The organism is Streptomyces sp. NPDC028635 (genome assembly GCF_040637635.1).
In the GTDB taxonomy this organism is placed as follows: Bacteria; Actinomycetota; Actinomycetes; order Streptomycetales; family Streptomycetaceae; genus Streptomyces.
Genome location: NZ_JBEZWX010000040.1, coordinates 1 through 56,933, shown reverse-complemented (window position 1 = coordinate 56,933; position 56,933 = coordinate 1). Strand labels below are relative to the sequence as shown.

Annotated in this window: 49 protein-coding genes (1 of these 49 running past the window's edge); 20 read left to right on the top strand and 29 right to left on the bottom strand. The window is 72.3% G+C overall.

Annotated features, from left to right (window positions below; translation table 11 throughout):
* From AB0E88_RS30045 to AB0E88_RS30015, 7 genes are all read left to right on the top strand, one after another.
* Window positions 1–405, top strand: the final stretch of a protein-coding gene (locus AB0E88_RS30045) for an FAD-dependent oxidoreductase (RefSeq protein ID WP_361637096.1). It extends 789 nt beyond the left edge of the window; the window shows 405 of its 1,194 coding nt (coding positions 790–1,194); the start codon falls outside the window, past its left edge; it ends in the stop codon at window positions 403–405.
* On the top strand, window positions 402–722 hold the full coding sequence (locus AB0E88_RS30040; RefSeq protein ID WP_361637093.1) for a (2Fe-2S)-binding protein: 321 nt from the start codon (window positions 402–404) through the stop codon (window positions 720–722). The genes AB0E88_RS30045 and AB0E88_RS30040 overlap by 4 nt, the downstream gene beginning before the upstream one ends.
* Window positions 706–2,148, top strand: a complete 1,443-nt coding sequence (locus AB0E88_RS30035) for an NAD(P)/FAD-dependent oxidoreductase (RefSeq protein ID WP_361637090.1) — start codon at window positions 706–708, stop codon at window positions 2,146–2,148. The genes AB0E88_RS30040 and AB0E88_RS30035 overlap by 17 nt, the downstream gene beginning before the upstream one ends.
* Window positions 2,145–3,065, top strand: coding sequence for a dihydrodipicolinate synthase family protein (locus AB0E88_RS30030; RefSeq protein ID WP_361637087.1), 921 nt, complete (start codon window positions 2,145–2,147; stop codon window positions 3,063–3,065). The genes AB0E88_RS30035 and AB0E88_RS30030 overlap by 4 nt, the downstream gene beginning before the upstream one ends.
* A gap of 140 nt (window positions 3,066–3,205) precedes the next feature.
* A complete protein-coding gene (locus tag AB0E88_RS30025) occupies window positions 3,206–4,210 on the top strand; it encodes a proline racemase family protein (RefSeq protein ID WP_361637084.1) in 1,005 nt (334 codons plus the stop codon).
* Between the two features lie 98 nt (window positions 4,211–4,308).
* The gene (locus AB0E88_RS30020) at window positions 4,309–4,977 is read left to right on the top strand and encodes a GntR family transcriptional regulator (RefSeq protein WP_361637081.1); all 669 of its coding nucleotides are present in this window, start codon (window positions 4,309–4,311) and stop codon (window positions 4,975–4,977) included.
* 519 nt (window positions 4,978–5,496) lie between these two features.
* Complete coding sequence (locus AB0E88_RS30015) at window positions 5,497–8,493, top strand: bifunctional [glutamine synthetase] adenylyltransferase/[glutamine synthetase]-adenylyl-L-tyrosine phosphorylase (protein WP_361637078.1); 2,997 nt, start codon at window positions 5,497–5,499, stop codon at window positions 8,491–8,493.
* On the opposite strand, the gene AB0E88_RS30010 is transcribed toward AB0E88_RS30015, so the two are convergent.
* Window positions 8,490–9,347, bottom strand: a complete 858-nt coding sequence (locus AB0E88_RS30010; protein WP_361637075.1) for a phosphatase PAP2 family protein — start codon at window positions 9,345–9,347, stop codon at window positions 8,490–8,492. The genes AB0E88_RS30015 and AB0E88_RS30010 overlap by 4 nt on opposite strands.
* 126 nt (window positions 9,348–9,473) lie before the next feature.
* Window positions 9,474–10,511, bottom strand: a complete 1,038-nt coding sequence (locus AB0E88_RS30005) for a LacI family DNA-binding transcriptional regulator (protein ID WP_361637072.1) — start codon at window positions 10,509–10,511, stop codon at window positions 9,474–9,476.
* A 356-nt stretch (window positions 10,512–10,867) separates the two neighbouring features.
* On the opposite strand from AB0E88_RS30005, the gene AB0E88_RS30000 reads away from it, so the two are divergent.
* The 6 genes from AB0E88_RS30000 to AB0E88_RS29975 all read left to right on the top strand — a co-directional run bounded on the left by AB0E88_RS30000 (window position 10,868) and on the right by AB0E88_RS29975 (window position 19,049).
* A complete protein-coding gene (locus tag AB0E88_RS30000; RefSeq protein WP_361637070.1) occupies window positions 10,868–12,139 on the top strand; it encodes an extracellular solute-binding protein in 1,272 nt (423 codons plus the stop codon).
* 104 nt (window positions 12,140–12,243) lie between these two features.
* Window positions 12,244–13,194: a sugar ABC transporter permease gene (locus tag AB0E88_RS29995; RefSeq protein ID WP_361637068.1), complete on the top strand. Its 951-nt coding sequence runs from the start codon at window positions 12,244–12,246 to the stop codon at window positions 13,192–13,194.
* Between the two features lie 16 nt (window positions 13,195–13,210).
* Window positions 13,211–14,122 (top strand): ABC transporter permease subunit, encoded by a 912-nt coding sequence (locus AB0E88_RS29990; RefSeq protein WP_361637065.1) that lies wholly within the window; start codon window positions 13,211–13,213, stop codon window positions 14,120–14,122.
* 151 nt (window positions 14,123–14,273) lie between these two features.
* Complete coding sequence (locus tag AB0E88_RS29985; RefSeq protein ID WP_361637119.1) at window positions 14,274–15,947, top strand: glycoside hydrolase family 13 protein; 1,674 nt, start codon at window positions 14,274–14,276, stop codon at window positions 15,945–15,947.
* 163 nt (window positions 15,948–16,110) lie between these two features.
* Window positions 16,111–17,481 carry an alpha-amylase family protein gene (locus tag AB0E88_RS29980; RefSeq protein ID WP_361637062.1) on the top strand — a complete coding sequence of 457 codons (1,371 nt, stop codon included), beginning with the start codon at window positions 16,111–16,113 and terminating at the stop codon, window positions 17,479–17,481.
* A 116-nt stretch (window positions 17,482–17,597) separates the two neighbouring features.
* Window positions 17,598–19,049, top strand: coding sequence for a hypothetical protein (locus AB0E88_RS29975; protein ID WP_361637060.1), 1,452 nt, complete (start codon window positions 17,598–17,600; stop codon window positions 19,047–19,049).
* On the opposite strand, the gene AB0E88_RS29970 is transcribed toward AB0E88_RS29975, so the two are convergent.
* Window positions 19,027–20,448: a hypothetical protein gene (locus tag AB0E88_RS29970; RefSeq protein WP_361637057.1), complete on the bottom strand. Its 1,422-nt coding sequence runs from the start codon at window positions 20,446–20,448 to the stop codon at window positions 19,027–19,029. The genes AB0E88_RS29975 and AB0E88_RS29970 overlap by 23 nt on opposite strands.
* A 396-nt stretch (window positions 20,449–20,844) precedes the next feature.
* Between AB0E88_RS29970 and pulA the strand changes: the two genes are divergently transcribed.
* The gene (gene pulA, locus AB0E88_RS29965; protein WP_361637055.1) at window positions 20,845–26,247 is read left to right on the top strand and encodes a pullulanase-type alpha-1,6-glucosidase; all 5,403 of its coding nucleotides are present in this window, start codon (window positions 20,845–20,847) and stop codon (window positions 26,245–26,247) included.
* Window positions 26,248–26,309: 62 nt separating this feature from the next.
* Window positions 26,310–26,666: a 5-carboxymethyl-2-hydroxymuconate Delta-isomerase gene (locus AB0E88_RS29960; RefSeq protein ID WP_361637052.1), complete on the top strand. Its 357-nt coding sequence runs from the start codon at window positions 26,310–26,312 to the stop codon at window positions 26,664–26,666.
* Window positions 26,667–26,730: 64 nt separating this feature from the next.
* On the opposite strand, the gene AB0E88_RS29955 is transcribed toward AB0E88_RS29960, so the two are convergent.
* The 5 genes from AB0E88_RS29955 to AB0E88_RS29935 form a co-directional block, all read right to left on the bottom strand.
* Window positions 26,731–27,420: a TetR/AcrR family transcriptional regulator gene (locus AB0E88_RS29955; protein ID WP_361637049.1), complete on the bottom strand. Its 690-nt coding sequence runs from the start codon at window positions 27,418–27,420 to the stop codon at window positions 26,731–26,733.
* Window positions 27,421–27,476: 56 nt separating this feature from the next.
* Window positions 27,477–28,514 (bottom strand): PDR/VanB family oxidoreductase, encoded by a 1,038-nt coding sequence (locus AB0E88_RS29950; RefSeq protein WP_361637046.1) that lies wholly within the window; start codon window positions 28,512–28,514, stop codon window positions 27,477–27,479.
* Window positions 28,514–29,422 carry a metal-dependent hydrolase gene (locus AB0E88_RS29945; protein WP_361637043.1) on the bottom strand — a complete coding sequence of 303 codons (909 nt, stop codon included), beginning with the start codon at window positions 29,420–29,422 and terminating at the stop codon, window positions 28,514–28,516. Before AB0E88_RS29945 ends, AB0E88_RS29950 begins: the two co-directional genes overlap by 1 nt.
* Before the next feature lie 122 nt (window positions 29,423–29,544).
* Entirely contained in the window at window positions 29,545–31,464 is a 1,920-nt protein-coding gene (locus tag AB0E88_RS29940; RefSeq protein WP_361637040.1) for a hypothetical protein, read from the bottom strand.
* A gap of 49 nt (window positions 31,465–31,513) precedes the next feature.
* Window positions 31,514–31,990: a tetratricopeptide repeat protein gene (locus AB0E88_RS29935; protein ID WP_361637116.1), complete on the bottom strand. Its 477-nt coding sequence runs from the start codon at window positions 31,988–31,990 to the stop codon at window positions 31,514–31,516.
* A gap of 140 nt (window positions 31,991–32,130) precedes the next feature.
* Between AB0E88_RS29935 and AB0E88_RS29930 the strand changes: the two genes are divergently transcribed.
* Complete coding sequence (locus AB0E88_RS29930; RefSeq protein WP_361637037.1) at window positions 32,131–32,544, top strand: hypothetical protein; 414 nt, start codon at window positions 32,131–32,133, stop codon at window positions 32,542–32,544.
* Between the two features lie 74 nt (window positions 32,545–32,618).
* On the opposite strand, the gene AB0E88_RS29925 is transcribed toward AB0E88_RS29930, so the two are convergent.
* From AB0E88_RS29925 to AB0E88_RS29890, 8 genes are all read right to left on the bottom strand, one after another.
* A complete protein-coding gene (locus tag AB0E88_RS29925) occupies window positions 32,619–34,151 on the bottom strand; it encodes a DUF1996 domain-containing protein (protein ID WP_361637034.1) in 1,533 nt (510 codons plus the stop codon).
* 155 nt (window positions 34,152–34,306) lie between these two features.
* Window positions 34,307–34,960, bottom strand: a complete 654-nt coding sequence (locus tag AB0E88_RS29920) for a response regulator transcription factor (RefSeq protein WP_361637031.1) — start codon at window positions 34,958–34,960, stop codon at window positions 34,307–34,309.
* Entirely contained in the window at window positions 34,945–36,213 is a 1,269-nt protein-coding gene (locus tag AB0E88_RS29915; protein ID WP_361637028.1) for a sensor histidine kinase, read from the bottom strand. Before AB0E88_RS29915 ends, AB0E88_RS29920 begins: the two co-directional genes overlap by 16 nt.
* 111 nt (window positions 36,214–36,324) lie before the next feature.
* Window positions 36,325–37,350 (bottom strand): SDR family oxidoreductase, encoded by a 1,026-nt coding sequence (locus AB0E88_RS29910; protein ID WP_361637025.1) that lies wholly within the window; start codon window positions 37,348–37,350, stop codon window positions 36,325–36,327.
* A 61-nt stretch (window positions 37,351–37,411) separates the two neighbouring features.
* Window positions 37,412–37,996, bottom strand: coding sequence for a winged helix-turn-helix domain-containing protein (locus AB0E88_RS29905; RefSeq protein ID WP_361637022.1), 585 nt, complete (start codon window positions 37,994–37,996; stop codon window positions 37,412–37,414).
* Between the two features lie 127 nt (window positions 37,997–38,123).
* Complete coding sequence (locus AB0E88_RS29900; RefSeq protein ID WP_361637019.1) at window positions 38,124–38,246, bottom strand: hypothetical protein; 123 nt, start codon at window positions 38,244–38,246, stop codon at window positions 38,124–38,126.
* 153 nt (window positions 38,247–38,399) lie between these two features.
* Window positions 38,400–39,431 carry a glutamine synthetase gene (glnII, locus tag AB0E88_RS29895; protein ID WP_361637016.1) on the bottom strand — a complete coding sequence of 344 codons (1,032 nt, stop codon included), beginning with the start codon at window positions 39,429–39,431 and terminating at the stop codon, window positions 38,400–38,402.
* A gap of 274 nt (window positions 39,432–39,705) precedes the next feature.
* The gene (locus AB0E88_RS29890) at window positions 39,706–40,134 is read right to left on the bottom strand and encodes a helix-turn-helix domain-containing protein (protein ID WP_361637114.1); all 429 of its coding nucleotides are present in this window, start codon (window positions 40,132–40,134) and stop codon (window positions 39,706–39,708) included.
* Window positions 40,135–40,221: 87 nt separating this feature from the next.
* On the opposite strand from AB0E88_RS29890, the gene AB0E88_RS29885 reads away from it, so the two are divergent.
* The gene (locus tag AB0E88_RS29885) at window positions 40,222–41,082 is read left to right on the top strand and encodes an alpha/beta fold hydrolase (protein WP_361637111.1); all 861 of its coding nucleotides are present in this window, start codon (window positions 40,222–40,224) and stop codon (window positions 41,080–41,082) included.
* A gap of 24 nt (window positions 41,083–41,106) precedes the next feature.
* Here the strand turns inward: AB0E88_RS29885 and AB0E88_RS29880 are convergent, their stop codons facing one another.
* Window positions 41,107–41,799 (bottom strand): hypothetical protein, encoded by a 693-nt coding sequence (locus tag AB0E88_RS29880; RefSeq protein WP_361637014.1) that lies wholly within the window; start codon window positions 41,797–41,799, stop codon window positions 41,107–41,109.
* A 177-nt stretch (window positions 41,800–41,976) separates the two neighbouring features.
* Entirely contained in the window at window positions 41,977–42,336 is a 360-nt protein-coding gene (locus AB0E88_RS29875; RefSeq protein ID WP_361637011.1) for an arsenate reductase family protein, read from the bottom strand.
* Between the two features lie 242 nt (window positions 42,337–42,578).
* Between AB0E88_RS29875 and AB0E88_RS29870 the strand changes: the two genes are divergently transcribed.
* A complete protein-coding gene (locus AB0E88_RS29870; RefSeq protein WP_361637008.1) occupies window positions 42,579–42,905 on the top strand; it encodes a hypothetical protein in 327 nt (108 codons plus the stop codon).
* Between the two features lie 314 nt (window positions 42,906–43,219).
* Here the strand turns inward: AB0E88_RS29870 and AB0E88_RS29865 are convergent, their stop codons facing one another.
* The 7 genes from AB0E88_RS29865 to glnA all read right to left on the bottom strand — a co-directional run bounded on the left by AB0E88_RS29865 (window position 43,220) and on the right by glnA (window position 51,126).
* Window positions 43,220–44,452, bottom strand: a complete 1,233-nt coding sequence (locus AB0E88_RS29865; protein WP_361637005.1) for a winged helix DNA-binding domain-containing protein — start codon at window positions 44,450–44,452, stop codon at window positions 43,220–43,222.
* A gap of 175 nt (window positions 44,453–44,627) precedes the next feature.
* Complete coding sequence (locus AB0E88_RS29860) at window positions 44,628–46,274, bottom strand: alpha/beta fold hydrolase (RefSeq protein ID WP_361637002.1); 1,647 nt, start codon at window positions 46,272–46,274, stop codon at window positions 44,628–44,630.
* 266 nt (window positions 46,275–46,540) lie between these two features.
* Window positions 46,541–47,125 carry a hypothetical protein gene (locus AB0E88_RS29855; RefSeq protein ID WP_361636999.1) on the bottom strand — a complete coding sequence of 195 codons (585 nt, stop codon included), beginning with the start codon at window positions 47,123–47,125 and terminating at the stop codon, window positions 46,541–46,543.
* 2 nt (window positions 47,126–47,127) lie between these two features.
* Entirely contained in the window at window positions 47,128–48,048 is a 921-nt protein-coding gene (gene htpX / locus AB0E88_RS29850) for a zinc metalloprotease HtpX (protein ID WP_361636996.1), read from the bottom strand.
* 97 nt (window positions 48,049–48,145) lie between these two features.
* The gene (locus AB0E88_RS29845) at window positions 48,146–48,736 is read right to left on the bottom strand and encodes a hypothetical protein (protein WP_361636993.1); all 591 of its coding nucleotides are present in this window, start codon (window positions 48,734–48,736) and stop codon (window positions 48,146–48,148) included.
* A gap of 597 nt (window positions 48,737–49,333) precedes the next feature.
* Complete coding sequence (locus AB0E88_RS29840; protein ID WP_361636990.1) at window positions 49,334–49,591, bottom strand: hypothetical protein; 258 nt, start codon at window positions 49,589–49,591, stop codon at window positions 49,334–49,336.
* A 125-nt stretch (window positions 49,592–49,716) separates the two neighbouring features.
* Window positions 49,717–51,126: a type I glutamate--ammonia ligase gene (gene glnA / locus AB0E88_RS29835; RefSeq protein WP_361636987.1), complete on the bottom strand. Its 1,410-nt coding sequence runs from the start codon at window positions 51,124–51,126 to the stop codon at window positions 49,717–49,719.
* 210 nt (window positions 51,127–51,336) lie between these two features.
* Between glnA and AB0E88_RS29830 the strand changes: the two genes are divergently transcribed.
* Window positions 51,337–51,807 carry an RDD family protein gene (locus tag AB0E88_RS29830; protein WP_361636984.1) on the top strand — a complete coding sequence of 157 codons (471 nt, stop codon included), beginning with the start codon at window positions 51,337–51,339 and terminating at the stop codon, window positions 51,805–51,807.
* 143 nt (window positions 51,808–51,950) lie between these two features.
* On the opposite strand, the gene AB0E88_RS29825 is transcribed toward AB0E88_RS29830, so the two are convergent.
* From AB0E88_RS29825 to lipB, 4 genes are all read right to left on the bottom strand, one after another.
* The gene (locus AB0E88_RS29825; RefSeq protein WP_361636981.1) at window positions 51,951–52,652 is read right to left on the bottom strand and encodes a DUF4191 domain-containing protein; all 702 of its coding nucleotides are present in this window, start codon (window positions 52,650–52,652) and stop codon (window positions 51,951–51,953) included.
* Between the two features lie 90 nt (window positions 52,653–52,742).
* Window positions 52,743–52,967: a hypothetical protein gene (locus AB0E88_RS29820; protein ID WP_361636978.1), complete on the bottom strand. Its 225-nt coding sequence runs from the start codon at window positions 52,965–52,967 to the stop codon at window positions 52,743–52,745.
* Window positions 52,968–53,196: 229 nt separating this feature from the next.
* Window positions 53,197–54,162: a lipoyl synthase gene (gene lipA / locus AB0E88_RS29815; protein ID WP_361636975.1), complete on the bottom strand. Its 966-nt coding sequence runs from the start codon at window positions 54,160–54,162 to the stop codon at window positions 53,197–53,199.
* A 73-nt stretch (window positions 54,163–54,235) separates the two neighbouring features.
* Complete coding sequence (lipB, locus tag AB0E88_RS29810) at window positions 54,236–55,033, bottom strand: lipoyl(octanoyl) transferase LipB (protein ID WP_361636972.1); 798 nt, start codon at window positions 55,031–55,033, stop codon at window positions 54,236–54,238.
* Window positions 55,034–55,265: 232 nt separating this feature from the next.
* Between lipB and AB0E88_RS29805 the strand changes: the two genes are divergently transcribed.
* A complete protein-coding gene (locus AB0E88_RS29805; protein WP_361636969.1) occupies window positions 55,266–56,711 on the top strand; it encodes a regulator in 1,446 nt (481 codons plus the stop codon).
* The last annotated feature ends 222 nt before the right edge of the window (window positions 56,712–56,933 follow it).

The following is a 56,933-nucleotide window of genomic DNA, read 5'->3' as shown; positions in this document are numbered from 1 at the left end:
CTCCAGTCCTCCGCCGTCGTCGAGGGCACCCCCGCCGGGACCGTCCTCATCGGCGCCACCCGCGAACGCGTCGGCTTCGACCGCACCCTGTCCACCGACGCCCTGCGCCGTCTGGCGAGCCAGGCCACCGCCCTCTTCCCCGCCCTCGCCGACGTGCACGCCCTGCGCACCTACTGCGGGTTCCGCCCCTACCTGCCCGACCACCTGCCCGCGATCGGACCCGACCCCCGCGTCCCGGGCCTGCACCACGCCTGCGGCCACGAGGGCGCCGGCATCGGCCTCGCCCCCGCCACCGGCCTGCTCGTCACCGCGGCGCTCACCGGCGCCGAACCGCCCGTGCCGGCCGAGCCGTTCCGCCCCGACCGCTTCCCTCAGCCGGACGCCACCCCAGGAGCCCCCTCATGAGCCGTGTGCCGCGCACCCCGCTCGGCCTGGTGCGGGCCCAGCCCGAACCGCCGTACCCCTTCACCTTCGACGGCCGCACCCTCACCGCACTGCCCGGGCAGAGCCTGGCCGCCGCGCTCTGGTCCGCCGGCATCCTGTCCTGGCGCACCACCCGGGGCACCGGGGCGCCACGCGGGGTGTTCTGCGGGATCGGCGTCTGCCACGACTGCCTCGCCACCGTCAACGGCCGCCCCAACCAGCGAGCCTGCCTGGTCGCCGTACGCCCGGGGGACACCGTCACCACCCAGGAGGGCACCGGACATGGCACCGACCGCTGACCTCGCCCTCGTCGGGCCTGCCGACCTCGCCGTCGTCGGCGCCGGGCCCGCCGGGCTCGCCGCCGCCGTCCGCGCCGCCGGCCTCGGACTGAGCGTCACCCTGCTGGACGCGGGGGAGCAGCCCGGCGGGCAGTTCCACCGGCACCCCGCGCCCGGCCTGCGCGCCGCCCGCCCCCAGGCCCTGCACCACGACTGGCGGGGCTTCACCGGGCGCCTGCGGCGCCTGCGCGGCGACCGGCTGACCCACCTGCCCCGCCACCACGTGTGGAGCGTGGTCCGCGCGGGCGCACACTGGCGGCTGCACGCCGTCGCCGGACCCGACGAGACGCCCGCCACTGTCGAGGCGCGCGCCGTCCTGCTCGCCACCGGCGCCTACGAACGCCAACTCCCCTTCCCCGGATGGACGTTGCCGGGAGTCGTCGGAGCGGGCGGGGCGCAGGCGATGCTCAAGTCCCACCTGGTCCTGCCCGGCCGGCGGATCGTCGTCGCCGGCAGCGGCCCCCTGCTGCTCGCCGTCGCCGGGTCACTGGCCGCCGCGGGCGCCCGCGTCCCCGCCGTCGTCGAGGCCGCCGACTACACCGCGTACACCCGCGCCCTGCCCGCCCTGCTGCGCAACCCGGCCAAGCTCGCCGAAGGCGCCCTGTACGGCGGAGGACTGCTGCGGCACGGCACCCGGCTGCTGTCCCGGCACGCCGTCACCGCCGCCCACGGCACGGCCCGCGTCGAGGCCGTCACCGTGACCCGGCTCGACCACGACTGGCGGCCCGTGCCCGGCACCGGCCGGGTCGTCCCCTGCGACGCGCTCGCCGTCGGGCACGGACTCCTCCCGCAGCTCGACCTCGCCACCGCCCTCGGCTGCGCCACCCGGAGCACCCCCGACCTCGCCCCCGCCCTGGCCGTGGACGCCGCGCAGGCCACGTCCGTGCCCGGAGTGTGGGCCGCGGGGGAGTCGTGCGGGGTGGGCGGGGCCGAACTGGCGGTGACCGAGGGCGAGATCGCCGCCGACGCCGTCGCCCACGCCCTGCGCGGCACCCCGCGCGACGCCCGCCGCACCGCCGCGCTCACCCGGCGCCGGAGCAGGCTGCGCGCCTTCGCCGACGCGATGGCCGCCGCCCACCGGCCCGGCCCCGGCTGGGCCGACTGGCTCGACCCCACCACCGAGGTGTGCCGCTGCGAGGAGGTCAGCGCCGAGCGGATCCGCACGGCCGTCACCGAGTACGGCGCCCACGACGCCCGCAGCGTCAAGCTGCTCACCCGCGCCGGGATGGGCTGGTGCCAGGGGCGGATGTGCGGGCCCGCCGTCGCACGGCTGGCCGGCGGGGTCCCGGCCCCGGACCGCCGCCCGCTGTCCTGCCCCGTGCCCCTGCGCCACCTGGCCGCGCTGCCCGCCCACCCCCCTTCACCCAGCGAGGAGTCCGAAGCATGACCGTCGCAGACACCCGTACCCGTCCCTGGCACGGCGTCATGGTCGCCACCACCCTGCCGCTGCGCGACGACCTCTCCGTCGACTACGACGCCTACGGCCTGCACGTCGCCGACCTGATCGCGGCCGGCTGCGACGGTGTGGTCCCCAACGGCTCCCTCGGCGAGTACCAGACCCTCACCGACGACGAACGCGCCCGCGTCGTCCGCGTCGCCGTCGAGGCGGCCGGCGACGGCGCCCGCGTGATGCCGGGCGTGTCCGCGTACGGCAGCGCCGCCTCCCGGCGCTGGGCCGAGCAGGCCGCCGAGGCCGGCTGCGGCTCGGTCCTGCTGCTGCCGCCCAACGCCTACCGCGCCGACGAGGCCACCGTGCGCGCCCACTACGCCGAGGTCGCGCGCGCCGGGCTGCCGGTCGTCGCCTACAACAACCCCTACGACACCAGGGTCGACCTCACCCCCGCACTGCTCGCCCAACTGCACGCCGACGGCCACGTCGTCGCCGTCAAGGAGTTCAGCGGCGACGTCCGGCGCGCCTACGAGATCGCCGAACTGGCCCCGGGGCTCGACCTGCTCGTCGGCGCCGACGACGTCCTGCTCGAACTCGTCCTGGCCGGCGCGGTCGGCTGGATCGCCGGCTACCCCAACGCGCTGCCCGGCGCCTGCCTCGCACTGCACCGGGCCGCCGTCGACCGCGACCTCGACCTCGCGCTGCCGCTCTACCGGGCCCTGCACCCCCTGCTGCGCTGGGACTCGAGGACCGAGTTCGTGCAGGCCATCAAGGCGTCCATGGACATCGCCGGCCGGCCCGGCGGGCCCACCCGGCCGCCGCGCTCCCCGCTCACCGGCGAACAGGCCGCCGCCGTCCGCGCCGCCACCGAGAAGGCCCTCGCCGAGGGGCTCGACGAACGGCCGGCCGGCTGACGGCTGCCCGGTCCTGTGTTGCTTCCGTCGCGTTCCTCGCGCCCGTTGCGTTCGTCGTTCGTTGCGTCGGCCGGGTTCATTGCGTCGGTCGCGTCCGTTGCTCGACTTTCCTTGCCCCACCGACCGCTGGAGGACCCGCGTTGCGTACCCGACACGTCTACCACGCCGTCGACTCGCACACCGAGGGCATGCCCACCCGGGTGATCACCGGCGGCGTCGGTGTGCTGCCCGGTGACACCATGGCTGCGCGCCGCCGCCACCTGGTCGATCACCTCGACCACGTCCGCACCCTGCTGATGTACGAGCCGCGCGGCCACTCCGCGATGAGCGGCGCGATCCTGCAACCGCCCACCCGGCCGGACGCCGACCACGGCGTGCTGTTCATCGAGGTGTCGGGCGCGCTGCCGATGTGCGGGCACGGCACGATCGGGGTGGCCACGGTGCTCGTGGAGACCGGAATGGTGCCGGCCGTGGAGCCGTTCACCACGGTCCGGCTGGACACCCCGGCCGGCCTCGTCACGGTCGAGGTGCGGGTGCGGGACGGCGTCGCCGAGGAGGTCACGCTCACCAATGTGCCCGCCTTCTGCGTGGGCCTGGACCGGGTGGTGGAGGTGCCGGGGTACGGCGCCGTCGGATACGACCTCGCCTATGGCGGGAACTTCTACGCGTTCGTCCCGACGGCCGCGCTCGGGCTGCCCTTCGACCGGGGGCGCAAGGACGACCTGCTGGCCGCCGGGCTTGCGATCATGGAGGCGGTGAACGCGTCCCCGGACCGGCCCGTGCATCCGGAGAACCCGGAGATCGCCGGGCTCAAGCACGTGTACCTGATCGCGCCCGGTTCCGACGCGAAGCACTCCCGGCACGCGATGGCCATCCACCCCGGCTGGTTCGACCGCTCGCCGTGCGGCACCGGGACCTCGGCGCGGATGGCGCAGCTGCACGCGCGCGGTGAGCTGGCGCTCGGCGCGGACTTCGTGAACGAGTCGTTCATCGGGACGCGGTTCACCGGGCGGCTCGTCGGCGAGACCACCGTCGGGGGGCTGGCGGCGGTCGTTCCCACCGTCACCGGACGGGCCTGGATCACGGGCACGGCGCAGTACTTTCTGGACCCGGACGATCCGTTCCCGGCGGGTTTCCTACTCTGAGTCAGCCCGGTGGACGAGTACCTGGTCCTCAGTCCTGAGCCAGCAGTCCTCAGCCAGCAGTCCTTACCCCTAGCCCTGTAGCCCCTGGAGGCGAAACCATGGGTGGCCACCTGAAGCAAGCCAACCTCATCACCGCGCAGGAACGCCTGCGCGACCAGGTGGCCCACGCGCTGCGCGCCGCGCTGATCTCCGGGGAGCTGCTGCCGGGGCGGGTGTACTCGGCGCCGGCGCTGGCCTCCGACTTCGGCATCTCGGCGACTCCCGTGCGGGAGGCGATGCTCGACCTGGTCCGGGAGGGGCTGGTCGAACCCGTGCGGAACAAGGGCTTCAGGGTGACCGAGGTCAGCGCGCGGGATCTCGACCAGTACAGCGAGCTGCGGGCGCTGATCGAGGTGCCGACGGTGGGGGCGGTGACGCGGTCGGCTCGGCGGGAGGAGCTGGAGGCGCTGCGGCCCGTGGCCGAGGAGATCGTGGCCAGCGCGCGCGAGCACGATCTGATCGGGTACCTGGACGCCGACCGGCGTTTTCATCTGGCGCTGCTGGGGCTGCACGGCAACGAGCGGCTTGTCGAGACGGTGGGCGACCTGCGCAAGCGGTCCCGGTTGTACGGGCTGACGGCTCTTGATGCGCGGGGGTTGCTGGTGCCGTCCGCGGAGGAGCATGTGGAGCTTCTGGATCTGATGCTGGCGGGGGACGCGGGGGCGGCGGAGGCGGTGATGAGCCGGCATCTGGGGCATGTGCGGTCGCTGTGGGCGGAGGGGGTGTAGCGGTCGTCGTTTGTCTGCGGGTGTGTGTGGCTGGTCGCGTTTGCCTGCGGCGCCTGGTCGTGTTTCGGGTGGCGGTGCGTTGTGGCTGGTCGCGCAGTTCCCCGCGCCCCTTTTTTGCCTGCGGCGGCCCGTGCGGGTGCGTGGTCGGTTGCTGTCTCGCCTGCGGTTCGTTGTGGGTCGGGGCCGGGGTGGGGGGTGTCCGTCCTCGGTCCGGCCGCCCGTTCCCGACGAGGGGCGCCGTTGCCCGGTGCCGGCCGCTGCGGGCGGACACCCCCCACCCCGGCCCCTTCCCGCCGTACGCGGGTGCGGGCCGTCGTCCCTTCCGGGGCCGGTGCGGGGCGGACGGTGACCGCGGACACCCAGGGGCGCGGGGAACTGCGCGACCAGCCACGACGTTGCCGCAGCCGCCCGCGGGTCCCTCGCCGGGACGGGCCGGTGCCGGGCGCGCAGCCCACGCCCTCGGTCGTTCGTGCGGATAGGCTCTGGCCAAGGACGACGTGGACTTCAAGGAGGCCGCAGATGACGGCGCCCGGGCGCAGGAGCAGTACCTTTTCTCGGCTGCTGCGGCACGGCTTCACCGACCCGTCCGGCGCCGAGCGCCTTCTGGAGGGCGCCGATCTCGCCCCCGTCCGCACCGACCCCGTCCTGCTGGAAGCCCTCGGCGGGACCGCCGATCCCGATCTCGCGCTGCAGGGCCTCGCCCGGCTGCTGGAGGCGCAGCCCGACGCCACCGCCCGCCGGGAACTGCTCGACACCGTCATAGCGGCCAAGCCGCTGCGGGACCGGCTGCTCGGTGTGCTGGGTGCCTCCGCGGCGCTGGCCGAGCATCTCGCGCGGCACCCCAAGGACTGGCACGCGCTGGTCACGTACGAGCCCTCCGACCTGCATCCGGGGCTCGCGGAGTTCGAGGCCGGGCTGGAGGAGGCCGTCGACCCCGTCTCGCTGCGCGTCGCCTACCGTCGCTGCCTGCTGTCCATCGCCGCCCGTGATGTGTGCGGGACGACGGACGTGGCCGAGGTCGCCGCCGAGCTGGCCGACCTGGCCACGGCGACCCTGCGCGCGGCGCTGGCCCTCGCGAAGGCGGCCGCTCCCGAGGACGCCGCCGTCTGCCGGCTCGCGGTGATCGCGATGGGCAAGTGCGGCGGCCACGAGCTGAACTACGTCTCCGACGTCGATGTCATCTTCGTCGCGGAGGCGGCCGAGGGGGGCGACGAGGGCAAGGCACTGAAGGCCGCCGCCCGGCTCGCCTCGCATCTGATGCGGATCTGTTCCGAGACCACCGTCGAGGGGTCCATCTGGCCCGTCGACGCCAACCTGCGGCCCGAGGGACGCAACGGCCCGCTGGTGCGGACCCTGGCCAGCCATCTCGCGTACTACCAGCGCTGGGCCAAGACCTGGGAGTTCCAGGCCCTGCTGAAGGCCCGGCCGGTCGCCGGTGACGCCGAGCTGGGGCGGGCGTACATCGAGGCGCTGGAGCCGCTGGTCTGGAAGGCGGCCGAGCGGGAGAACTTCGTCGCCGACGTGCAGAAGATGCGGCGGCGGGTCGTGGAGAACATCCCGGTGGCCGAGGTGGAGCGGGAGCTCAAGCTGGGGCCCGGGGGGCTGCGGGACGTCGAGTTCGCCGTGCAGCTCCTCCAGCTCGTGCACGGGCGCGCCGACGCCTCCCTGCGCAGCGGTACGACGCTGGACGCGTTGCAGGCGCTCGCCGCGGGCGGGTACGTGGGCCGGGTGGACGCCGTGCAGCTCGACGACGCCTACCGTTTCCTGCGGTCCATGGAGCATCGGATCCAGTTGTTCCGGTTGCGGCGCACCCATCTGGTGCCCGAGGACGACGCCGATCTGCGGCGCATCGGGCGGTCACTGGGGCTGCGCACCGACCCGGTGACCGAGCTGACCCGCGAGTGGAAACGGCACACCGGGGTCGTACGACGGCTGCACGAGAAGTTGTTCTACCGGCCGCTGCTCGACGCGGTCGCCCAGCTCGCGCCGGGGGAGGCGCGGCTGAGCGCCGAGGCGGCCAGGGAGCGGATGATCGCCCTGGGGTACGCGGATCCGGCCTCCGCGCTGCGGCACCTGGAGGCGCTGGCCTCCGGTGTCACCCGCAAGGCGGCCATCCAGCGGACGCTGCTGCCGGTGCTGCTCGGGTGGTTCGCGGACTCCGCCGATCCGGACGCGGGGCTGCTGAACTTCCGCAAGGTGTCGGACGCGCTGGGCAAGACGCCCTGGTATCTGCGGTTGCTGCGGGACGAGGGCGCGGCCGCCGAGAACCTGGCGCGGGTGCTGTCCGCCGGGCGGCTCGCTCCCGACCTGCTGATGCGGGCGCCGGAGGCGGTGGCGCTGCTCGGCGACGGGGACGGCGGCGGGCTGGCGCCCAGGTCGCGCGGTCATCTGGAGCAGGAGATCCTCGCGGCGGTGGGGCGCGCCGAGAACGCCGAGCAGGGCGTCACCGCGGCCCGTGGCGTGCGCCGCCGTGAGCTGTTCCGCACCGCCGCCGCCGACATCGTCGGTTCCTACGGCACCGAGACGCAGTCCGCGGAGGCCGATCAGGGCGCCCTGGTGGACCGGGTCGGGGGTGCCGTCTCCGATCTCACGGCCGCCACCATCGCCGGCACCCTGCGGGCCGTCGTCCGCGAGGGCTGGGGCGACACGCTGCCGACCCGGTTCGCCGTCATCGGCATGGGCCGCTTCGGCGGCCACGAGCTGGGCTACGGCTCCGACGCCGACGTGCTGTTCGTGCACGAGCCGCGCGACGGGGTCGACGAGGGCGAGGCCGGCGCGGCGGCGAACAAGGTCGTCTCCGAGATGCGGCGGCTGCTGCAGATCCCCAGCTCCGACCCGCCGCTGCTGATCGACGCCGATCTGCGCCCGGAGGGCAAGTCCGGGCCGCTGGTGCGCACCCTGAAGTCGTACGAGGCGTACTACCGCCGCTGGTCGCTGACCTGGGAGTCGCACGCGCTGCTGCGGGCCGAGCCGGTCGCCGGGGACGAGGAGCTGGGGCGGCGGTTCGTCGAGCTGATCGATCCGCTGCGCTATCCGACGGGCGGGCTCGGCGAGGACGCGGTGCGGGAGATCCGGCGGCTCAAGGCCCGGATGGAGTCCGAGCGGCTGCCGCGCGGCGCCGATCCGAAGCTGCACACCAAGCTCGGGCCGGGCGGGCTGTCCGACGTGGAGTGGACGGTGCAGGTGCTGCAGATGCGGCATGCCCGGGAGGTGGCGGGGCTGCGCACCACCCGGACGCGGCAGGCCCTCGCCGCGGCCCTGGACGCCGGGCTGCTGCCGGCCGAGGACGCGGAGATCCTGGACGAGGCGTGGGTGCTGGCCACCCGGGTGCGCAACGCGGTCATGCTGGTGCGCGGGCGGGCCGGGGACACCTTCCCCACGGAGAGCCGCGAGCTGGCGGCCGTCGGACGCTACCTCGGCTACGGTCCCGGTCACGTCGGGGACATGCTCGACGCCTACCGGCGGACCACACGCCGGGCCCGGGGCGTCGTCGAGGAGCTGTTCTACGGCGGCTAGCGGGCCGCCGGAGCCGGTTCCCGCGCCGCCTCGCGGGCCGGCTGCCGCGGCAGGGCGTACGGAAGGGCGCCGTACCACAGGCGGGCCACCGTGAAGCCGAACGCCAGGCACAGGACGCCGCCCACCGCGTCCAGCCAGAAGTGGTTGGCGGTGGCCACGATCACCAGCAGGGTCGCCGCCGGGTAGAGCAGGCCCAGGACGCGCGCCCACGGCGTCCTCGCCAGCGCGAAGATCGTCAGGCCGCACCACAGGGACCAGCCGATGTGCATCGACGGCATCGCCGCGTACTGGTTCGACATGTGCTTCAGGTCGCCGGAGGCCATCGAGCCCCACGTCTGGTGGACCATGACGGTGTCGATGAAGTGGCTGCCGTTCATCAGCCGGGGCGGCGCGAGCGGATACAGGTAGTAACCGACCAGGGCCACAGCCGTCGTGGCGAACAGGACCAGCCGGGCCGCGCCGTAGCGCCCCGGATGGCGCCGGTACAGCCAGACCAGCACGCCCAGGGTCACGATGAAGTGCAGCGTGGCGTAGTAGTAGTTCATGCCGGTGATCAGCCAAGTCACCGAGTTCACGGCGTGGTTGACGGACTGCTCGAAGGCGATGCCGAGGTGGTGCTCCAGCCGCCAGATCCAGTCGGCGTTGCGCAGTGCCTGCCCGCGCTGCTCGGGCACGGCGTTGCGGATCAGCGAGTACGTCCAGTAACTGACCGCGATGAGAAGGATCTCGAACCACAGCCGTGGGGCCCGCGGGGTGCGCAGCCGGCCGAGCGGGCCTGAGCGCGAAGCGGCCGTGACGGACTGCGGGAGGGCCTCTTCGCGGCCTTCCGGGGTCGTCACGGTCGTCTCACCCATGAACACGAATTCTGCCAGAAAAGCCTTCTCCGACCGATCATCCTCCGGTCGGGTCCAAAGCGCACCTTCTCCACCCTGCGGACGACTTGGGTGTCCGTGACCCCCTACGGGCGGTTTCGGGTGCCGCTACGGGCGGCGGTTCCGGTCGCCCGGCGCCGAGGCCGTGGAGCCGCGCACCACCAGTTCCGGCATGAACACGAACTCGCTGTGCGGTGCGGGGGTCCCGCCGATCTCCTCCAGCAGCGTGCGCACGGCCGCCTGGCCCATCGCCGGGACCGGCTTGCGGATCGTCGTCAGCGGCGGGTCGGTGAAGGCGATCAGCGGCGAGTCGTCGAAGCCGACCACGGAGATGTCCGTGGGAACCTCCAGGCCCCGCTGGCGGGCCGCCCGTATGGCGCCGAGCGCCATCATGTCGCTGGCGCACACCACGGCCGTGCAGTCGCGGTCGATCAGCGCGGTCGCGGCCGCCTGGCCGCCCTCCAGCGTGTACAGCGAGTGCTGGACCAGCTCCGTCTCGATCACGTCCGGGGCCAGCCCGAGCTGGTCCTGCATGGCCCGCACGAACCCCTCGATCTTGCGCTGGACCGGCACGAAACGCTTCGGGCCGAGGGCGAGGCCGATCCGGGTGTGGCCGAGCGAGGCCAGGTGGGTGACCGCGAGGGCCATCGCCGCGCGGTCGTCGGGGGAGATGAACGGCGCCTGCACCTTGGGCGAGAAGCCGTCCACGAGCACGAACGGCACGCCCTGGGCGCGCAGCTGTTCGTAGCGCTGCATGTCGGCGGTGGTGTCGGCGTGCAGCCCGGAGACGTAGATGATGCCGGCCACCCCGCGGTCGACGAGCATCTCGGTCAGCTCGTCCTCGGTGGAGCCGCCCGGGGTCTGGGTGGCGAGCACCGGGGTGTAGCCCTGGCGGGTCAGCGCCTGGCCGATGACCTGGGCCAGGGCCGGGAATATGGGGTTCTCCAGCTCCGGGGTGATCAGTCCGACCAGGCCCGCGCTGCGCTGGCGCAGCCGCACGGGCCGTTCGTAGCCGAGCACGTCGAGCGCGGCCAGCACGGACTGGCGGGTGGTGGCGGCGACGCCGGCCTTGCCGTTCAGGACGCGGCTGACGGTCGCTTCACTCACCCCCGCCTGAGCAGCGATGTCGGCAAGCCGTGTGGTCACGGCACCGGACTGTACCGGCCGGATGCCGGGTTGCACACCGACCGGGCGCCGGGGGCGGGCCGTCGGACGTCCCGCGGTGGGCTGCTGCGTCATCGCGCTCCCTCGTGCAATCGGCGGCAAGAGCTTGCAGAGTCTTTCACAGGGCGACTCCGCCCCGTGCAACCCGCGTAAACAACAGTCTCACAGCGGTCTCATGTCGGTCGAGTCCCGGTCACGCCCGGGTAACTTCGGAGATGTCTTGCACTTTTTTGCTGCAAGGTCTTTCGTGACGCTTACATGGCTGTTACGTTCACGTCGCCCGACGGCAAGCAAAGGCGCAGTCGGCACCACTCGGGCTTTCACCTCAAGGAGAACTCATGCGGCGTGGCATAGCGGCCACCGCGCTGGCGGCGTCCCTCGCGCTGGCGGCGACGGCCTGCGGCGGCAGTGACAGCGGAGACAAGGCCGACGGGCCGGTCACCATCACCTGGTGGGACACCTCCAACGCCACCAACGAGGCCCCGACGTACCAGGCCCTCATCAAGCAGTTCGAGGCCGCGAACAAGGACGTCAAGGTCAACTACGTCAACGTCCAGTTCGACCAGGCGCAGAACAAGTTCGACACCGCCGCCGGCTCCAAGGGTGCCCCCGACGTGCTGCGCTCCGAGGTCGGCTGGACGCCGGCCTTCGCCAAGAAGGGCTACTTCCTGCCGCTGGACGGCACCGAGGCCCTCGCCGACCAGGCCAAGTTCCAGCCCAGCCTGATCAAGCAGGCCCAGTACGAGGGCAAGACCTACGGCGTGCCGCTGGTCACCGACACCCTCGCGCTCGTCTACAACAAGCAGCTGTTCGCCAAGGCCGGCATCACCGAGGCGCCCAAGACCTGGGACGACCTGAAGAAGGACGCCGCCACCGTCAAGGACAAGACCGGCGTCGACGGCTACTGGGGCTCCAGCGCCGCCTACTACGCCCAGCCGTTCCTCTACGGCGAGGGCACCGACACGGTCGACGCCGCCGGCAAGAAGATCACCGTGAACTCGGCCGCCGCCAAGAAGGGCTACGGCACCTGGCTGAGCCTGTTCGACGGCAAGGGCCTGCACAAGGCCGACACCACCGCCGACGCCTACGCCCACATCCAGGACGCGTTCGTCAACGGCAAGGTCGCCGCGATCATCCAGGGCCCGTGGGAGATCACCAACTTCTACAAGGGCTCCGCCTTCAAGGACAAGGCCAACCTGGGCATCGCCACCGTCCCGGCCGGCTCCGCGGGCAAGGCCGGCGCCCCGACCGGCGGGCACAACCTGTCCGTCTACGCGGGCTCGGACGCCGCCCACCAGAAGGCCGCGCTGAAGTTCGTCAACTTCATGACCTCCGCGAAGTCGCAGACCGAGATCGCGCTGAAGAACTCCACGCTGCCCACGCGCGACGACGCCTACACCGCCGAGGTCAAGGCCGACCCGGGCATCGCCGGCTACCAGACCGTCCTGCCCGCCGCCCAGCCCCGCCCGGCGCTGCCGGAGTACAGCTCGCTGTGGACCCCGCTGGACCAGGAGCTGCCGAAGATCGCCGGTGGCAAGGAGTCCCTGGACAAGGGCCTGAGCAACGCCGAGCTGGCCATCACCAAGCTGGTCCCGGACTTCAGCAAGTGAGCCCGTGTGGCCGCCGGATCCCCCACGTGAAGCGGGGGGAGGGATCCGGCGGCCACCGGCCTGTGCGCCGTACTCCCTGATCGTCTTCGAAGGTGCCGACAACCATGACAGTGGCCCAACGTCTCAAGCACAGCTACCAGAAGCACTGGTACGCCTACGCCATGATCGCCCCCGTGGCCGTCGTGCTCGGCGTCCTCGTCCTCTATCCGCTGGTGTACGGCCTCTATCTCACGCTCACCGACGCCAACAGCCTCAACACCGCCCGCACCATCGGCGTCAACCACATCGACGCCACCTACAAGTTCATCGGGCTGGACAACTACCAGGACATCCTCTTCGGCCCGACGGCGTACGACCGCTTCTGGTCGCACTTCATCTGGACGATCGCCTGGACCGCGCTGTGCGTCGCCCTGCACTACTGCATCGGCCTCGGCCTGGCCCTGCTGCTCAACCAGAAGCTGCGCGGGCGCACCTTCTACCGGCTGATGCTGATCATCCCGTGGGCCGTGCCGACCTTCGTCACCGTCTTCGGCTGGCGGATCATGCTCTCCGACGGCGGTGTCATCAACACCTTCCTGGACGCCCTGCACCTGCCCTCGCCGGCCTGGCTCGAGGACGCCTTCTGGCAGCGGTTCGCGGCGATCATGGTGAACACCTGGTGCGGTGTGCCGTTCATGATGGTCTCGCTGCTCGGCGGCCTGCAGTCCATCGACGCCTCGCTGTACGAGGCCGCCGAGATGGACGGGGCGACCCCCTGGCAGCAGTTCCGCCACGTCACCCTGCCCGGCCTGCGCTCGGTCAGCTCCACCGTGGTCCTGCTCGGCATCATCTGGACCTTCAACCAGTTCGCGGTGATCTTCCTGCTGTTCGGCCCGACCTCCGCGCCGGACGCCCAGATCCTCGTCACCTGGGCCTACTACCTCGGCTTCGGACAGCAGCCGCGCGACTTCGCCCAGTCCGCGAGCTACGGCATGCTGCTGCTGGCCATCCTGATCGTCTTCACCTCCTTCTACCGCCGCTGGCTGAACCGCAACGACCAGCAGCTCGCGATCTGAGGCAGGAGCCCTCCTCATGACCACGACCACAGTCGAGACCTCCGCCGCGGTGACCGGGAAGAAGACCTCCACGGGCGCGCCCCGCACGGTGCGCGGCCGCGGCAGGCGCTCGCTCGCCACCACCCTCGCCTCCCACGGCCTGCTGATCGCCGCGAGCCTCGTCGCCCTCTTCCCGGTGGCCTGGCTGGTGTTCCTCTCCCTCGGCCCGGACAAGGACGACTATCTGCACCCCGGCCGGATCTGGGGGAAGATGACGCTGGACAATTACTCGTTCGTGCTCCAGCACACCGGCTTCTTCGACTGGCTGAAGAGCTCGCTGATCGTCTCGCTCGGCACCACCGTGATCGGCGTCCTCGTCGCCGCCACCACCGGCTACGCCGTCTCCCGCATGCGCTTCCCGGGCTACCGCAAGTTCATGTGGATCCTGCTGGTCACCCAGATGTTCCCGGTGGCCGTGCTGATGGTGCCGATGTACCAGATCCTGTCCGAGCTGCAGCTGATCGACAACTACCTCGGTCTGATCCTCATCTACTGCTCGACCGCGGTGCCGTACTGCGCCTGGCTGCTCAAGGGCTACTTCGACACCATCCCGTTCGAGATCGACGAGGCCGGACGCGTCGACGGCCTGACCCCGTTCGGCACGTTCGCGCGGCTGATCCTGCCGCTCGCCCGGCCGGGCCTGGCGGTCGCCGGCTTCTACAGCTTCATCACCGCCTTCGGCGAGGTCGCCTTCGCCACCACCTTCATGCTCGACGACAGCAAGTACACCCTCGCCGTCGGCCTGCAGAGCTTCATCAGCGAACACGACGCGCAGCGCAACCTCATGGCCGCCACCGCGGTCCTGATCGCGATACCCGTCTCCGCGTTCTTCTACCTCGTGCAGAAGAACCTCGTGACCGGCCTCACCGCCGGCGGCACCAAGGGCTGACGGCCCGTCAGCCCGCAAAGGCTCCCGCGCACCCGCGCGGGGAGGCGGTCGCGGTACTCATCCGACCCCGCTGTACCGCGGCCGCCTCACCCTCCTGCCGCCGCCACCCACAGACCTGATGACCGCATTCTCCTTACGCATCAAGGACGTCATGACCCAGCACTCCCCGGCACCGAACTCGGCCCTCGCCACTGTCGCCCAGCGCCGCGACTGGTGGCGGGAAGCGGTGATCTACCAGGTGTACCCGCGCAGCTTCGCCGACAGCAACGGCGACGGCATGGGCGACCTGGAGGGCGTACGCTCCCGCCTGCCGTACCTGCGCGACCTGGGCGTGGACGCCGTCTGGCTGAGCCCCTTCTACGCCTCCCCGCAGGCCGACGCCGGTTACGACGTCGCCGACTACCGGGCCGTCGACCCCATGTTCGGCAACCTGCTGGACGCCGACGCGCTGATCCGCGACGCCCACACGCTGGGCCTGCGCATCATCGTGGACCTGGTCCCCAACCACTCCTCCGACCAGCACGAGTGGTTCAAGCGCGCCGTCGCCGAGGGCCCCGGATCCCCGCTGCGCGAGCGCTACCACTTCCGCCCCGGCAAGGGGGAGAACGGCGAACTGCCGCCCAACGACTGGGAGTCCATCTTCGGCGGCCCGGCCTGGACCCGGGTGACCGAGCCCGACGGCACGCCCGGCGAGTGGTACCTGCACCTCTTCGCGCCCGAGCAGCCCGACTTCAACTGGGACCACCCGGCCGTCGGCGACGAGTTCCGCTCCATCCTGCGCTTCTGGCTCGACATGGGCGTCGACGGCTTCCGCATCGACGTCGCCCACGGCCTGGTCAAGGCCGACGGCCTGCCCGACCTCGGCAGCCACGACCAGCTGAAACTGCTGGGCAACGATGTCATGCCGTTCTTCGACCAGGACGGCGTGCACACCATCTACCGGCAGTGGCGCACGATCCTCGACGAGTACGCGGGCGAAAGGATCTTCGTCGCCGAGGCGTGGACGCCGACCGTCGAGCGCACCGCGAACTACGTCCGCCCCGACGAGCTGCACCAGGCGTTCAACTTCCAGTACCTGGCGACCGAGTGGGACGCCGAGGAGCTGCGCACGGTCATCGACCGCACGCTGGAGGCCATGCGCCCGGTCGGCGCCCCCGCCACCTGGGTGCTGTCCAACCACGACGTCACCCGGCACGCCACCCGCTTCGCCAACCCGCCCGGCCTCGGCACCCAGATCCGCCTCGCCGGCGACCGCGCGCTGGGGCTGCGCCGGGCCCGCGCCGCCACGCTGCTGATGCTGGCGCTGCCCGGTTCGGCCTACGTCTACCAGGGCGAGGAGCTGGGCCTGCCGGACGTCGTCGACCTGCCCGACGAGGTGCGCCAGGACCCGGCGTACTTCCGCGGCGCCGGCCAGGACGGCTTCCGTGACGGCTGCCGGGTGCCCATCCCGTGGACCCGCGAGGGCTCGTCGTACGGCTTCGGCAGTGGGGGCAGCTGGCTGCCGCAGCCGGAGAACTGGGGCGAGCTGAGCATCGAGGCGCAGACCGGCGTGGAGGGCTCGACGCTGGAGCTGTACCGCTCCGCGCTCGCCGCCCGCCGTGAGCACCGCGACCTCGGCGCCGGTGACGGCGTCGAGTGGCTGCGCGCTCCCGAGGGTGTCCTCGCCTTCCGCCGGGGCGACTTCGTCTGCGTCGCCAACACCACGGGGGAGTCCGTGACGACTCCGGCGTACGGCCGGGTGCTGCTCACCAGCGGTGAGGTGACCGAGGCCGGCGGCGAGACGAAGGTGCCGGCCGACACGACGGTGTGGTTCACCACCGCCTGACCGGCGGCCCCTCCCGGTCCGAAAGAATCTTCAACAACTTCATCCGGCCCGCTGCCCTTTCAGGCGGCGGGCCTTTAACATCTGCGTCACCGCAAGTTTGCTGAAGCTTTCAGCAAGCCGTTACGCGGTTCCCCACCTGCCTTCAAGGACGAAGGAACCCCACATGGCACGCAGAACCCTCGCCGGGGCCGCCGCCCTCGCCGCCGCACTTGTCATGACCCCGGCCGCCGCGCACGCCTCCCCGCCCGGCGCCAAGGACGTCACGGCCGTCCTCTTCGAGTGGAAGTACGACTCGGTCGCCAAGGAGTGCGCCTCCACCCTCGGCCCCGCCGGCTACGGCTACGTCCAGGTCTCCCCGCCCGCCGAGCACATACAGGGCTCCCAGTGGTGGACGTCGTACCAGCCGGTGTCGTACAGGATCGCCGGGCGGCTCGGCGACCGGACCGCCTTCCGGAACATGGTCGCCGGCTGTCACGCGGCCGGTGTGAAGGTCGTCGTCGACACCGTCATCAACCACATGTCGGCCGGCAGCGGCACCGGCACCGGCGGTTCGTCGTATACGAAGTACAACTACCCCGGCCTGTACTCCTCGTACGACTTCGACGACTGCACCAGCCAGGTCAGCAACTACCAGGACCGCTGGAACGTCCAGCACTGCGAGCTCGTCGGCCTCGCCGACCTGGACACCGGCGAGCCCTACGTCCGCGGCGCGATCGCCGGGTACATGAACGACCTGCTCTCCCTCGGCGTGGACGGCTTCCGCATCGACGCCGCCAAGCACATCGACGCCGCCGACCTGGCGAACATCAAGTCCCGGCTGACCAACCCGTCCGTCTACTGGAAGCAGGAGGTCATCTACGGCGCGGGCGAGGCCGTCCAGCCGACCGAGTACACCGGCAACGGCGACGTCCAGGAGTTCCGCTACGCCTACGACCTCAAGCGCGTCTTCAACAACGAGAACCTCGCCTACCTGAAGAACTACGGCGAGGCCTGGGGCTACCTGAACAGCTCCGTCGCCGGGGTCTTCGTCGACAACCACGACACCGAGCGCAACGGTTCCACCCTCAACTACAAGGACGGCGCCACCTACACGCTGGCCAACGTCTTCATGCTGGCCTGGCCCTACGGCGCCCCCGACATCAACTCCGGCTACGAGTGGTCGGACGCCGACGCCGGCCCGCCCAACGGCGGCACGGTCAACGCCTGCTGGCAGGACGGCTGGAAGTGCCAGCACAAGTGGCCGGAGATCATCCGCATGGTCGGCTTCCGCAACGCCACCCGCGGTGAGGCCGTCACCAACTGGTGGGACAACGGCGGCGACGCGATCGCCTTCGGACGCGGCGCCAAGGGCTTCGTGGCCATCAACCACGAGTCCTCCAGCCTCACCCGCACCTACCAGACATCCCTGCCGGCCGGGACCTACTGCAACGTCCAGAACAACACCCCGGTGACGGTGAACGGCTCCGGCCAGCTCACCGCCACCCTCGGCGCCAACACCGCGCTCGCCGTCTACGCGGGCAAGCCGGGCTGCTGACCCACCCCGGGCCGGGCCCCCGGCGTCGTGCACCGGCGCCGGGCGCCCGGCGACCTGCCCTGCCAAGCGGAGCAACAGCGCATGCGCCCGTCCGGCCCAGGCCGGAGGCTGGCGTCATGAGCATCCGTCCGTGGGTCGTCGTCGAGGAGCCGGACGATCGCGGCCTGCGCCGGGTCACCGTGGGCGGAAGTGCCGCGGGCAACGTCTGGTCGCTGCGCGAGCTGCGCAGACTGCTGGACCGTCTCGGTTACCCGGACGTCGACGTGGGGGACCCCGCCTCGGTGTGCTGGCGCGGAGGGGACAGCGGCACCTGGCCCGACCGGCCCCTCGGGCGGCGTACGACCATGGCCGTCATGATGGCCGGGCTGATCGCCTCCGGGATCCTCAACGCGATCATCGGCTGGCCCGACGCCTCGGGCGCCCTGACGTTCGCCCAGCGCATCACCGGGGCCGTGCTCGTGCTGACCGGTCTCGTCCAGTGGGCCGGGGCTGCCCTGGCACCGGACCACTGGGGCCGGCGGCAGCTGCGGGCCTCCGGTGGGATCATCCTGCTCGGCGCCGTCATCGCACTGGCGACGGACAGTCTCCTCTTCCTGCTGTGGCTGGAGGAGAAGGAGGTCACGCCGTACCTGTTCGCCTTCCTGCCGCTGGGGTGCTGGGCGGTGTGGGCGTGCGTCCTGCTGATCCGCGAGAAATCCTGGACGGGCCTGCCGCACCCCAACAAGTTCGTGGCCGGGTTCTACGCGACGGCTCTGCTGTCCGCGGTCAGCCTCGCGTACTCCACCCTGTACCAGCCCACGACGGCTCCCCTGCGTTTCTCCCTCGCCGCCGAATTCGGCAGGGCACGCCTGGACCGCTCTCTGCCTTTCGTGCAGGTCCCGCTGAAACTCTCCGTGAAGAACACGGGTGAGGTGTCGGTGTACGTCATCGTCAGCGACATCACCGTGTACGGACGATCCGCCAGCTATTCCGCACAGGGGGACGCGTCGGAGCAGGAATGGAAGGAGAGCTTGCGCGACGAGGGGGAGGAGGACGCGGAGCGGCACGTCGACCGGCTCTCCTACCGGCGGCTGAGCAGCAAACGCCTGTACGAACCCGGAGACGTGCTCGAGGCCGGGCAGGAGGACACCATCGAGCACGTCTTCCAGATGCCCAGGGACGTGCCGTACGACCTGCTCGACGTCGACCTGCAGATCACCTACATGAGGAAGGACCGGGGCCGTATCGACGTGGAGCACTTCCGCCGGCCGTACAAGTCGTGGAGTCACCCCCGCTACGCCTGCCGCGCCGGCGACTGCGCCGGTCAGGACACGCTCACCTACCTCGCCCGGGTGCGGCACGACAACAACCTCGTCAACGTGACCCGGGCGCCGCTCTATGTGACGGCGTTCTGGTCTCCGGCCGCGGGGCCGGTGTACTCCGTCTCCTCCTTCCACTTCACGGGCGGCTATATCGATTTCGCCGCGGAGAAGAGAGAACTGAGGAAATTCGGGATCGCGACCCGGCACGCCACGGCCGAGATCTCCGTGGCGGAGCTGCTGAGGTTCATACCTGCTGCGCCGCGCTGACCCAGTTGCCCGACTTCACGCCCGCTTCCTGGTCGAGCTGCAGAGCCGCCTGGAGGCAGTGGAGCGCGGGCGCGCCGAGGGACGAGTAGATGTCCTTCGCCGGGAGCGCGTCGGCAAGCTGCGGGATCATCCGCTTGATGGCCAGCGCCGTGTTGTCGACCTTGTCGTTCTGCAGCTGGGCGAACACGTCCAGGGAGTCGTTCCCCGATTCCTGCGACTTCCAGAAGTCCCGTACGCCCTCGCTGTTCCAGGTGTCGGGGGTCAGGCTCTGCAGATCCTCGGCGAGGGTGGTGTCCGGGACGGACTCGAAGACGGAGTTGGTGCAGAACTCGGCCGCCTTGCCGAGCGGTTCGTCCGGCAGGCCCTGAGATGAGATCGCGTCCTTCAGTTCCTTCTCCAGGCGGCGCTTCTTGCCCGCCGCCCCGGGGTCGCCGGGCCGTGACGCGCTGGCCTCGTGCGCGCTCTCCGCGAGCCCCTTCCGCTTGTCCCCGGAGGTCTTCGGGTCGCTCGCGGTCTGCAGTCCGTTCGCCACCAGCATGTGCCACTCCTGCCGACCGCCCGCGCCGCCGCCCGCGCCGGTGGCCTCGCCCTCGCTCGCCGTGCCCTGCTGCACGGACGACCACAGGTTGTTCGCCCCCGCGACGAGGCTGTTCTCCACGTCCGGCGGCGTGTCCTGGCCGGCGACGACCCCGAGCACGGAGGCCGACCTGGCCACGACCTGAGCGAGCATGCCGCTCTCGGGCGGTGACTGCGACCCGTTCGCCGCATTCAGGGCGCCGGCCACCTGCTGCACCAGCCCGGTGAGCCGGTCGCGGACCGCGGGCGGTGTCTGCGGGTCGTCGATCACGTCCAGCGCGGAGGCCACCTGCTGGGCGCTGCGGACGGCCCCGTCCCGCTCCTGCGGCGGGGTCTGCGTGTCGTTCACCGCCTGCAGTACGTCGGTCAACTGCTGCACGCTCGGCACCAGTTCCTCGGGAACGTCGGCCTTCTTGTCGTCGAGGTCCGCCGCCAGGCTGCCGGCCTCGGCCTGTTGCTGTCTCAGGGCGGCGGAGGCCGGCGCGCCGTCGTCGCCCGAACCGGTCGGCGTCACGGTGTCCGGCGTGCCGGTCGTGGGGGTGCCGGGCGGCGGAGGCGGCGGGGAGGTGGTGTCGCCCGGCGGCGGGGTGGGCGGCGTCGGCGGCGGGGCGGGCGGTGTCGTGGTCCCCTGCTCGCCCGACGGGGGTGGCGTCGGGGGAGGAGGCGTGGAGTCGGCCCGCACCGAGGAGGGGAGCCGGCCGGTCCCCGTCGCGCCGGGAGCCGCGGCCGCCGTGGGCACCGGGCCCGTGGCCAGCGCGAGGGCTGCGACCACGGCGGATGCGCCGGTCAGGGGGAGGATGTGTCGCCGGGTGGTTCTGGTCATGGGGGATCCAGAGGGGGTTCGCACACGGACTGCGCCACACCAGCCACTCTTCCCCCATCCGGGGTACTCCGCAACGTCACTGCGGGCGCCCGGGCCCGGCCCAGGCCAGGCGTCTCCGGCCGCCGGGCCCCGCCGAGGCGTGGCGTCTCCGGCCGCCGGGCGCGGCATCCCGGCCGGCTGGGGCCCGGCGCCCCCGTCGGGCGGGCACGGGTCCCTCGTTCGGGGGCGGCAGCCGGGCTCCGGGAGGCCCGGTGAAAATTCTTGCCGGGTGTTTCAGACCTCTTGCTGTAAGTCTTTCGTCGGCGATACGGTCCCCCGCGGGCGCACCCAGCGCAGTTCGCGCCAAGACGCCGGGGTCGGACCCGAACGAGCCGTAAGCACAAGGAGTCTCCGCCTGTGATACCGAGATGGCCGGCGCCCGGGACGCGCCGCAGAGCACGGAGCAGACGAGCCGCAGCCGTCACCGCAGCAGCCCTCGCGGCCGCGCTGGTGCAGCCGCTCGCCGCCCACGCCGACGCCCCGCCACCGCCGCCCTCCGACGCGGCGCTCGCCGCGCAGCCCGCCCGGCACGAGGCCACCCGCGAGCAGTTCTACTTCGTCATGCCGGACCGTTTCGCCAACGGCGACACGGCCAACGACCGCGGCGGCCTGACCGGCTCACGGCTGGCCACCGGCTACGACCCCACCGACAAGGGCTTCTACCAGGGCGGTGACCTCAAGGGCCTCACCCAGCGCCTCGACTACATCAAGGGCCTGGGCACCACCGCCATCTGGATGGCGCCCATCTTCAAGAACCGGCCCGTGCAGGGCACCGGCGCCAACGCCTCGGCCGGCTACCACGGTTACTGGATCACCGACTTCACCCAGGTCGACCCGCACTTCGGCACCAACGACGACTTGAAGACCCTCATCGCCCGGGCCCACGCCAAGGGCATGAAGGTCTTCTTCGACGTCATCACCAACCACACCGCCGACCTCGTCGACTACGAGCCCGCGTCCTACGGCTACCTCTCCAAGGGCGCCTTCCCGTACCTCACCAAGGACGGCCGCCCCTTCGACGACGCCGACTACGCGGCCGGCGGCAAGGGCTTCCCCGCGGTGAACACCCGCTCCTTCCCGCGCACCCCGAGGGTCACCGCCGCCACCAAGGTCCCGGCCTGGCTCAACGACCTGGCGATGTACCACAACCGCGGTGACTCGACCTACGCCGGCGAGTCCACCACCTACGGCGACTTCTCCGGCCTGGACGACCTGTGGACCGAGCGCCCCGAGGTCGTGCGCGGCATGGAGAAGATCTACGAGCGGTGGGTGAAGGACTTCGCCGTCGACGGCTTCCGCATCGACACCGTCAAGCACGTGAACATGGAGTTCTGGACCCAGTGGGCCACGGCGCTCGACAAGTACGCCGCCGCGCACGGCCGTAGGAACTTCTTCATGTTCGGCGAGGTGTACTCCGCCGACACGTCCGTCACGTCGCCGTACGTCACCCAGGGGCGGCTGGACGCGACCCTCGACTTCCCCTTCCAGGACGCGGCCCGCTCCTACGCCTCGCAGGGAGGCAGCGCGCGCAAGCTGGCGAAGGTCTTCGCCGACGACTACCGGTACACGACCGACAAGGCCAACGCCTACGAGCAGGTCACCTTCCTCGGCAACCACGACATGGGCCGCATCGGGTCGTTCCTCGAGCAGGACAACCCCAAGGCCGGTGACGCCGAACTCCTCGCCAAGGACAAGCTCGCCAACGAGCTGATGTTCCTCTCCCGCGGCAACCCGGTCGTCTACTACGGCGACGAGCAGGGCTTCACCGGCGCCGGCGGCGACAAGGACGCCCGCCAGACCATGTTCGCCTCCAAGGTCGCCGACTACCTCGACGACGACGAGATCGGCACCGACCGCACCCACGCGAGCGACGCCTACGACACCTCCGCACCGCTCTACCGGCAGATCAGCGCCTTGGCCGCGCTGCGCAGGGCCAACCCGGCCCTGACCGACGGCGTGCAGCAGGAGCGGTACGCCGCCGACGGGCCCGGCGTCTACGCCTTCACCCGCACCGACGCCCGCACCGGCCAGGAGTACGTCGTCGCGTTCAACAACGCCGGCTCCGAGCAGACGGCGACCTTCGCGACCGGATCGGCCGACATGGCGTACCGGGGCATCCACGGCGCCGACGGCACCCTCCGAACGGACGCGGACCGCCGGCTCACGCTCACCGTCCCGGCCGGTTCCGCCGTCGTCTACAAGGCGGCCGGCAGGCTCGCCGCCCCCGCCGCCAAGCCCTCCCTCACCCTCACGGCCCCCGCGCCCGGCGCCACGGGCACGGTCGACCTCACCGCCGACGTGAACGGCGGCGCCCTCGACCGCGTCGTCTTCGCCGCCCAGGTCGGCGACGCCGAGTGGCAGGTCCTCGGCACCGCCGACCACGCGCCGTACAAGGTCACCCAGACCCTCGGCAAGGACGTCCCGGCCGGCACCGCCCTGCGCTACAAGGCCGTCGTGGTCGACTCCGCCGGGCGCACCGCGAGCGCCACGGCGAGCAGCACCACCGGCACCCCGCCCGCGCCCGAGGTGCCCACCGCCTCCTCCCGCGACTACGCGGTCGTCCACTACAAGCGCGCCGACGGCGACTACGCGGACTGGGGCCTGTACGCCTGGGGCGACCTCGCCGACGGCGAGGCGACCGACTGGCCGGCCAGCCACCCCTTCGCCGGCCGTGACGCCTACGGGGCCTTCGCCTACGTCAAGTTGAAGCCGGGTGCCTCGAACGTCGGCTTCCTGGTCATCGACAAGGACGGCACCAAGGACGTCTCCGCCGACCGTTCGATCGACGTCACCAAGACCGGTGAGGTGTGGATCGAGCAGGGCAAGGCCGACGTCGTGACGCAGCGGCCCGCCTACCCGGCGCAGGACACCACCAAGGCGGTCCTCCACTACCACCGGGCCGACGGCGCCTACGACGGCTGGGGCCTGCACGTCTGGACGGGCGCCGCGAACCCCACCGACTGGACCAAGCCGCTGCAGCCGGTGCGCACGGACGCCTACGGCGCCGTCTACGAGGTGCCGCTCGCGGCCGGTGCGACCAGCCTCAGCTACATCCTCCACAAGGGCGACGACAAGGACCTGCCCACCGACCAGTCCCTGGACCTGAAGGGCAACGGGCACGAGGTGTGGCTGCTCGCCGGGCAGGAGAAGTACCTGCTGCCGCAGCCGCAGGGCTCCTCCGCCGCGCTCGACCTCGCCACCTCCAAGGCGGTCTGGATCGACCGGGACACCGTCGCCTTCAACGGCTCCGAGGCCGCCGCGTCCACCCAGCTGCTGTACTCCCGCGACGGCTCGATCACCGTCCAGGACGGTGCCCTGACCAGCGACGACGAGCGCTGGATCCGGCTGTCCCGGAGCACGCTGAGCGACGCGCAGAAGGCTAGGTTCCCGCACCTGAAGGACTACACCGCGTACTCCGTCGACCCGCGCGACCGCGACCGGGTGCGTGCGGCGCTCCAGGGCCAGCTCGTCGTCTCGCAGCGCGCGGCCAACGGTGCCGTACTGGCCGCGACCGGCGTGCAGATCGCCGGCGTGCTGGACGACCTGTACCCGGGCGCGACCAAGGCCGCCCTCGGGCCGACGTTCCGCCACGGGAAGCCGACGCTCGCCGTGTGGGCGCCGACGGCGCAGAACGTGTCGCTGGAGCTGGACGGCTCGCTCAAGGCCATGCACCGCGACGCCGCCACCGGCGTCTGGTCCGTCACCGGCCCGGCCTCCTGGAAGAACAAGCCGTACCGGTACGTGGTGAAGGTGTGGGCGCCCAGCGTCCGCAAGGTCGTCACCAACCGGGTCACCGACCCGTACTCCGTCGCCCTGACCGCCGACTCGGCGCGCAGCCTGGTCGTCGACCTCGACGACAGGGCGCTCGCGCCGAAGGGCTGGTCCACGTCGGCCAAGCCGAAGGCCGTGCCGCTGCGGGACGCGCAGATCCAGGAGCTGCACATCCGGGACTTCTCGGCCGATGACCCGACCGTCCCCGCGCAGGACCGCGGCACCTACCGGGCCTTCACGGTCGCCGGCAGCGACGGCTCGAAGCACCTGCGGGAGCTGGCCCGGGCCGGCACCTCCTACGTGCACCTGCTGCCCGCGTTCGACATCGCGACGATCCCCGAGAAGAAGGCCGACCAGGCCATCCCGGACTGCGACCTGCCCTCCCTTCCGGCCGACTCCGACCGGCAGCAGGAGTGCGTGACGAGGAGCGCCGCGAAGGACGCCTACAACTGGGGCTACGACCCGTACCACTACACGGTCCCGGAGGGCTCCTACGCCACCGACCCGGACGGCACGGCCCGCACGGTGCAGTTCCGTGAAATGGTCCAGTCCCTGAACCGGGACGGGCTGCGGGTCGTCATGGACGTCGTCTACAACCACACGGCGGCCGCCGGGCAGGCGGACACCTCGGTGCTGGACAAGGTCGTGCCCGGCTACTACCAGCGGCTGATGGCCGACGGCTCGGTGGCGACCAGCACCTGCTGCGCGGGCACCGCGCCCGAGAACGCCATGATGGGCAAGCTGGTCGTCGACTCGATCGTCACCTGGGCCAAGGAGTACAAGGTCGACGGCTTCCGCTTCGACCTCATGGGCCACCACCCGAAGGCCAACATCCTGGCGGTCCGCAAGGCGCTGGACGCGCTGACCGTCGCCAAGGACGGCGTCGACGGCAAGAAGATCATCCTGTACGGCGAGGGCTGGAACTTCGGCGAGGTCGCGAACGACGCCCGGTTCGTCCAGGCCACGCAGGCCAACATGGCCGGCACCGGCATCGCCACCTTCTCCGACCGCGCCCGTGACGCCGTGCGCGGCGGCAGCCCCTTCGACGCCGACCCCGGCGCCCAGGGCTTCGCGAGCGGGCTGTACACCGACCCGAACTCCTCGGCCGCCAACGGCACCCCGGCCGAGCAGAAGGCCCGCCTCCTGCACGACCAGGACCTGATCAAGGTCGGTCTGTCCGGGAACCTCGCCAAGTACCACTTCACCGGCTCGGACGGCAAGGAGGTCACCGGCGCCGAGATCGACTACAACGGCGCTCCCGCCGGGTACGCGGCCGACCCGGGCGACGCCCTCGCCTATGCCGACGCGCACGACAACGAGGCCCTCTTCGACGCCCTCGCCTACAAGCTGCCCGTCTCGACGAGCGCCGCCGACCGGGCCCGCGCGCAGGTCCTGGCGATGGCCACGGCCACCCTCTCGCAGGGCCCGGCGCTCTCCCAGGCCGGCACCGACCTGCTGCGCTCCAAGTCGCTGGACCGTAACTCCTTCGACAGCGGCGACTGGTTCAACGCGATCCACTGGAACTGCGCCGACGGCAACGGCTTCGGCCGCGGACTGCCGCCGGCGGCCGACAACGCCTCCAAGTGGCCGTACGCCAAGCCGCTGCTGGGGACGGTCAGGGTCGGCTGCCCGCAGATCGACGGCGCGTCCGCCGCGTACCGGGACCTGCTGAAGATCCGCACGACCGAGCCGGACTTCTCCCTCGCGACCGCCGCGCAGGTGCAGTCCCGGCTCTCCTTCCCGCTGTCCGGGAAGGACGAGACGCCCGGAGTGATCACCATGCGCCTCGGTGACCTGGTCGTCGTGTTCAACGCGACGCCGAAGCGGCAGGAGCAGCGGATCGCCGGCCTGGCCGGGACGGCGTACGGGCTGCACCCGGTGCAGGCGGCGGGCGCCGACCCCGTGGTCAAGGGCGCGACCTACCAGGCGGCGACCGGCACCTTCGGTGTCCCGGGCCGGACGGTCGCGGTGTTCCGGCAGCTGGACTGAGCGGACGGTCGCGGTCTTCCGTCACCTAGGCTGACCGCGACCGCCGCCGAACAGGAGTGCCCATGCCGCAGATCACCGTCGACTACTCCGAGCGCCTCGCCGACGCCTTCGACCGGCCCGGTTTCGCCCGGGCCGTGCACGAGGCCACGGTCGAGATCGCCGCCGCGAAGCCGCCGGCGTGCAAGACGCAGTTCCGCCGGACCGAGGACACCGTCGTCGGCCCGGACGCCGAGGGCCACGCCATCGTGCACGTCACCATCGGCCTGCTGGCCGGCCGCACCGAGGAGACCAAGGCGCGGCTGGCCGAGCAGGTGCTGGAGCTGCTGCGCGGGCACCTGAAGCCCACCGAGGGTCTCGCGGTGCACGCCTCCGCCGAGGTCCGTGACCTCGACGCGTCCTACCGGAAGTACGACGCCTGAGCGAGCGCGACGCCGGTCGGGTCCGCCGCCCAGGGCCTGTCCGGCACGCCCCGCCGGGCAGGTTCTACGCGGCGAGTGAGACGAGCCGGGTGACGAGGTCCGCGAAGGGCCCGTCGCCCGGCTCCTCCTTCAGCACCCGGCGCAGCAGCGCGGCCATCTCCTCGTCGTAGGCCGCGCTCACCGCGAGGAGCGCCGCGAAGTCGTGCACCAGCTGCGCCTCCAGCTCCGCGCGCGGGATGCGCCGGCCGTCCAGCCAGAGCAGCGCGGTGGACTCGGCGAGCGAGATCCAGGAGCGGATCACCAGCTCCAGGCGGGCCGGGGGTTCCTCGACGCCCAGGTGCGAAAGGATCTGGACATAGGCGGCCTGCCGTACGGAGTCGATGAGCGCGTTGGTCGTCGACGAGCCCACGGCCGGGCCGCCGCGCATCAGCGCGGAGAAGCCGGGGCCGTGGTCGTCGACGAAGTCGAAGAAGCGGGCCATCACCCGCAGCAGCCGGGCGCCCAGCGGTCCCTCGTGCGGCTCCACGAAACGGGCCGCCAGTTCGTCCGAGGCACGCTGCAACGCCGCCTCGTACAGGCTGAGTTTGCCGGGGAAGTAGTGGTAGACGAGCGGGCGTGAGATGCCCGCGGCCGACGCTATCTCATCGATGGAGACCTCGTCGGGCGAGCGGCGGCTGAACAGGTCGAGGGCGACGCCGATCAGCTGCTGCCGTCGCTCCTCGACGCCCATGCGGCGGCGTACCCCGGTAGTCATGCGAACACCTTACCGATCGGATCCGGCCGTCCACGGACCCGATCGGGCACGGAGGTTCACATATCGAGCACCAGCCGTTCGCCGCGGGCGCGGGAGACACAGATCAGCATCGAGTCGTCGCGCTCCGCGTCCGTCAGCAGCTCGTCGCGGTGGTCCACCTCGCCCTCCAGCACCCGCTGCTGGCAGGTGCCGCAGAACCCCTGCTCGCAGGAGTAGGCGGTGTCGGGCAGTTCGGCGCGCACGGCGGCCAGCACGGTGGTGTCCTCGGACACGGTCACCACCCGCCCGCTGCGGCGCAGTTCCACCTCGAAGGCCCCGCCGGACGCCGACCGCGGTGTGAACCGCTCGGTGCGGACGTGCGCCACCCGCTCCTGGACCGCCGCCATCAGCCCCTCGGGCCCGCAGCAGTACACGGCCGTGTCCTCGGGCAGTTCGCCGAGCCACGCGTCGAGATCGGGCAGCCCGGCCTCGTCCTCGGCGACGACCGTCACCCGGTCACCGCCCAGCTTCCCGAGCTCCTCCAGGAACGGCATCGAGGCCCGGCTGCGGCCGCCGTACAGCAGGCGCCAGTCGGCGTCCTCGGCGGCGAGCGCGCGCAGCATCGGCAGGATCGGGGTGATCCCGATGCCGCCGGCGACGAAGACGTACCGCGGCGCCCTCGTCAGCCCGAACCGGTTGCGCGGGCCGCGGACCTCCAGCTCCATGCCCTCGCGCACCTGCTGGTGCACCTCGCGCGAGCCGCCCCGCCCGTCCTCCACCAGCCGTGTGGCCACCGTGTAGGAGGAGGTGTCCTCGGGGTCGCCGCACAGCGAGTACTGCCGCACCAGGCCCGAGGGCAGCACCAGGTCCAGATGCGCGCCGGGCTCCCAGCGCGGCAGGTCGTGCCCCTCCAGGCGGAGTTGGACGACCCCGTCGGCGATTTCCTCGTGCCCGGTCACCAGCAGGGTCAGCGCCCGCGACCGGGGCTGCCCGCTGATGGGTGTCTCCAGCGCGGGCATCGGCCACAGCGGCGAGGCCTGGACACGGCGGCGCAGCGCACGCCGGGCGAGCAGCGCGGCCCCGGCGACGGTCACGACCGTACGCAGTCTCGGCATCACGCGGTCCTCTTCTCCGCCGCGAGGGCTGCCGGGGAGGAGGCGAGGTAGGCGACGGCCTGCTCGGTGCAGCCCTCCTGGGAGGGGTGGTAGGTGCGGCTGAGATAGCGCGGGACGGACCGGAGCATGTCCCCGGTCGACGGCAGCACGCCCTGCCGGCCCCGCGTGTACAGGTCGCGCAGGCCGGGCCTGGCGTCCAGCAGGGTCGGGTCGTTCTCCATGAAGAACCGCACCCCGCGCTGCCACAGGAACACCAGCGCCGTGAACGCGGTCGCCCAGGTCCGTGCCCGCCGCCGGTAGCCGCCGTCGACGTGCTGGAACAGGTCGAAGGCGACCGATCGGTGCTCGACCTCCTCGGCGCCGTGCCAGCGCAGCAGGTCCAGCATCGTCGGGTCGGCGCCGCGCCGGTCCAGCTCCTCGGCGTTGAGCACCCAGTCGCCGAGGAAGGCGGTGTAGTGCTCGATCGCCGCGATCAGCGCGACCCGCTCCATCAGCCACCAGCGGCGTGCCCGGCCCGGCGGCAGCGTCCGGTCGCCGAGCAGCTTCTCGAAGAACCAGTCGACCTGCGCGGTGTACGGCGTCGGGTCGAGCCCCTGCTCGCGCAGGTGCGGCAGGACCTCGTCGTGGGCCTGGGAGTGCATGGCCTCCTGGCCGATGAACCCGATGACGTCCTCGCGCAGCCGCTCGTCCCGGACATGGGGCAGCACCTGCTTGTAGACGTGCACGAACCAGCGCTCCCCGGCCGGCAGCAGCAGATGCAGCACATTGATGGTGTGCGTGGTGAACGGATCCCCGGGCACCCAGTGCAGCGGCGTGTGCTCCCAGGAGAAGGACACCTTCCGGGCCTTGAGCGCCGTCCGCTCCGCCTCGACCGGCTGGGGGACCCGAGCGGCCTGCTTGTTAGACATGGCGTCAATGTACTGATGGGTAGGCCGAGGGGGAACCCCTCGGACGCGACCTTGTTGACGCAACTGTCAGCAGCAGCGGCCGGCAGCCCGCGCGACTCCCCGGCTGCCGCCCGCCACGTGACCTAGTGCAGCCCGCCGATCTCCCGGCCGTCGTCCAGGGTGCCCTTCAGCTCCGCCTGGAGTCCCTGCTTGGCGCGCGCCGCGAGGAGGTGGCCGTCCGCGCTCGTGCGCAGACCGCCCGTGGTGCGGATGGAGGCCGTGTCCTTGCCGCCCGCGGCGAGCAGGTACCAGGTCCCGCCTTGCGACTTCCACAGCACCCCGGCGAGGACCTGCGGATCGCGCGGCCCGCACGCCGGCACGTCCTCGGCCTTCGCCGCGACCGCCCCGTAGGTCCCGCCCGGGGTGTGGAACTGCGCGAGCACCCGCGCCCCGCCGCCCCGCCAGGTCTCCGCCCGGGTGCACACCCAGTCGGCGGTGCCGCCCCCGCCCGGCAGCTTCTGCTCGGCGTACTGCCACGCGTTCACCGAGCTGACGCCCTGCGAGCGCACCGCGCCCAGCGAGCAGGCGTACGGCGCCCACGCGCGCAGGCTCTCGGCGCCGTTCACCTCGCGCTCCTTGCCGGGGTGGCCCGCGGTCAGACGGGCGGGCATGAGCTCACCGAGGTCGGTCAGGACATGGGTGCCGCTGTCGTCGGTGACCTGCAGCGCGTTCCACGACGTGCACGGGCCGGTCCTCGTCGCCGGGCTGGCCATCGGCGAGGTCACCCCCTCGGTCAGGGTCAGGTCGCTCGTGCCGGCGGCCGGCTTCATCAGGTCCCGCTCGGCCGTCCTCGTCACCCAGGGAGCGGTCAGATAGCGGACGTTGCCGTCGGCCCGGCCCAGCACCACCGCGTCCGCCCCGGCGCCGCTCGCGCCGTCCGCGCGGGCGAAGTCCAGCGCCGCGCCCTGCGTGCCGTCCTTCGGCTCGGCGTAGCGGGCGATGCGCAGCCCGTCGTACAGGATCACCACGTGCGCGTTGTCGACGGTGCCCGCGTAGAGCAGCTGCGGCGGGCCGGCCGGCCCCCCGGAGGGCGTGCCGGGCGTCGCCGAGACACGGACCGTCTCACCGGGGCGGGCCCACACGGCGAGGGCGCGGCGCAGCAGGGACGTGTCACCGGTGAGGTCACCGCGCGCCGGCCAGAGCGAGAAGTCGGTGCGCGACGCCGTCTTCCACGCGCTCGGCGTGACCTTCACCAGCCGGCCCGGGTCCAGGGCGGCCTCGGCGGCCGGGTTCTGCGCGTACGCCGGGGCGGCCGCGCCGTCCGGTCCCCAGCCGCCGCCGGGCAGCGCCACCAGCGCGCCGCACACGGCGAGCGCCGCGGCGGCGGCGAGCGCGGCCCTCGTGTGCTGGCGCCGGCGCATCAGATCGGTCGGCCGGGCCTGCAGCGAGCACGGATCGAACTCGGGTGAGGCCAGCAGCCCGTACCGCGCGGGTACGTCGTCGGCCTCCCGCAGCGCCGCGCCGACGTCCTTGGCCCCGGCCGCCGTCAGGACGCGGCGCACCTCGTCGTCGGACAGCTGCTCCAGGCCGCGCAGCGCGTAGGCGGCACGCGCCGGGGCCGACAGCGCCGACAGCCGCTGATCCAGCGCGAGTTCGTCGGCTCCCCCCGAGCGCGGGAACAGGCGCAGGCCCCACACCTGCGGCAGCAGCGGCGGCAGCTGGGCCCGCCTGAGCCGGCCGAGGCGCCCGGACGGCAGCCCCGCCTCCAGCGCCGCGCGCAGCACCTGCCGGCGTACGAAGGCGTACCCCGGATCGCCGTCGCGCCCCGCGGACTGGGCCGGGACGACGGGGGTGGCGGCCTTGCCCCGGGGCAGGGCGCGCTGGGTCAGGGCGTGGGCGGTCAGGACGCGCCGGCCGCGGCCGAGGCCCGAAGGCAGCACCAGATAGGCGAGCCGCACGAGCCGCGGGTAGTGCTCGACGAGCGCGGCCTCGGCCTGCTCGACGTCGACGACCGGGCCGGCGGGGGACGATGAGGGGCGCGGGGCGACATCCTGTGACTGCACGTTCAGCAGAACGAGCGAATCGGTGGATGGTCACCGCCGCCCGGGTGACTCAGTCGCCGGGCTCCACGAGCAGACGGGCGTAGTTCGCCATCGACCGCTGGTAGCGCGGCAGATGGGGGGCCAGAGCGCCCAGCACCAGCGACAGGCCCTCACGGTCGCGGCCGAGGCTCGACAGGCACAGCGCGAGCGTGGCCCGCACCGCGTCGTCCAACTCGTCGGACGGGGCGTCCAGTTCGGGCGTCAGCAGCTTGACGCCCTCCTCCGGGTGCCCGGTGTTGCGCAGGGAGGAGGACAGCTGGATCTTCGCCCGCCGGCCCCGGTACCCGTCCAGGCCGCGCGCCAGCGCCTCCCGGTACAGCGGAACCGCCCGGTCGGAGTGGCCCGTCGAGTCGAAGGCGCAGGCCCGCTCGAAGGGGCCCACCGGGCTGTCCTCCGGCAGCTCGGCGACGAGCGCGTCGATCCGGGCGCGGAACTCGGCGGCCCGCTCCTCGGGCCAGTCGTCGAAGGCGGCCCAGGCCGCGGTCATCCGGTCTTCCCAGTCCTGGTTCACCGGCCCACTCTCGCACAGGGGTACGGCTCGGGGAGAGCGGTGAGCGGATTGAGCGCACGGCGCGCGGCAGCCGTATCGACAGGCGTCCCGCACCCCCCGGACCCCGGAGGAAACACATGAGGCTGACCCGACCGATGCTCGCCGTGACCGGTGCCCTGGCCGCGCTGGCGGTCGCGGGCTGCGGCGCCGGCGGCGGCCACGACGACGCCGTACCGCCGACGGCCACCGGCAGTCTGGAGCACCTGGCCGCCGAGGCGAAGTGCCGGCCGGACATGCAGACCGACGCCGACGAGATCCGCCAGGCCATCTGCACCACCACCGCCGGGAAGTTCGTGCTGGCCACCTTCGCCACCGACCGGGGGCAGCGGGAGTGGATCAACGAGGCGAAGGACTACGGCGGTCACTACCTCGTCGGCCGCAAGTGGGTCGCCGTCGGTGACGACGGGGTGGTCGGCGCGCTCCGCTCCACGCTGGGCGGCACCATCGAGCAGGGCAAGCAGCACGGGGGAGCGCACTCGGGTCACCACTGACCGGGTGCGCGGCATACGAAAGCCGGCGGTGGGGGAGTGGCACCGCCGGCTTTCGCATGTGGGGGGTCAGGGGGTCACTGGCACTTCTGTCCCCGGTTGATGCAGTTGGCGATGGTGCTGTTGAGGTTGCCGGACATCACGTTGATGAAGTCGTCGTGGTCCGTGATCGCCTTGTGCAGCTGCTCCGGGAAGCCGTCGACCGCGTAGGCGTTCTTCACCTGGCCGTTGCTGATCACCGGCGCCGGCACGTCGTACACCAGGCGCATGGTCAGCTGCGGGATCGCCTTGAAGCCGTTCTTGCAGCGGCCGTTCGCGTCGGCGAAGGCGACGTGGGTGCGGTGGTTGGCGCTGTCGATGTTCTGGCCGTCCCAGCAGGACTGGAAGGCGAAGCTGCGCACCACACTGCTGCCGGAGGGGCAGATGGGGTATTTGTCGGTGAGCTGGACTTTGTTCTCGAAGCCGGTGCAGCTCCAGTGCGCGTTGGCGTTGCCGGGGCCGTTGGTGAAGGCCTTGGCGTCACCGGTGATGATCCGCAGGAACTGCGGCATCGCGACGACCTTGCCGGCCGGGCTGCCGACGAACTTGATCTGCGCCTGCTTGGCGAGCAGGATCTTGCCGACGTTGCCCTCCTTGCCGCCGCCGTCGTTGTTCTGGTCGAAGTCCTGCGTGCCGTTCTGCACGCGCAGCACCGGCCAGTAGTACGAAGACTTGTCCTGCTGGTTCTGGCAGGTGGTCTCGGCCGCGGCGAAGGTGCCGTTGTTGGCGAAGGCGTCGTTGGACTGGTTGCCGACGTAGTCGTGCAGGTGGTGCGCGCCGTTCTTGACGCCCGGGGCCACGATCACGTTGTCGGTGTTGTGGTTGCCGTTGGCGTTCACCCCGCAGCGGGTGGTGAAGGTGCCGACGGAGGCGCCCCACATCCTGCGGGGCTTGGCGGGGACGTTCGGCCGGACCTTGGTGATGTCGACGAAGTCGGCGGCGGAGGGGCCGTTGCCGGCCTGACCGCCGTTGTTCTGGCCACCCTGCTGACCGTTGTTCTGACCGCCGTTGTTCTGGCCGCCCTGCTGCTGGCCGCCGTTGTTCTGGCCGCCCTGTTGCTGGCCGCCGTTGTTCTGGCCGCCGGTCGTCTGCGGCTGGTCGGCGGGGCTGGCCGTGCAGGCGGCGAGGTCGTCCAGGCGGCCGGGGGCGTTGCCGCCGACCCGGTTGATCTCCAGCTGGATGCGGTCGATGATCGCCGCCCGCCGGTCCTTCAGCGGCTGGAGGATGGAGTTCTGCACGAAGCTCGCGTCGCGCGTCTGCGCGTCGCGTGTGGTCGCCAGCCGCTGGTAGGCGTCGGTGATCTGGCGGTCCAGGTTCGCCAGTTCACCGTCCACCTCGGTGCGCGCCTGCCCCGGCACGTCCGTGAGCTGCTGACCGACGTCCGGGCAGGAGATCGTCGCCACCTGGGCGGCGGCCGCTTTGGTGCGGTTGCCCCAGGAGTCGTGCGACTCGTGGGCCGATGCGTAGAAGTTCGCCCAGACCAGGCCGCCCCCGCCGAGCGCTAGCGCCGCCGATGCGGCTATGGCCTTGCCGGCCAAGGACGAGCGGCGTTTTCGTGTGTTGCGTGCCATGGAACTCCTCTGACTTCCGTGCGGGCTTCCGGGGCGGCAGCGAGGCGCCCGAGGGGTGAAGCGGCGCCCATGGATACGCAAGCGGCGCCAGTGGTGTTCAAAGCCCGTGAGGATTCAGTGGAGTTGCAGGTCGGCGGCCGTGGTCCGGGGACAGCTCAGCGACCGTGGTCCAGGAACGCCAGCACGGCCAGCACCCGCCGGTTGTCGTCGTCCGACACCTCCAGGCCCAGCTTCGTGAAGATGTTGGCGGTGTGCTTGGCGATCGCCCGTTCCGTCACCACGAGCCGGGCGGCGATCGCCGTGTTCGTCCGGCCCTGCGCCATCAGCTCCAGCACCTCCAGCTCCCGCGGCGTGAGCCGGGCCAGCGGCCGGTCCTCGCCCGCGCCGCGGGCCAGCAACTGCTGGATGACCTGCGGATCCATCGCCGTACCTCCCCCCGCGACCCGCCGTACGGCGTCCACGAACTGCTCCGCGTCGAACACCCGGTCCTTCAGCAGATAGCCGACTCCGCCACTGCCGTCGGCGAGCAGCTCACGCGCGTACAGCTGCTCCACGTGCTGGGAGAGCACCAGCACCGGCAGTCCCGGCCTGTCCTTGCGGGCCTGCAGCGCGCACTGCAGGCCCTCGTCGGTGTGCGTGGGCGGCAGCCGTACGTCGACCACGGCCACGTCCGGGTCGAGCTCCCGCAGCGCCGTGCTCAGTTCGGGGCCGGACTCGACGGCCGCGACGACGTCGAAGCCGTGCGCCCCGAGCAGCCGGACCAGCCCGTCGCGCAGCAGGAAGAGGTCTTCGGCTAGGACAACACGCACGGAATCTCCAGGGTCACCAGAGTGGGACCGCCCACCGGGGAGCTGACGGCCAGAACGCCGTCGAATGTACCCAGTCGCCGCTCCACACCGGCCAGCCCCGACCCGGCACCGATCACCGCCCCGCCCTTGCCGTCATCGGTGACCGTGACCCGCAGCCGCCCGTCGGCGTGGTGCAGGTCGACCCACACCCGGTCGGCGCCGGAGTGCTTGACCGCGTTGGTGAGCAGCTCGCTCACGGCGAAGTACGCCGCCGACTCCACCGGCGCCTGCGCCCGCCCCGGCAGGTCCACGCTCACCTCGGTGCCGACCGGCAGCCGCAGCGCCAGCGCCCGTACGGCGTCGCCCAGACCGCGTTCGGCGAGCACCGGCGGGTGGATGCCGCGCACCAGGTCGCGCAGTTCGCCCAGGGCCGCGAGCGAGTTGTGCCGGGCCTGCGCGAGCAACTGCCGGGCCTGCTCCGGATCCTTGTCGAGCAGCAGCTCGACGGTGCCGAGATCCATGCCCATCGCCACCAGCCGCGCCTGCGCCCCGTCGTGCAGGTCGCGTTCGATGCGGCGCAGCTCCGCGGCGGAGGTGTCGACGGCGTCCCGCCGGGTCTCGGTGAGCTTCTCCACGCGGCGGGCGAGCCGGGCCTCGGCGGAGGGGGCGAGGTGGGCGCGGCCGATGCGGAAGTGGGCGCGGATCAGCGCGGTGTTGCAGCGCAGGGCCAGGGCGAGCCAGACGCAGCCGAGCAGGGCGGCGGCGAAGGCGGTGCGCGGGCCGGTGACCGGGATGAACGCGTACCACCAGTCGTCGGAGACGGCCACGATCGGCTTCCACAGGCCCGCCCCGATCAGGATGCCGAAGACTCCCTCGGCGATCATGGCCGGCGCGAGCGAGGCGACCGCCGCGCCGGCGAGGGCGTCCACGGACAGCCAGCGCAGGTCCTGCCAGGTCGCCGGGTCCCGCAGCAGCGCCCGGGTGAGCTCGGCCCGGCCGAGGAACCCGCCACGCGGCGGCGCCGGAAGCGGCCGGTAGGGGGCCGGTATGTCCATGCCCGCCCAGCGCGCGGCCAGTTCCCGGCGGCGCTGGGCGTACCCGCGCACCATCCGCAGCACGGAGGGGGTGGTGAGCGTCCCCAGCCCCAGGGGGATGAAGGACAGGGAGAGCAGGGCGAGGACGGACAGGCCGATGGAGGCGGTCCAGCCCATCGTGGACAGCGCGGCACCGCGCGCCCCCGCCACCAGTGCGTTCCGTACCCGAGTCCTCGTCATGGCCCCCGCCCTCGCCTTCGCCGTCTTCGCTCCGCGCTCGTCGCTCGTCGCTCTGCGCGGGGAACAGTCTCGCCGAGCGTGCGCGGTGTCCGCACGGGGCCGGGGACCCCGTCAGGGGGTGGTGCCGGATACACCCCCCTCGATGCCCAGCACCTCCGCCTCCACCCGCGGGTCGAGCCCCGTGGCCGTGCGGTCCGCACGCATCGGTGCCGTGCCGCCGAGTGCGCGCAGCCAGCGCCAGGTGTCGGCGACGGTCTCCTCGACGGGACGGCAGCGCAGGCCCGAGGCGAGGGCCCGGGAGACGTCCGCGCTGTGCAGCGCGTCGTGCAGCTCACTGCCGGGCGGCACCCACACCGGCAGCTGCACCCACGGCTCGATGCCCGCGTCGAGGATCGTCCGCGAATCGGTCCAGCGCAGGTCGGCCGGGCCCGAGGTGGCCCGCGCACAGGACTCCAGCAACGCGCCCATGGTGGCGTGTCCCGAGGGGCTGATCAGGTTGTACGGCCCGCTCAGTTCCTGCTCCACGGCCCCGAGCGTCCACCGGGCGAGGTCGCGGGCGTCGATGAACTGCAGCGGCAGGTCCCGGGGGCCGGGCGCGAGCACGGGGCCGCCCCGCGCGATCCGGTTCAGCCACCAGGGCAGCCGGCCGACGTTCTCGTACGGCCCGAGGATCAGCCCGGCCCGTACCAGCAGCGAGCGGTCCGCGCCGAACTCCGCGACGGCCGCCAGTTCCCCGCCGCGTTTGTCGCGCCCGTAGTCGGTGTGGCCGGCGCCGGGGGAGGCGCCCTCGACGAGCGGCGCGTCCTCGTCGTACCCGGCGGGGCGGGGCCAGGCGTACACCGAGCAGCTCGAGACGTACACGTACCGTCCGGCGCGCTCCCGCAGCAGGCGGGCCGTGTCCCGGACCGCGCGGGGCGCCGCCGACCAGGTGTCGACGACGGCGTCCCAGCGCTCGTCCGTGCCGGCCAGGGCCGCGAGGCCGTCCGGGGCGGTGCGGTCGCCGTGCAGCGACCGCACCCCGGACGGGGCCGTGTGCCGTCCCCGGTGGAAGACGGTCACCTCCCAGCCGCGGTCGAGTGCCGCCTCCGCCACGGCCCGCCCCACGAACTCCGTACCGCCCAGCACCAGAAGTCTCATGCCGGTGACTGTGCCGGAGCCGGGCGCGGGGCGGAACCGTGTTCTGCTCGCGGCAGAGGTGTCAGCGGCCGGCCGGCGGGGTGTACTTGTAGCCGACGCGGCGCACCGTCTGGATCGCCTTGCGGTGCTCGGCGCCCAGCTTGCGGCGCAGGCGGGCGACGTGGACGTCGACGGTGCGGCCGTCGCCCACGTGGCCGTACCCCCACACGGTGGTGACCAGCTGGTCGCGGGTGTGCACCCGGTGCGGGTTGGCCACCAGGTGGGCGAGCAGCTCGAACTCGAGGTAGGTCAGGTCGAGTTGGCGCCCGTCGACCCAGGCGGTGCGCTGCACGGTGTCGATCCGCACGAGCGGCTCTTCGGCAGCCGCGCCGAGGGCGCCGGGCTCCGGCTGGTCCGGCACGGCCACCGGCAGGAACGGCGGCTGCTGGTCGGCGGGGACGAGCACCAGGTAGCCGACCATCGGCGGCCGGCCGGGCAGTGCGGGCAGGGCGTGCTGCGGGGCCGGCAGCCAGGTGGCACCCGGCGGCAGGAAGTCCGCGACGTCGACCACCTCGTCCCGGTCGACGGCGCGCAGCCGGTGACGGGGGGCCGGGGCCGTGGCCGGGGCGGGCAGGGTGGCGGTGCTGAGGGAACGAGTGGTCGCCATGAGAGGTCAGCTCTTTCGCGCGAGAAGTTCGTCGTTCGTCGGACAGGTCGACGGCGGCGACTCGTGGTCGCGGCGCGTCGGGGGACGTACGGCTTGTCGCGCCGGCCGAAGGCCGGGGGTTACGGCTTTAGAGGGCCGGCGCGTTCTTCGCGCGGCAACACACCCGGTCGAAGTCGTGGTGCTGACGGGACGGCCAGAAGGGCTCGAGGTCCTGGCGACCTGTCGCGGAGCAGTTCTGGAAGCTGGCCATGGACTTATTGAACCAGACATGAGCCGTTGACAGGAGCCCTCCTCTCACTGTGTGGACAACCGCGCCGTTTCGGCATGCCCCACCGGCAACGCGGAGGGGCGCCCACCTCGGCGGTGGACGCCCCTCACGCGAAGTCGCGGTGGATCAGCGGGATCAGACCTGGCCGGCCTTCTCCAGCGCCGAGCAGCAGGTGTCGACGATCAGCCGCGTCACGACGTACGGGTCGACGTTGGCGTTGGGGCGGCGGTCCTCGATGTAGCCCTTGCCGTCCTTCTCGACCTGCCACGGGATGCGGACCGAGGCACCGCGGTCGGAGACGCCGTAGGAGTACTTGTCCCACGGGGCGGTCTCGTGCAGGCCGGTCAGGCGGGCGTCGATGCCGGCGCCGTAGTTCTTGACGTGGTCCAGCGGCTTGGAACCCTCGCCGAGCGACTCGCACGCGGTGATGATCGCGTCGTAGCCCTCGCGCATCGCCTTGGTGGAGAAGTTGGTGTGCGCGCCGGCGCCGTTCCAGTCGCCCTTGACCGGCTTGGGGTCGAGGGTGGCGGCGATGCCGAAGTCCTCGGCGGTGCGGTACAGCAGCCAGCGCGCCACCCACATCTGGTCGGAGACCTCCAGCGGGGCGAGCGGGCCGACCTGGAACTCCCACTGGCCCGGCATGACCTCGGCGTTGATGCCGGAGATGCCGAGACCCGCCTTCAGGCAGTTGTCCAGGTGCGCCTCGACGACGTCACGGCCGAAGATCTCGTCGGAGCCGACGCCGCAGTAGTAGCCGCCCTGCGGGGCCGGGAAGCCGCCCTTGGGGAAGCCGAGCGGGTAGCCGTCCTTGAAGAACGTGTACTCCTGCTCGATGCCGAAGATCGGCTCCTGCGTCGCGAACCGCTCCTCCACCTCGGCGAGCTGGGCACGCGTGTTGCTCGGGTGCGGGGTCATGTCCGTGTCCAGGACCTCGCACAGCACCAGGATGTCGTCGCCGCCGCGGATCGGGTCCGGGCAGCTGAAGACCGGCCGCAGCACGCAGTCCGAGGAGTGGCCCTCGGCCTGGTTCGTGGAGGACCCGTCGAAGCCCCACAGCGGCAGCGCCTCCAGGCCGGCGGGGGCACCCGTGATGATCTTCGTCTTGGAACGGAGCTTGGCCGTCGGCTCGGTGCCGTCGATCCAGATGTACTCAGCCTTGAAGGTCATCGGGGCCACATCCTTACGGTGGGTCTGGCGCACTGCGGTTGCTGCGGCGCTGCGGCACGGGGCGCCGCGGTGGATGTCGGCAGACTGCCAACAGGCGATTTCCCGTCCATTGCTCGAATGTGAACCCCGTGTTACCTGAGGGTGGTGTGGCGCGTCTCACGCCGCCGGGCGGGCGGCTGTGAGGAGGGGCATGACGGGTGCCGGGCGCGCCCGGATTCGTATGCGATGCGGTTCGGCGGTCGCGGCGGGGCACTGCGGGACCGCGCCCCCTGGCTCAGGAGCCGTCGGCCGCCGCCTCCCGCACCCCGGCGAGGAAGTCGCGGATCGCCGCCCGTTCACGGTCGTCGTAGCCTTCCAGCAGGCCGACCGTCCGGCCGATGAGCGGTCCGAAGAAGTCCTGGCCCAGCCGTACGGCCCGCTCGTCCACCTCGACGACCACCGTCCGCCGGTCCAGCCGGCCCCGCGCGCGGCGTGCGTGCCCGGCCCGCTCCAGGCGGTCGATCAGGGCCGTCGTCCCGGCCGAGTTCAGCCCCAGCTCGGCGCCGAGGCGGCCGGCCGTCATCTCCTCGCCCGCCCGCCGGGCGTCCATCAGCGCGATCAGGGCCCGCACATCGGTCGGGTGCATGCCGTTGCGCTGGGCGAAGCGGGCGCTGTGCAGCCCCAGCTCGACCGCCACCGCGCGCAGCAGATGGACGATCTCCATCTCGGGTTCCTGGGACACCACGGCCGCCTTCCGCTATCGTCTCGCTCAACAAGAGTCTTGCTGAGCGAGATAATAGGGGGCGCGGTGATGAGCGGCCGGTTCGACCCGGACGGATTCCGGGCGGCGTACGACAAGGTCATGGCGAAGTGGCCGGCGCAACGCGAGACGCTCCTCGTACCCACCCCGTACGGCACGGCGTACGTCAACGCCTGCGGACCGCGCGACGCGCCTCCGCTGCTGCTCCTGCCCGGCGGCGGGGGCGCGACCTCGGCCTCCTGGTACGCCCAGGCCGCCGAACTGTCCCGCACCCGCCGGGTGTACGCCGTCGACCTGCCCGGAGTCCCGGGCCGCAGCGAGGTGTCCGCCGATCACCGCCCCCGCACGGCCGCCGACCTGTGCGACTGGCTCCAGGCGCTGCTCGACGGCCTCGGGGCCGGCCCCGAGGCCGACCTCGGAGCGCACTCCTACGGCGCCTTCGTGGCCCTCCACTTCGCGCTGCGCTCGCCCGAGCGGGTACGCCGCCTGTTCCTCCTGGACCCGACCCAGTGCTTCGCCGGGTTCAAGGCGGCGTACCTGCTGCACGCGCTGCCGATGCTGCTGCGCCCCGCGCCCCACCGCACCCGGGCCTTCCTGGCGTGGGAGACGTCAGGAAGGCGGCTGGACGCCGACTGGCTGCGGTTGCAGGAGGAGGCCACCGGCTTCCCCTCCGTCAAGCCGGTGACCGGCCCCCGCCCGGCGCCCCGGGCGCTGCGGGGCCTGGACGTGCCGGTCCTGCTGCTCGTGGCCGCGAACAGCAGGACCCATGACCCGCACGAGGTGGCGGCCAGGGCCCGGGAGCTGCTGCCGCGGGCGGACGTGGAGGTCGTACCGGACGTCTCCCACCACGCGCTGCCGCACGCCGCACCCACGGACCTGGGCCGCCGCCTCAGCGGTTTCCTGAGCGACTGAAGCGACCGACCAGGGCCAGGGGCCTCACCCCACCTTCTCGATCAGCGCCCGGCGGATCAGGAACTTGCCGGGCTCGCGGACCTGCTCGAAGGCCGCGTTGTTCAGCAGGACGCAGCTGCCGGAGACCGAGGTGACCTGGACCGTCGTGGTCTTGTTGTTGTCCAGGTTGGTGACCTTGAGCTTCGTCCCGGCCGGGAACTGGTTGCTGGACGCGGCCGGGGCGCCGCCCTCGCCGGAGAGGGTGACCGTCGAGCCCTTGCACACCTGCTGACCGGAGGCGGCCGCACCGCCGCCGTTTCCCGCCCCGGCGGCCTGCGAGGGCGGCGCGGACCCCTGCCCCGTCTGCTGTCCGCCCTGGCCCTGCTGTCCTGACTGCTGTCCGTTCTGGCCGGCTTGGGAGTCCTGAGCCGACTCCCCGACCGCGCATCCGGACGCCGCCTGCTTGCGCTTGATCTCCTCGATGACCGCCTGGCGGTTGGCGATCCGCGCCTGCGACAGGGCGTCGGGGTTGGCCCGTTGCCCGTCGATGAACTTCTGGTTGTTGCCGAGAGCGGTGGCGAGCCCCTGGCACACACCCGAGTCCGCGGACAGGGTCCGCGGCGGCGGGGAGGCGTTCGAGGTGCTCGCCATGGCGAAGGCCCCGCCTCCGGCCACCGCCGCGGCCGTGACCAGCAGGGCGAGTTTCTTCTTCGTACTGAGCGTTCTCCTGCGCGACATGCGCGCCTCCTGAAGAGGTAGGGGAGCGTACGCCGCTATGTACGAGATACCGAACGGAGTTACTCAGCGGTCACGGCGACCGCCGAAGTGGCCTGCATCACACCGGAGTTCGGCGCCCGCGACGCCGACGCGCCGGGCCTGTGGCCGCCGTGCGCTTCAGCGGGGCCGCCGTGGGCCTCAGCGGGACAGTGCTTCCCGTACGGCCTCCTCCGTGCGGCCCACCACCGCGGTGCCGTCGTCGGCCGTGATGATGGGACGCTGGATGAGCTTCGGGTGCTCGGCCAGGGCGCTGATCCAGCGGTCCCGTGCGGAGTCGTCCTTCGGCCAGTCCTTCAGGCCCAGCTCCTTGGCCTCGGCCTCCCCGGTGCGGGTGATGTCCCACGGCTCCAGCTGCAGCCGCTGGAGGACGTCCCTGATCTCGTCCTCGCTCGGTACCTCCTCGAGGTAGCGGCGGACGGTGTAGTCGGCGCCCTCGGCGTCGAGCAGGCTGATGGCGCTGCGGCACTTGGAACAGGCCGGGTTGATCCAGATCTCCATGCCGCTCACGCTACCGGGCGGCCGGAACGGGGCCTCGTGCGAGCGAGCGTGTTCGAATTCCTTGTGTCTCATCCGCCCCTCCCGGAGCGTCCGTGACGCTGCGCCAATTCCCTTGCCGACCTGCGTCTTTGAGTGGATCCGCGGGCCCCCGATTGTCAGTGGTGGGCAGTAGAATTGACGTAGTGTTCGAGGGAAGACGCCGGGGCCTCCGGAGACTCCCTGACCGCGACAGGAGGATGCCTGTGCCCGCTGCCGCACTCCACCCGAAGCCGTCCCGCAAGCCACGCCCGACCCAGTCCACCGCGACCCACCCCGTGCTGTTCGACTCGCCGTACGCGCCGGCGGCGAAGCGTCCGCTGCCGCCGGGCCGTCCGCGCGAGTGGTACATCACGCACAACCGGCGTCTGAAGGCCATGCGCCTGGCCATCGCCCTGCTCGACTCCGGCGTCTACATGCCGGGCCAGGCCCGCGACGAGACGATACGGAGCACGGCGGAGGCGATCGGCATCCACCCGCCGTCCGACACGACGTGCCACATGGTGCGCGCGCTGATGCGCTACTGCCGGTGAGGCGAAGCCGGTGAGCCGGTGGCCGGCGCCGGGTGCCGTCCTCGGGGCGGTGCCCGGCGTCGGCCCGGGCCGGGCGTCGGCCCGTACCGGAGACGCCGTGACGTGCCGGTCCCGACCGTCGGGGCGTCGGCCCGTACCGGAGACGCCGTGACGTGTCGGCCCCCGACCGTCGGTGCCGCGATGCGTCGGCCCCGACCGTCGGGCGGCCGCGATACCCGGCATCGGCCCGCACCGGTGCGCGTGGTGCCGCGCCCGCCGCAGGCCACCCGCGTACGCGCGTCGATGAGCGGCGTCCGACGGAGGACGCCCCCGGCTCAGCCGGCCAACTCCCGCTCCAGCGGCGTCCGGAATCGCGGCGTCACCCGGGTCGTCCCGACCCAGCCCCGCAGCCGCTCCGCCTCCGCGGCGATCGCCGCCTCGGCCTCACGCCCCACACCGTCCTTCTCCAGCAGACGCCACACGATCTCCCCGTCCGGCCGCTGAGCCCAGCCGCCCACCACGCGGCCGTCCCACCACACCGTCGGCCCGACATTGCCGCTGCGGTCGAACAGCGCCGGGCGCAGACCGGGAGCCAGGAACCAGTCCCGCTGCTGCCAGCCCATCGCGGTGGGGTCCAGCCCCGGCAGCAGGGCCGCCCACGGCTCCGCCGTGCCCTCGCCGGCCGGCTTCCCACCGCCCGGCTTCTGACCGCCGGGCTTCTGACCGCCGGGCTCCTCGTCGCCCGCGAGGACGTATCCCGTGCCTTCGTCCAGGGCCACCTCCCGCGCGCCGATCGCGGTGAGCGCCCGTCGTACCTCCGTCACCCGCCAGCCGGTCCACCACTTCAGGTCGGCCTCCGTGGCCGGGCCGCACACCGCGAGCCAGCGCCGCAGCAGCTCCGCCTGGGCACCGGCGGCGTCCAGCTCCGGATGCGCGGGGGCCGGGGCCCAGCGGAACTGGCTCGACGTCCAGGAGCCGAGCGGGCGGCCCCGGACCACCTTGCCCTCCACACCGAGCACGCGCAGCAGGCGTGAGGACACCGTGTGCACGCCCTCGTAGCTCTTGCCGGCCGCGTAGGCGAACTGCTCTCTCAGCCGCGGTTCGTCCTTGGCCAGTTCGGCCGCCGTGGCCTGCCCGCGCCGGGCCAGCGCCGCCAGGGCCGACTCCTCGACCTCCTTCAGCCAGGCCGCGTCCGGGGCCCCTGCCGCGGCCATGTCCTTCAGCAGCGAGGCCCGCTCCCGTGCGGCCACCGCGAGACCGGTCGAGGCGTGCACCACGGCCGTCAGCTCCGTGGGGAACACGAACACTGTGTGCCGCATGCCGTGCATCCGCACCAGCGAGCGGTCCTCGTACAGCGCCCGCTCGGTCTCGGAGATCGTCCCCGACGGGTCCGTGATCCGCGCCCCCACCGCCAGGTACACCGTCGCCGGGTCCGTGCCGTGCAGCGCGACCAGCGCGTCGGCCACCTCCTCCGGCGTCGCCGCCCGGGCACGGGGCGCCAGCCGGTGCCGTACGGCCAGCCGCGCCCGCCGCTCCGCCACGCCGATGTGCCGTACCCGCCCGCTCATGCCGCCTCCGTCCGTCCCCACGCCGGTGCCTGACGCCATCTTCCAGGACCCCACTGACAACGGCCCACCGACAAGGCCCACCGACACGGCCCACCGACAACGGCCCACCGAGACGGGCCCACCGACACGGCCCGCGGACGCGCCCCCGCGATACGGCGCGGGAGGCGGACGTCCGTCAGCCGTAGCGTTCCAGCAGCCCCCCGACGTACGCCTCCAGCCGCTCGGCCGGCACCTCCGGCGTCAGATCCGTGCGGCCGAGGTCCCGCCACGGCCCCGCGAGCCGCGCCGCGTCCGGGGCGTAGGCCAGGGCGTCCAGCAGCCGCCAGTACAGGTGGTCCGGGCCGTCGGCGAGCCGGCGCCCGCCGTGGGCCTCGTACCGCTGCCGGAAGGCGAGCCCGTGTTCCGGCCCGTGCAGCAGGGCGAGTGCCGTGCAGCAGTGCGCGACGTCGAGGTCGGCCGGACCCCACGACGTCTCCACCCAGTCGACCACCCCGCTGACCCGCAACTGTGCGCCCGACCCGCTGAACAGCACGTTCCCCGGGTGGAAGTCCCGGTGCAGAAAGCAGCCGTCGTACGCCGGCGGCTCGCGGCGCAGCACGTCCACCGCACGCTCCCACAGCGCGCCCGGCGCGGTGCGCACCCGCTCGGCGGAGGTCCACGCCTCGTACCGGCGCGGCCGCTCCCGTGGCACCACCCGGTGGATGCGCACCAGCTGGGCCGCCAGCAGGTCCAGGCGCCGGTCCAGCTCCTCCGCGTCGTCCTCGTCGACGCGCACGCGGCCCGGCAGCAGCGTCATGAGCAGGGACGGGTGGTCGCAGTGCTCGGCGCGCGCGTCCACGGCGACCGGCTCGGCCACCGGGATGCCGTCCTCGCCGGCCAGCAGCGCGAGCACCGACGCCTCACGGGCCAGCAGCCCCGGGGCGTGCCGCCGGTAGAAGGGCTTGACGAAGCTGCGCAGCACCAGCGCCCCGCCGTCGTCCAGGGTCAGCCGCCTCAGCTGGGAACTCCACCCGCCCCGCAGCACGCGCGTGCCGGTGACCGTGCGTCCCTGGGGCAGCTGCTTGGCCACCCACGCGCGCGTGGCCGTCCAGCCCCGGTCGTCCGGTCCGGTGAGCACGGCGGTCACGAAGGCCCGCCGGTCCTCGGTGTGGTCCCGCAGCCATGTCCCCACCTGGTGGTCGGCGGCGGGCAGTTCCAAGCGCGTGTACTGGGCGCGGGCGGTGAGCGCGTCCTGCACCGCCTCCGTCACCGCCGGCGGGATCACCGCGTCCGTGCCGGGTACGGCGAGCACCGCCCGGCCCTCGTAGGCGCGCAGCGCGTCCAGCGCGCGCGAGGTGCGCCAGCTGTCCGGCGTACGCAGAATCGTGCTGAAGCGTCCGTCGCCGTTGCCGAAGGGCAGCTCCCACGCCTCGGGCGCGTACACGGCGGGTGCGCCGAGGCCGATCGCGGCGACCCGCTGCGAGTAGTACGCGACCAGGTCGGCCACGGTCTGCCCGCTCATGCTGAACCCGACCAGGACCAGCGGTCCGTCCGGGGCGCAGGCGTCGATCACCGCAACGGCCTGCTCGAAGCGGCGCCGCAGGCTCAGCCGCCGCAGCAGGCCGGTGCTCCCGCCGTGCCCGGAGAAGTCGAAGGCCAGCACGCGGCAGCCGCGCGCGGCGAACTCGTCGGCCAGCGGCAGCAGCCGCTCCTTGCTGCCGGCGCCGGCGCCGTGCAGCAGGACCACGGCCGGGCCGTCGCCCGCTCCGCCGTAGACCCCGCTGAGGCGTTCGCCGTCGACGTCGAGTGTGAAGTCGGACAGGGACTCGGTCATGCGCCCCATTCACTCACACCCCCAAGTGCGCTCGCGCAAGAAGCGGATGCGTCCCTTTCGCCGGTCTGCCTGTCCGCCCGGTACGGGCGGGGCACGTGCTCGGCGCCCGACGGGCCCCCCGGCGTCTCCGGGCTCCGCGCCGGCCACTCACCGGGCGTACAAGGCCACCGGGACCAGCAGGCCAAGTGGGAGCGCCGCTACCGCCGCGAACGCCCCGTCGAGGCGCGCCGCCAGGAACGCGCCGAGCGACCCGCGGGTGACGGCCGCCCCGTGCCTCACAGCGCGGGGGCGCCCCACACCGGGAACCAGCGCCCCAGGTCCTGCTCGATCCGCAGGTCGTTCGCGAGGGTGGCCCTGATCTGCAGCTCCAAGGCGTTGTCGCGCCGCTCGGCCGGGCCGGGCAGCGGCGCGAAGGGATAGAACGTGCCCCGCTTGTACAGGTACACCAGCGCCAGCCGGCGGTCGCGGTCGTCGCGGAAGCCGGCCAGCGAGCACAGCAGCTGCGGGCCGAAGCCGTTGACCTCCATGGAACTGTTCACCGCGTGGAGATCGTTGACGAGCTGGGGCAGCTCGTCGGGGGAGCGGTGGGAGACCAGCCAGGAGTAGCCGTAGGAGTCCTGCGTCAGCCGCACGGGCGGCCCGGTGCGGTCGGTGTCGGCGTCCAGCAGGGCCTGCACCTCCCGGTGCGTCTGCTCGAACGCCGAGCCCTCGACGGTCGCGAAACACACCGCGCCCCGACCGGTCGGCGTGAAACCGGCCGCCGCCTGCAGCGTCACCGCCGCCGACGGCAGCGCGAAGAGCTGGTCCAGATCGGGCGCGACCGGTTTCGTACGGCCGAGCAGGATGTCCAGCAGCCCCATGCTCAGCCCGTCTTCCCGGGCGCCTGCGCCTCGCCCAGCTCGACGGAGATCCGGCCCAGCAGCTCCAGCCGCTGCTGCAGCGTGGGGTGGGTGGAGAAGTACCGCTCGATGCCGGGCTCGGAACCGGTCGCCGGGGTGAAGTAGAAGGCGTTGAAGGCTTGCGCGGTGCGCAGGTCCTTCGTCGGGATCCGGGCGATGTCGCCGGAGACCTTGGTCAGCGCGGACGCCAGCGCCGAGGGGCGGCCGGTCAGCAGTGCGGCCGCGCGGTCGGCGGCCAGCTCGCGGTAGCGGGACAGGGCCCGGATGAGCAGGAAGCTGATCGCGTAGACGGCCGCGGCGACGCCGATCACCATGGCGAAGAGGGCGGCGGTGTTCTGGTCCCGGCGGCCGCTGCTGAAGAGCTGGGAGTAGAAGGCGAACCGCACGATCAGACCGGCCAGCACCCCGAGGAAGGACGCGACGGTGATCACGGCGACGTCCTTGTGCGCCACGTGCGACAGCTCGTGGGCCAGCACACCCTCCAGCTCGGCCGGCTCCAGCCGCCGCAGCAGGCCCGTGGTCACACAGACCACGGCATGGTCGGGATTGCGGCCCGTGGCGAACGCGTTCGGCATGTCCATCTCGGACACGGCGACCACCGGCTTGGGCATGTCGGCGATCGCGCACAGCCGGTCGACGACCGCGTGCAGCTCGGGATACTCCTCCCGCTCCACCACCCGCCCGCGCATCGCGAACATGGCGATCTTGTCGGAGAACCAGAACTGCGCGACGAACATCGCCCCGATCAGGACGACGACCATCACCCAGGACCTCAGCAGCACGATCAGCGCCGCCACGAACCCCACGTACAGCAGCCCGAGCAGGAACAGCGTGACCGACATCCGCACGGTCAGCCGCCGATCACCGGCAAAGCGGCTCTGCATCTCGCATCACCCCGCAGTAAGGCACTCGCCCCTTAGCCAGTGTGCACCCACGCGCTCCCATCAACGGGTTCCGATCGGCCCTAGCAGAGGCAAAAGGTCACCGCGGGCCGTACGCGCCCAGCAACCGTGTCGCCGCGACCCGCGTGGCCCCGGGCGTTTCCGGCGTGAGCAGTCCGGCCAGCCATTCGGCATCGAGGGAGCGCGCAGAAGGCAGCAGGGCACGCGTGACCTCCCGGACCACACCGCCCGCCGGATCCTCCAGCAGCGGCCACAGGCTCCGTACGTCCACGTCGAGGATGCGGAGCCCCGCCACTGCCCGGGCACGCACCCGAGGGTCGGCATGGTGGACCAGAGGCCAGAGCAGACCGGCGTCGGTGCGCTCCCCGCACTCGGCGAGCCCGACGACCGCGCCGGGCGGCACCGCGGAACCGTCCGACGCCGCGCACCGTTGCCGGTACCAGGGCAGCGGGTCGGTCCCGTGCTGTCGTACGACGTAGCGGGCACAGGCTCGCACCAGGGCCGACCGGTCGGCGAGGAAGTCCTCGGCACGCTCGGGGCGCCCCGCCCGCCGCAGCGCGGTGACGCCGGTCGCCCGGGCGTGCGGGTTGCGGGCGGTGAGCAGTGGGCCCAGAACCTCCTCGGCGGTCCGCGGCCTGCCGCCACGGCGGCCAGGGCGGCGTCGCAGCACAGGCGCTGGACGACGATGTCGGTGTCCCGGGCTGCGGTGCCGGCCAGCTCGGCGGCCGAGAGCAGACGGGAGTCGACGGCGAGACGGTGGGTGAAGCGGCGCACGGTGCGGCCGGCGTGGCCGAGCAGCGGGGCCAGCCGCTCGACGGGGGCCGCCCGCAGGACGTCTCCGAGCAGCTCCACGCCATGGTGACCCCGGTACCGCCGGCCGACCAGCAGGAGCAACGGGGCGAGCGCCACGGCGGTGTCGAGGTCGAGAGCGAGCCGCAACACGGCCCGGGCCCGCTCGCGCACCGGCTCCGCCCAGTCGGCGGCGCGGATCACCAGCAGCGGCAGCAGGGCGGGACGGTGGGCGGCCCGGCCCACGGCCCGCTCCCGGATCCGGCCGTCGCGGTGGCACAGGGCGAGGGCGAGCCGGGACTCGTCCCACTGCCCGGGGTCGGTGGGCAGCTCCCGCCGCCGCCAGTGTCCGTCCCGGACGCCGGCGTCGAGCGCGAGCCAGGCCCCGGGGTCGTCCACGTCCAGCACGTCCCGAACCGGCGCACCGCCGGCGAGCCGCGCCGCCGCTGCCTCACCCGTGTCGGCGACGACCGGCATCTCAGTACGTCGCCCGCAATTGTGCCCAGCCGAGCAGGGCGATCACCGCGAGGACGCAGGTGAAGACGATCGCCGTCGACGACCACGACGAGCGGCGCGGGCGTACCGGGTCCGGGTCGGCGCGGAACGGGACCGGCTGCGGTGGGTTGTCCTTCCAGCGGGCGGCCAGCATGCGGGCGCGGGCCGAGGGCTCCTTGTGCTCGGCCGCGCGAGCCCAGCGGTGGTCGAACTCCCGGTCGAAGTCGTCGAGTTCGGGCATGGGAAAACACCCCCCGTGTGTCATGTCCTTGCCCGCATCGTACAGACGACGGCGCCCCCGCCTCCCGGGAGGGGGAGGCGGGGGCGCCGGACGCTCTCACCCGCCGATCGCTCGGCGGGTGCCGGTCACACGTCGAAGTACAGCTCGAACTCGTGCGGGTGCGGGCGGAGCTGGAGCGGGGCGATCTCGCTCGTGCGCTTGAAGTCGATCCACGTCTCGATCAGGTCCGGCGTGAAGACGTCGCCCTGGAGGAGGAACTCGTGGTCGGCCTCGAGGCGGTCGAGGACCGCGCCGAGGGAGGTCGGGACCTGCGCGACGTTCGCGTGCTCCTCGGGAGCCAGCTCGTAGAGGTCCTTGTCGATCGGCTCGGCCGGCTCGATCTTGTTCTTGATGCCGTCCAGACCCGCGAGGAGCAGGGCGGAGAAGGCCAGGTACGGGTTGCCGGAGGCGTCCGGGGCGCGGAACTCGACGCGCTTGGCCTTCGGGTTCGAACCCGTGATCGGGATACGCATCGCGGCGGAGCGGTTGCGCTGCGAGTACACCAGGTTCACCGGAGCCTCGAAGCCCGGCACCAGGCGGTGGTAGGAGTTCACCGTCGGGTTGGTGAAGGCCAGCAGCGACGGGGCGTGCTTGAGGATGCCGCCGATGTAGTAGCGGGCGGTGTCCGACAGGCCCGCGTAGCCGGCCTCGTCGTAGAACAGCGGGTCGCCGTTGCTCCACAGCGACTGGTGCACGTGCATGCCCGAGCCGTTGTCACCGAAGATCGGCTTCGGCATGAAGGTCGCCGTCTTGCCGTTGCGCCAGGCGACGTTCTTCACGATGTACTTGAACAGCTGCAGGTCGTCCGCGGCCGCGAGCAGCGTGTTGAACTTGTAGTTGATCTCCGCCTGGCCGGCGGTGCCCACCTCGTGGTGCTGGCGCTCGACCTGCAGGCCGGCCTTGGCCAGCTCCAGGGAGATCTCGGCGCGCAGGTCGGCGAAGTGGTCGACCGGCGGGACGGGGAAGTAACCGCCCTTGTAGCGGACCTTGTACCCGCGGTTGTCCTCGAGCGCGCCGGTGTTCCAGGCGCCGGCCTCGGAGTCGATGTGGTAGAAGGACTCGTTCTCCGAGGTCTTGAAGCGCACGGAGTCGAAGACGTAGAACTCGGCCTCGGGGCCGAAGTACGCGGTGTCGGCGATCCCGGTCGACGCGAGGTACGCCTCGGCCTTCTTCGCCACGTTGCGCGGGTCACGGGAGTACTGCTCGCCCGTGATCGGGTCGTGGATGAAGAAGTTGATGTTGAGCGTCTTGTCACGGCGGAAGGGGTCCACCCGCGCGGTCGACAGGTCGGCGCGCAGTGCCATGTCGGACTCGTGGATGGCCTGGAAGCCACGGATCGACGAACCGTCGAACGCCAGCTCCTCGTCGGGGTCGAACGCCTCGACGGGCAGCGAGAAGTGCTGCATGACGCCCGGCAGGTCGCAGAAGCGGACGTCGATGAACTTGACGTCCTCGTCCGCGATGAACTTCTTGGCCTCGTCGGCGTTCTGGAACATCCAGCTCCTCCTACTCCCGACCGCCTCGCCGGGGGTGGTTGATCGGTCGTGCGGCCAGTGCGGTGGCACACGCTCCACTCGACCCTAGGGACGGGTGATTTCTCTGGCGTGACCCATTTGTTTCGCCGAAGTTAACCGGCTCCGCCACCAGGCTAGCCCCGACACACCCCGCCGTGCCCCGGTCATATACGGGCGCAGTACCGTGTACGGGTGGACAACAGGCAAGCAATCGGATCGTGGCTGTCCGGGCCCCGCGCGGCCATGGAGGACGCGGGAGCCGACTTCGGTTACCGGGGCGAGCAGCTCGGTCTGCCGGAGAGCGGACCGAACTCGATCGCCCGGCCCGGCCGGCGGCTCGGCGCCCTCGCCGTCGACTGGGGCCTGAGTTTTCTGATCGCATACGGTCTGATCACGGACGGGTACAGGATCCCGGCCACGAGCAACTGGACGCTCCTGGTCTTCTTCGTCCTGAGCGTCCTGACCGTCGGCACGGTCGGCTTCACCCCCGGCAAGCGCCTGTTCGGCCTCCGGGTCCTCGCCCTGGAGACCGGCACGGTCAACCCGCTGCGCGCCCTGCTGCGCTCGGTGCTGCTGTGCCTGGCGATCCCGGCCCTGATCTGGGACCGCGACGGCCGCGGCCTGCACGACCGGCTGGCCAACACGGTCGAGGTGCGGATCTAGCCCGTACGAGTCCGTACGGCGATCGATACGCCGATCGATACGACGAGGCGTACGCCGATCGATACGCCGAGGCGTACGACGATCGATACGACGAAGGGGGCGCCCGGTGATCACCGGGCGCCCCCTTCGTCGTGTACGGGGACTCAGCGGCCCCTCGGGCCGCCCTTCGGGAGCCGCATGCCCTTCGGCATCGGGCCCTTGGGCAGCGGCATGTTGCTCATCAGGTCGCCCAGGGCGCGCAGACGGTCGTTGGTCGCGGTCACCTGCGGGCCGGTGAGCACGCGCGGGAACTTCAGCATGGTGGTGCGCAGCTTCTTCAGCTCGACCTGGCCCTCGCCGGTGCCCACGATGACGTCGTGCACGGGCACGTCCGCCACGATGCGGTTCATCTTCTTCTTCTCGGCGGCCAGCAGCGTCTTCACCCGGTTCGGGTTGCCCTCCGCCACCAGCACGATGCCGGCCTTGCCGACCGCGCGGTGCACGACGTCCTGGTTGCGGTTCATCGCCACCGCGGGGGTGGTCGTCCAGCCCCGGCCGATGTTGTCCAGGACCGCCGCCGCGGCGCCGGGCTGGCCCTCCATCTGCCCGAAGGCGGCCCGCTCGGCGCGGCGGCCGAACACGATCGCCGACGCGAGGAAGGCGAGCAGCAGGCCCAGGATGCCGAGATAGATGGGGTGACCGATCAGGAAACCGATCGCGAGGAAGACACCGAAGGTGATGATGCCGACAGCCGCGAGTACCAGACCGATCTTCTTGTCGGCCCGACGGGTCATCTTGTAAGTGAGGGCGATCTGCTTCAGTCGCCCTGCGTTCGCAGCGTCCGCTGCGTTGTCCTTCCTCGCCATGCCACGAAGTCTACGTGGCCCCGGGAGCGGCTACGACGGCAGTGCCCGTCGGCCCGCGGCGCGGGGCCCGCGGCGGGCGGGCCGGACCGGTCAGGAACGCGCGGTGGCGGACTGCTTCAGGAAGCGCTCCGCCTCGACCCGGTCCTTGGCCCGGCGGCGGTCCTCGAGGACGGACGTCCAGGCGTTGCGGCGGGCGGTGCGCTGGCCGCTGCTCATCAGCAGCGACTCGACGGCGCGCAGCGCGTCGGTGAAGGACGGGATGGCGGTGGCGCGGGTGCCGTGCGGCATGACGTCGTGGACGGGCGCGGCCTGCATCGTCGAGGTCCCCCCTCGGGATGGGTGTACGGGGCGTGATACCAGGGTCACTGTTTGGTGTTACCAGGACGTGACCGACCGGTCAAACGCGCATGAAACCCAGGAGCGCGGTGTGCGAACGACGACGCGGCCCTGACGTGTGCCCTCATCTGCGAGGACGGTCAGGACCGCGCCGAACCGGTCATTACCGGTCAGTAACGACTTGTGCGTGACTTCACACGGATGGCTCTCACACCGCCTGCGCGGCGATGAACTCGCCCCGCTTCTCGATCGCCATCTGGTAGAGGCGGCCGGCGCGGTACGAGGAGCGGACCAGCGGGCCGGACATCACGCCGGAGAAGCCGATCTGCTCGGCCTCCTCCTTCAGCTCCACGAACTCGTGGGGCTTCACCCAGCGCTCCACCGGGTGGTGCCGCACGGAGGGGCGCAGGTACTGCGTGATGGTGACCAGCTCGCAGCCCGCGTCGTGCAGCTGCCTGAGCGCCTCGCTGACCTCCTCGCGGGTCTCGCCCATGCCGAGGATCAGGTTGGACTTGGTGACCAGACCGAAGTCGCGGGCCTCGGTGATGACCTTCAGCGAGCGCTCGTAGCGGAAGCCGGGGCGGATGCGCTTGAAGATCCGCGGGACCGTCTCGACGTTGTGCGCGAAGACCTCGGGGCGGGAGCCGAAGACCTCCGCCAGCTGCTCCGGGACGGCGTTGAAGTCGGGGGCCAGCAGCTCGACCTTGGTGCGGCCGGCCTCGCGGTCCGCGGTCTGCTGGTGGATCTGGCGCACGGTCTCGGCGTACAGCCAGGCGCCGCCGTCCTCCAGGTCGTCGCGGGCGACGCCGGTGATGGTGGCGTAGTTCAGGTCCATCGTGACGACGGACTCGCCGACGCGGCGCGGCTCGTCGCGGTCGAGCGCCTCCGGCTTGCCGGTGTCGATCTGGCAGAAGTCGCAGCGCCGGGTGCACTGGTCGCCGCCGATGAGGAAGGTCGCCTCGCGGTCCTCCCAGCACTCGTAGATGTTCGGGCAGCCGGCTTCCTGGCAGACCGTGTGCAGGCCCTCGCTCTTCACGAGGTTCTGCATCTTCGAGTACTCGGGACCCATTTTCGCCCGGGTCTTGATCCACTCGGGCTTGCGCTCGATGGGGGTCTGGCTGTTGCGGACCTCCAGGCGCAGCATTTTGCGTCCGTCGGGTGCGACTGCGGACACGACCGGCTCCCTAGCGATTGATTCTTCGGCGTCCTCAAGGGTACGCCCGTGGATTTGCATGTCCGGTGCCACGTCAGGCCGCGGACGGCTCGACCGGGCGCGGCTTGAGGTCCGCGTTCTCCAGGACGTCCTTCAGGTGCCGCTCGGCGACCGGCAGCACGTCCTCGATGGTGATCTCGCGGCCCAGTTCGTACGAGAGCGACGTCACGCCCGCGTCGCGGATGCCGCAGGGGATGATCTTGTCGAAGTTGGAGGTGTCCGGGTTCACGTTCAGGGCGAAGCCGTGCATGGTGACGCCCTTGGCGACGCGGACGCCCATGGCGCAGATCTTGCGGTCCTCGCGGCGCTGGCCCGCGTTGGAGGGGGCGTACTCGGGACCGTTCAGGCGGGGGTCGAACTCCGGGTCGGTGCTGCGCGGATCGAAGTCGAGCGTGAGCCCTCCGAGGGCGGGGCGCTCCTCGACCGGGTCGCCCAGCACCCAGACACCGGCCCGGCCCTCGACGCGCGAGGTCTCGATGCCGAACTCGGCGCACACCCGGATCATCGCTTCCTCCAGCCGGCGCAGGTGGGCGACCACGTCCACCGGGCGGGGCAGCTTCTGGATCGGGTAGCCGACCAGCTGGCCCGGACCGTGCCAGGTGATCTTGCCGCCGCGGTCCACGTCGATCACGGGGGTGCCGTCGAGCGGGCGCTCCTCGGGCGCGGTGCGGCGGCCGGCGGTGTACACGGGCGGGTGCTCCAGGAGCAGACACGTGTCGGGCACCTCGTCCGCGAACCGGGCGGCGTGCACGCGGCGTTGTTCGTCCCAGGCGGTCTGGTAGTCGACCATGTCCGCGCCGAACCCCATACGGACGAACCGCAGCTCACTCACGGCAAGCGCCTCCTCGAAGTCGTAAGGCATGAAACGCGCCCACGCCACTGTACGACTGCCTCGGACGCGTCAGCCCTGCGGGCAATCCTCACACGATCGGATGAATGGGTGGGGAAGTGTGCGATCGCCTGCTTACGCTCCGCTACATTCGCGCCGTCCAAGAGGCCATAAGGGCTGCTCACAGGCAATCCGGGCACCTCAAAGGCCTGGAAGGCAGGAGACCGCACCGCAGATGACGGAACGACCCGCGCAGCGCACTCCCAACCGACAGCTCGCCGCGCTCATCGCAGAAGCGGGGTTCTCCAACGCGGGTCTCGCCCGTCGCGTGGACCAGCTCGGGCTCGAACACGGACTGGACCTCAGATACGACAAGACCTCCGTCACGCGGTGGCTGCGGGGGCAGCAGCCGCGCGGGACGACCCCGGCGCTGATCGCCGAGGTGTTCACCCGGCGGCTCGGGCGGCGGCTCACCGCCCAGGACCTCGGACTCGACGCGTGCGCCCCCGTGTACGCCGGGCTGGAATTCGCCGCGACCCCGGACGAGGCGATCGACATCGTCAGCGGGCTGTGGCGCAAGGACTCCGGCAACCATGCCGAGCTGCGGAAGATCGCCTTCACGCCGGCCGGGCTGGTGGTGCCGAGCCGGGACTGGCTGATCGGCCGGTCCGACGACAAGGTCGCACGCGGTGAGCCGCCCGTGCGGGTGCCGGCCCAGGGGCGGCCGGCGGTGGTGCCGCAGCAGCGGGGGCGGGCCGAGCGGCCGCCCGCGGTGCGGGTCTCCGGCGGGGACATCGCGGCGCTGCGGTCCGTCGCCGAACTGTTCCGCACGCTGGACGACACCTACGGGGGCGGCCACGCCCGGCAGGCGCTCGTGCGGTACCTGGAGCACGAGTGCGAGCCGATGCTGCGCGGGGTCTACGGGGAGCAGACCGGACGCCGGCTGTTCGCCGCGGCGGCCGACCTGACCCGGCTGGCCGGATGGACCTCGTACGACATCGCCGCGCACGGGCTCGCGCAGCGGTACTTCGTGCAGGCGCTGCGGCTCGCCCAGGCGGCGGGCGACCGGGCGTACGGGGCGTACGTGCTGGTGACGATGAGCCGGCAGGCCGTGTACCTCGGGCACGGACGGGAGGCCGTGCAGCTGGCGCGGGTTGCCCAGCAGGGGGTGGGGACGGGAGTGCCGCCCGTGGTGCAGGCGCTGCTGCACGCGGCGGAGGCTCGCGGGCACGGAGTGCTGGGCGAGGTGCGGTCCTGCACCGCGTCCCTGGTGCGGGCCGAGCGGGCGCTGGAGGCGGCGCGGGGCGGCGACGAGGTGCCGTACTGGGCGCGGTTCTTCGACGAGGCGCAGCTGGCGGACGAGTTCGGGCACTGCCACCGGGATCTGCAGCAGTTCCGGGCGGCGGCGCAGCATGCGGAACGGTCGTTGCAGCTGCGGGGGAGCGGGGGCGGGTACGCGCGCAGCCGCCTGTTCTGCACGGTGGTGCTGGCGACGGCGCGGCTGGGGCTCGGCGAGCTGGAACAGGCGTGCCGGCTGGCGGCGGAGGCGGCGGGGGCGGCCGCGGAGATGCGGTCGGTGCGGGCGGTGGAGTATGTGCGGGAGTTCGAGCGGAGGTTGGAGCCGTATCGGGATGCGGCGGCTGTTCGGGGGTATCGGGAGCGGGTTGCTGCGCTGGCTTAGCGGGGTGCCGTCGGGGGCGCCGGGTGCGTTGTCGCTCTGCGGGTTTCGTTGTGGCTGGTCGCGCCGTTCCCCGCGCCCCTTTTTTGCCTGCGGCGGCCCGTTTCCGTCCGGTGGCCGGTTGCTGTCGCGCCTGCGGTTCGTTGTGGGTCGGGGCCGGGGTGGGGGGTGTCCGTCCTCGGTCCGGCCGCCCGTTCCCGACGAGGGGCGCCGTTGCCCGGTGCC

Excerpts from the sequence above, each read along its gene's own strand:
- AB0E88_RS30040 (WP_361637093.1), top strand. The coding sequence starts at position 402 with ATGAGCCGTGTGCCGCGCACCCCGCTCGGCCTGGTGCGGGCCCAGCCC.
- AB0E88_RS30035 (WP_361637090.1), top strand. The coding sequence starts at position 706 with ATGGCACCGACCGCTGACCTCGCCCTCGTCGGGCCTGCCGACCTCGCC.
- AB0E88_RS30030 (WP_361637087.1), top strand. The coding sequence starts at position 2,145 with ATGACCGTCGCAGACACCCGTACCCGTCCCTGGCACGGCGTCATGGTC.
- AB0E88_RS30020 (WP_361637081.1), top strand. The coding sequence starts at position 4,309 with ATGGGTGGCCACCTGAAGCAAGCCAACCTCATCACCGCGCAGGAACGC.
- AB0E88_RS30015 (WP_361637078.1), top strand. The coding sequence starts at position 5,497 with ATGACGGCGCCCGGGCGCAGGAGCAGTACCTTTTCTCGGCTGCTGCGG.
- AB0E88_RS30010 (WP_361637075.1), bottom strand. The coding sequence starts at position 9,347 with ATGGGTGAGACGACCGTGACGACCCCGGAAGGCCGCGAAGAGGCCCTC.
- AB0E88_RS30000 (WP_361637070.1), top strand. The coding sequence starts at position 10,868 with ATGCGGCGTGGCATAGCGGCCACCGCGCTGGCGGCGTCCCTCGCGCTG.
- AB0E88_RS29995 (WP_361637068.1), top strand. The coding sequence starts at position 12,244 with ATGACAGTGGCCCAACGTCTCAAGCACAGCTACCAGAAGCACTGGTAC.
- AB0E88_RS29990 (WP_361637065.1), top strand. The coding sequence starts at position 13,211 with ATGACCACGACCACAGTCGAGACCTCCGCCGCGGTGACCGGGAAGAAG.
- AB0E88_RS29985 (WP_361637119.1), top strand. The coding sequence starts at position 14,274 with ATGACCCAGCACTCCCCGGCACCGAACTCGGCCCTCGCCACTGTCGCC.
- AB0E88_RS29980 (WP_361637062.1), top strand. The coding sequence starts at position 16,111 with ATGGCACGCAGAACCCTCGCCGGGGCCGCCGCCCTCGCCGCCGCACTT.
- AB0E88_RS29975 (WP_361637060.1), top strand. The coding sequence starts at position 17,598 with ATGAGCATCCGTCCGTGGGTCGTCGTCGAGGAGCCGGACGATCGCGGC.
- AB0E88_RS29970 (WP_361637057.1), bottom strand. The coding sequence starts at position 20,448 with ATGACCAGAACCACCCGGCGACACATCCTCCCCCTGACCGGCGCATCC.
- AB0E88_RS29960 (WP_361637052.1), top strand. The coding sequence starts at position 26,310 with ATGCCGCAGATCACCGTCGACTACTCCGAGCGCCTCGCCGACGCCTTC.
- AB0E88_RS29955 (WP_361637049.1), bottom strand. The coding sequence starts at position 27,420 with ATGACTACCGGGGTACGCCGCCGCATGGGCGTCGAGGAGCGACGGCAG.
- AB0E88_RS29950 (WP_361637046.1), bottom strand. The coding sequence starts at position 28,514 with ATGCCGAGACTGCGTACGGTCGTGACCGTCGCCGGGGCCGCGCTGCTC.
- AB0E88_RS29945 (WP_361637043.1), bottom strand. The coding sequence starts at position 29,422 with ATGTCTAACAAGCAGGCCGCTCGGGTCCCCCAGCCGGTCGAGGCGGAG.
- AB0E88_RS29935 (WP_361637116.1), bottom strand. The coding sequence starts at position 31,990 with ATGACCGCGGCCTGGGCCGCCTTCGACGACTGGCCCGAGGAGCGGGCC.
- AB0E88_RS29930 (WP_361637037.1), top strand. The coding sequence starts at position 32,131 with ATGAGGCTGACCCGACCGATGCTCGCCGTGACCGGTGCCCTGGCCGCG.
- AB0E88_RS29925 (WP_361637034.1), bottom strand. The coding sequence starts at position 34,151 with ATGGCACGCAACACACGAAAACGCCGCTCGTCCTTGGCCGGCAAGGCC.
- AB0E88_RS29915 (WP_361637028.1), bottom strand. The coding sequence starts at position 36,213 with ATGACGAGGACTCGGGTACGGAACGCACTGGTGGCGGGGGCGCGCGGT.
- AB0E88_RS29910 (WP_361637025.1), bottom strand. The coding sequence starts at position 37,350 with ATGAGACTTCTGGTGCTGGGCGGTACGGAGTTCGTGGGGCGGGCCGTG.
- AB0E88_RS29905 (WP_361637022.1), bottom strand. The coding sequence starts at position 37,996 with ATGGCGACCACTCGTTCCCTCAGCACCGCCACCCTGCCCGCCCCGGCC.
- AB0E88_RS29900 (WP_361637019.1), bottom strand. The coding sequence starts at position 38,246 with ATGGCCAGCTTCCAGAACTGCTCCGCGACAGGTCGCCAGGACCTCGAG.
- glnII (WP_361637016.1), bottom strand. The coding sequence starts at position 39,431 with ATGACCTTCAAGGCTGAGTACATCTGGATCGACGGCACCGAGCCGACG.
- AB0E88_RS29890 (WP_361637114.1), bottom strand. The coding sequence starts at position 40,134 with ATGGAGATCGTCCATCTGCTGCGCGCGGTGGCGGTCGAGCTGGGGCTG.
- AB0E88_RS29885 (WP_361637111.1), top strand. The coding sequence starts at position 40,222 with ATGAGCGGCCGGTTCGACCCGGACGGATTCCGGGCGGCGTACGACAAG.
- AB0E88_RS29880 (WP_361637014.1), bottom strand. The coding sequence starts at position 41,799 with ATGTCGCGCAGGAGAACGCTCAGTACGAAGAAGAAACTCGCCCTGCTG.
- AB0E88_RS29875 (WP_361637011.1), bottom strand. The coding sequence starts at position 42,336 with ATGGAGATCTGGATCAACCCGGCCTGTTCCAAGTGCCGCAGCGCCATC.
- AB0E88_RS29865 (WP_361637005.1), bottom strand. The coding sequence starts at position 44,452 with ATGAGCGGGCGGGTACGGCACATCGGCGTGGCGGAGCGGCGGGCGCGG.
- AB0E88_RS29860 (WP_361637002.1), bottom strand. The coding sequence starts at position 46,274 with ATGGGGCGCATGACCGAGTCCCTGTCCGACTTCACACTCGACGTCGAC.
- AB0E88_RS29855 (WP_361636999.1), bottom strand. The coding sequence starts at position 47,125 with ATGGGGCTGCTGGACATCCTGCTCGGCCGTACGAAACCGGTCGCGCCC.
- htpX (WP_361636996.1), bottom strand. The coding sequence starts at position 48,048 with ATGCAGAGCCGCTTTGCCGGTGATCGGCGGCTGACCGTGCGGATGTCG.
- AB0E88_RS29840 (WP_361636990.1), bottom strand. The coding sequence starts at position 49,591 with ATGCCCGAACTCGACGACTTCGACCGGGAGTTCGACCACCGCTGGGCT.
- glnA (WP_361636987.1), bottom strand. The coding sequence starts at position 51,126 with ATGTTCCAGAACGCCGACGAGGCCAAGAAGTTCATCGCGGACGAGGAC.
- AB0E88_RS29825 (WP_361636981.1), bottom strand. The coding sequence starts at position 52,652 with ATGGCGAGGAAGGACAACGCAGCGGACGCTGCGAACGCAGGGCGACTG.
- AB0E88_RS29820 (WP_361636978.1), bottom strand. The coding sequence starts at position 52,967 with ATGCAGGCCGCGCCCGTCCACGACGTCATGCCGCACGGCACCCGCGCC.
- AB0E88_RS29805 (WP_361636969.1), top strand. The coding sequence starts at position 55,266 with ATGACGGAACGACCCGCGCAGCGCACTCCCAACCGACAGCTCGCCGCG.